Annotated in this window: 49 protein-coding genes, 1 tRNA gene and 1 riboswitch (1 of these 51 only partly in view); of the genes, 30 read left to right on the forward strand and 20 right to left on the reverse strand. The window is 58.7% G+C overall.

Annotation, left to right across the window (positions count from 1 at the left end; all coding sequences use genetic code 11):
• Positions 1-84 precede the first annotated feature (84 nt).
• Positions 85-160: transfer RNA gene (locus HFD92_RS12360), tRNA-Trp, on the forward strand.
• Between the two features lie 118 nt (positions 161-278).
• Here the strand turns inward: HFD92_RS12360 and hdfR are convergent.
• Complete coding sequence (gene hdfR, locus HFD92_RS12365; RefSeq protein WP_140925589.1) at positions 279-1,112, reverse strand: HTH-type transcriptional regulator HdfR; 834 nt, start codon at positions 1,110-1,112, stop codon at positions 279-281.
• A 120-nt stretch (positions 1,113-1,232) separates the two neighbouring features.
• On the opposite strand from hdfR, the gene HFD92_RS12370 reads away from it, so the two are divergent.
• The gene (locus tag HFD92_RS12370; protein WP_009087989.1) at positions 1,233-1,571 is read left to right on the forward strand and encodes a DUF413 domain-containing protein; all 339 of its coding nucleotides are present in this window, start codon (positions 1,233-1,235) and stop codon (positions 1,569-1,571) included.
• A 24-nt stretch (positions 1,572-1,595) separates the two neighbouring features.
• On the opposite strand, the gene HFD92_RS12375 is transcribed toward HFD92_RS12370, so the two are convergent.
• Positions 1,596-3,116 carry a YifB family Mg chelatase-like AAA ATPase gene (locus HFD92_RS12375; RefSeq protein WP_058956895.1) on the reverse strand — a complete coding sequence of 507 codons (1,521 nt, stop codon included), beginning with the start codon at positions 3,114-3,116 and terminating at the stop codon, positions 1,596-1,598.
• A gap of 330 nt (positions 3,117-3,446) precedes the next feature.
• Between HFD92_RS12375 and ilvL the strand changes: the two genes are divergently transcribed.
• The 6 genes from ilvL (at position 3,447) to ilvA (ending at position 10,007) form a co-directional block, all read left to right on the forward strand.
• Complete coding sequence (gene ilvL, locus HFD92_RS12380) at positions 3,447-3,545, forward strand: ilv operon leader peptide (protein WP_072101316.1); 99 nt, start codon at positions 3,447-3,449, stop codon at positions 3,543-3,545.
• 150 nt (positions 3,546-3,695) lie between these two features.
• Positions 3,696-5,342, forward strand: coding sequence for an acetolactate synthase 2 catalytic subunit (ilvG, locus tag HFD92_RS12385; protein WP_167429026.1), 1,647 nt, complete (start codon positions 3,696-3,698; stop codon positions 5,340-5,342).
• On the forward strand, positions 5,339-5,596 hold the full coding sequence (gene ilvM, locus HFD92_RS12390; protein ID WP_008926359.1) for an acetolactate synthase 2 small subunit: 258 nt from the start codon (positions 5,339-5,341) through the stop codon (positions 5,594-5,596). The genes ilvG and ilvM overlap by 4 nt, the downstream gene beginning before the upstream one ends.
• 18 nt (positions 5,597-5,614) lie before the next feature.
• The gene (locus HFD92_RS12395; protein WP_009087986.1) at positions 5,615-6,544 is read left to right on the forward strand and encodes a branched-chain amino acid transaminase; all 930 of its coding nucleotides are present in this window, start codon (positions 5,615-5,617) and stop codon (positions 6,542-6,544) included.
• A 62-nt stretch (positions 6,545-6,606) separates the two neighbouring features.
• The gene (gene ilvD / locus HFD92_RS12400; RefSeq protein ID WP_009087985.1) at positions 6,607-8,457 is read left to right on the forward strand and encodes a dihydroxy-acid dehydratase; all 1,851 of its coding nucleotides are present in this window, start codon (positions 6,607-6,609) and stop codon (positions 8,455-8,457) included.
• A 2-nt stretch (positions 8,458-8,459) separates the two neighbouring features.
• The gene (gene ilvA / locus HFD92_RS12405; protein WP_167429027.1) at positions 8,460-10,007 is read left to right on the forward strand and encodes a threonine ammonia-lyase, biosynthetic; all 1,548 of its coding nucleotides are present in this window, start codon (positions 8,460-8,462) and stop codon (positions 10,005-10,007) included.
• On the opposite strand, the gene ilvY is transcribed toward ilvA, so the two are convergent.
• Entirely contained in the window at positions 10,008-10,889 is an 882-nt protein-coding gene (ilvY, locus tag HFD92_RS12410) for an HTH-type transcriptional activator IlvY (protein ID WP_009087982.1), read from the reverse strand.
• Positions 10,890-11,050: 161 nt separating this feature from the next.
• Between ilvY and ilvC the strand changes: the two genes are divergently transcribed.
• Positions 11,051-12,526 carry a ketol-acid reductoisomerase gene (gene ilvC / locus HFD92_RS12415; RefSeq protein ID WP_046100812.1) on the forward strand — a complete coding sequence of 492 codons (1,476 nt, stop codon included), beginning with the start codon at positions 11,051-11,053 and terminating at the stop codon, positions 12,524-12,526.
• A 601-nt stretch (positions 12,527-13,127) separates the two neighbouring features.
• Here ilvC and HFD92_RS12420 read toward each other — a convergent pair.
• The 3 genes from HFD92_RS12420 to HFD92_RS12430 all read right to left on the reverse strand — a co-directional run bounded on the left by HFD92_RS12420 (position 13,128) and on the right by HFD92_RS12430 (position 16,696).
• Positions 13,128-14,459: an MFS transporter gene (locus tag HFD92_RS12420; RefSeq protein ID WP_009087978.1), complete on the reverse strand. Its 1,332-nt coding sequence runs from the start codon at positions 14,457-14,459 to the stop codon at positions 13,128-13,130.
• 272 nt (positions 14,460-14,731) lie between these two features.
• The gene (yhjD, locus tag HFD92_RS12425; protein ID WP_009087977.1) at positions 14,732-15,751 is read right to left on the reverse strand and encodes an inner membrane protein YhjD; all 1,020 of its coding nucleotides are present in this window, start codon (positions 15,749-15,751) and stop codon (positions 14,732-14,734) included.
• A 45-nt stretch (positions 15,752-15,796) separates the two neighbouring features.
• Positions 15,797-16,696 carry a LysR family transcriptional regulator gene (locus tag HFD92_RS12430; RefSeq protein ID WP_009087975.1) on the reverse strand — a complete coding sequence of 300 codons (900 nt, stop codon included), beginning with the start codon at positions 16,694-16,696 and terminating at the stop codon, positions 15,797-15,799.
• 115 nt (positions 16,697-16,811) lie between these two features.
• Here HFD92_RS12430 and HFD92_RS12435 point away from each other — a divergent pair, with 115 nt between their 5' ends.
• Positions 16,812-17,570, forward strand: coding sequence for an SDR family NAD(P)-dependent oxidoreductase (locus tag HFD92_RS12435; protein WP_111207823.1), 759 nt, complete (start codon positions 16,812-16,814; stop codon positions 17,568-17,570).
• Between the two features lie 37 nt (positions 17,571-17,607).
• On the opposite strand, the gene HFD92_RS12440 is transcribed toward HFD92_RS12435, so the two are convergent.
• Positions 17,608-18,456 carry a PhzF family phenazine biosynthesis protein gene (locus HFD92_RS12440; RefSeq protein ID WP_167429028.1) on the reverse strand — a complete coding sequence of 283 codons (849 nt, stop codon included), beginning with the start codon at positions 18,454-18,456 and terminating at the stop codon, positions 17,608-17,610.
• A 108-nt stretch (positions 18,457-18,564) separates the two neighbouring features.
• On the opposite strand from HFD92_RS12440, the gene HFD92_RS12445 reads away from it, so the two are divergent.
• A complete protein-coding gene (locus tag HFD92_RS12445; RefSeq protein WP_009087970.1) occupies positions 18,565-19,188 on the forward strand; it encodes a glutathione S-transferase family protein in 624 nt (207 codons plus the stop codon).
• On the opposite strand, the gene HFD92_RS12450 is transcribed toward HFD92_RS12445, so the two are convergent.
• A complete protein-coding gene (locus tag HFD92_RS12450) occupies positions 19,155-20,642 on the reverse strand; it encodes a PLP-dependent aminotransferase family protein (RefSeq protein WP_167429029.1) in 1,488 nt (495 codons plus the stop codon). The two genes, HFD92_RS12445 and HFD92_RS12450, sit on opposite strands and share 34 nt — an antisense overlap.
• A 134-nt stretch (positions 20,643-20,776) precedes the next feature.
• On the opposite strand from HFD92_RS12450, the gene HFD92_RS12455 reads away from it, so the two are divergent.
• Positions 20,777-21,364 (forward strand): LysE family translocator, encoded by a 588-nt coding sequence (locus HFD92_RS12455; protein WP_167429030.1) that lies wholly within the window; start codon positions 20,777-20,779, stop codon positions 21,362-21,364.
• Here the strand turns inward: HFD92_RS12455 and HFD92_RS12460 are convergent.
• The 3 genes from HFD92_RS12460 to HFD92_RS12470 form a co-directional block, all read right to left on the reverse strand.
• On the reverse strand, positions 21,361-23,745 hold the full coding sequence (locus HFD92_RS12460) for a phosphoketolase (RefSeq protein ID WP_167429031.1): 2,385 nt from the start codon (positions 23,743-23,745) through the stop codon (positions 21,361-21,363). The genes HFD92_RS12455 and HFD92_RS12460 overlap by 4 nt on opposite strands.
• 838 nt (positions 23,746-24,583) lie before the next feature.
• A complete protein-coding gene (gene mqo / locus HFD92_RS12465) occupies positions 24,584-26,197 on the reverse strand; it encodes a malate dehydrogenase (quinone) (protein ID WP_009087963.1) in 1,614 nt (537 codons plus the stop codon).
• Between the two features lie 510 nt (positions 26,198-26,707).
• The gene (locus tag HFD92_RS12470; RefSeq protein ID WP_167429032.1) at positions 26,708-27,163 is read right to left on the reverse strand and encodes a carboxymuconolactone decarboxylase family protein; all 456 of its coding nucleotides are present in this window, start codon (positions 27,161-27,163) and stop codon (positions 26,708-26,710) included.
• A 57-nt stretch (positions 27,164-27,220) separates the two neighbouring features.
• Here HFD92_RS12470 and HFD92_RS12475 point away from each other — a divergent pair, with 57 nt between their 5' ends.
• Positions 27,221-28,666 carry a PLP-dependent aminotransferase family protein gene (locus HFD92_RS12475; protein ID WP_167429033.1) on the forward strand — a complete coding sequence of 482 codons (1,446 nt, stop codon included), beginning with the start codon at positions 27,221-27,223 and terminating at the stop codon, positions 28,664-28,666.
• Here the strand turns inward: HFD92_RS12475 and HFD92_RS12480 are convergent.
• Positions 28,656-28,898, reverse strand: a complete 243-nt coding sequence (locus HFD92_RS12480) for a DUF1158 domain-containing protein (RefSeq protein WP_009087958.1) — start codon at positions 28,896-28,898, stop codon at positions 28,656-28,658. The two genes, HFD92_RS12475 and HFD92_RS12480, sit on opposite strands and share 11 nt — an antisense overlap.
• Before the next feature lie 317 nt (positions 28,899-29,215).
• Here HFD92_RS12480 and mntP point away from each other — a divergent pair, with 317 nt between their 5' ends.
• The 6 genes from mntP to HFD92_RS12510 all read left to right on the forward strand — a co-directional run bounded on the left by mntP (position 29,216) and on the right by HFD92_RS12510 (position 35,408).
• Positions 29,216-29,791 carry a manganese efflux pump MntP gene (mntP, locus tag HFD92_RS12485; RefSeq protein ID WP_167429034.1) on the forward strand — a complete coding sequence of 192 codons (576 nt, stop codon included), beginning with the start codon at positions 29,216-29,218 and terminating at the stop codon, positions 29,789-29,791.
• Between the two features lie 117 nt (positions 29,792-29,908).
• Positions 29,909-29,986, forward strand: coding sequence for a stress response protein AzuC (gene azuC, locus HFD92_RS21905; RefSeq protein WP_150030152.1), 78 nt, complete (start codon positions 29,909-29,911; stop codon positions 29,984-29,986).
• 613 nt (positions 29,987-30,599) lie between these two features.
• Positions 30,600-31,532 carry an SMP-30/gluconolactonase/LRE family protein gene (locus tag HFD92_RS12495; protein ID WP_167429035.1) on the forward strand — a complete coding sequence of 311 codons (933 nt, stop codon included), beginning with the start codon at positions 30,600-30,602 and terminating at the stop codon, positions 31,530-31,532.
• 38 nt (positions 31,533-31,570) lie between these two features.
• Positions 31,571-32,926, forward strand: coding sequence for an MFS transporter (locus HFD92_RS12500; protein ID WP_058956913.1), 1,356 nt, complete (start codon positions 31,571-31,573; stop codon positions 32,924-32,926).
• Between the two features lie 186 nt (positions 32,927-33,112).
• Complete coding sequence (locus tag HFD92_RS12505) at positions 33,113-34,024, forward strand: alpha/beta fold hydrolase (RefSeq protein ID WP_058956914.1); 912 nt, start codon at positions 33,113-33,115, stop codon at positions 34,022-34,024.
• Positions 34,017-35,408: a hypothetical protein gene (locus HFD92_RS12510; RefSeq protein ID WP_167429036.1), complete on the forward strand. Its 1,392-nt coding sequence runs from the start codon at positions 34,017-34,019 to the stop codon at positions 35,406-35,408. The genes HFD92_RS12505 and HFD92_RS12510 overlap by 8 nt, the downstream gene beginning before the upstream one ends.
• 21 nt (positions 35,409-35,429) lie before the next feature.
• Here HFD92_RS12510 and HFD92_RS12515 read toward each other — a convergent pair whose 3' ends face one another.
• Together HFD92_RS12515 and HFD92_RS12520 are read right to left on the reverse strand one after the other, a co-directional pair.
• The gene (locus tag HFD92_RS12515; RefSeq protein ID WP_167429037.1) at positions 35,430-36,782 is read right to left on the reverse strand and encodes an MFS transporter; all 1,353 of its coding nucleotides are present in this window, start codon (positions 36,780-36,782) and stop codon (positions 35,430-35,432) included.
• Between the two features lie 169 nt (positions 36,783-36,951).
• Positions 36,952-37,854, reverse strand: a complete 903-nt coding sequence (locus HFD92_RS12520) for a GntR family transcriptional regulator (RefSeq protein WP_009087945.1) — start codon at positions 37,852-37,854, stop codon at positions 36,952-36,954.
• Positions 37,855-37,991: 137 nt separating this feature from the next.
• Here HFD92_RS12520 and HFD92_RS12525 point away from each other — a divergent pair, with 137 nt between their 5' ends.
• Positions 37,992-39,020 carry a zinc-binding alcohol dehydrogenase family protein gene (locus tag HFD92_RS12525; protein WP_167429038.1) on the forward strand — a complete coding sequence of 343 codons (1,029 nt, stop codon included), beginning with the start codon at positions 37,992-37,994 and terminating at the stop codon, positions 39,018-39,020.
• Between the two features lie 17 nt (positions 39,021-39,037).
• Here HFD92_RS12525 and HFD92_RS12530 read toward each other — a convergent pair whose 3' ends face one another.
• Positions 39,038-39,958 carry a nucleoside hydrolase gene (locus HFD92_RS12530; protein WP_167429039.1) on the reverse strand — a complete coding sequence of 307 codons (921 nt, stop codon included), beginning with the start codon at positions 39,956-39,958 and terminating at the stop codon, positions 39,038-39,040.
• 128 nt (positions 39,959-40,086) lie between these two features.
• Positions 40,087-40,162: riboswitch (Fluoride riboswitch) on the forward strand.
• Between the two features lie 87 nt (positions 40,163-40,249).
• Between HFD92_RS12530 and crcB the strand changes: the two genes are divergently transcribed.
• Together crcB and HFD92_RS12540 are read left to right on the forward strand one after the other, a co-directional pair.
• Complete coding sequence (crcB, locus tag HFD92_RS12535) at positions 40,250-40,627, forward strand: fluoride efflux transporter CrcB (protein WP_009087940.1); 378 nt, start codon at positions 40,250-40,252, stop codon at positions 40,625-40,627.
• 116 nt (positions 40,628-40,743) lie between these two features.
• On the forward strand, positions 40,744-41,559 hold the full coding sequence (locus tag HFD92_RS12540; protein WP_167429040.1) for a sugar phosphate isomerase/epimerase: 816 nt from the start codon (positions 40,744-40,746) through the stop codon (positions 41,557-41,559).
• Here HFD92_RS12540 and HFD92_RS12545 read toward each other — a convergent pair.
• From HFD92_RS12545 to HFD92_RS12555, 3 genes are all read right to left on the reverse strand, one after another.
• Entirely contained in the window at positions 41,556-42,161 is a 606-nt protein-coding gene (locus HFD92_RS12545) for an alpha/beta hydrolase (RefSeq protein WP_009087936.1), read from the reverse strand. The genes HFD92_RS12540 and HFD92_RS12545 overlap by 4 nt on opposite strands.
• Before the next feature lie 10 nt (positions 42,162-42,171).
• Positions 42,172-43,113, reverse strand: coding sequence for a glutathione S-transferase family protein (locus tag HFD92_RS12550; RefSeq protein WP_167429041.1), 942 nt, complete (start codon positions 43,111-43,113; stop codon positions 42,172-42,174).
• Positions 43,114-43,212: 99 nt separating this feature from the next.
• The gene (locus HFD92_RS12555; RefSeq protein ID WP_009087932.1) at positions 43,213-44,112 is read right to left on the reverse strand and encodes a LysR family transcriptional regulator; all 900 of its coding nucleotides are present in this window, start codon (positions 44,110-44,112) and stop codon (positions 43,213-43,215) included.
• 140 nt (positions 44,113-44,252) lie between these two features.
• Here HFD92_RS12555 and HFD92_RS12560 point away from each other — a divergent pair, with 140 nt between their 5' ends.
• Positions 44,253-45,377: a GNAT family N-acetyltransferase gene (locus tag HFD92_RS12560; RefSeq protein WP_167429042.1), complete on the forward strand. Its 1,125-nt coding sequence runs from the start codon at positions 44,253-44,255 to the stop codon at positions 45,375-45,377.
• On the opposite strand, the gene HFD92_RS12565 is transcribed toward HFD92_RS12560, so the two are convergent.
• Positions 45,374-47,206, reverse strand: a complete 1,833-nt coding sequence (locus HFD92_RS12565) for an ABC transporter ATP-binding protein (protein ID WP_009087928.1) — start codon at positions 47,204-47,206, stop codon at positions 45,374-45,376. The genes HFD92_RS12560 and HFD92_RS12565 overlap by 4 nt on opposite strands.
• Positions 47,207-47,278: 72 nt before the next feature.
• On the opposite strand from HFD92_RS12565, the gene HFD92_RS12570 reads away from it, so the two are divergent.
• Positions 47,279-47,779, forward strand: coding sequence for a GNAT family N-acetyltransferase (locus HFD92_RS12570; protein WP_009087926.1), 501 nt, complete (start codon positions 47,279-47,281; stop codon positions 47,777-47,779).
• 35 nt (positions 47,780-47,814) lie between these two features.
• Here HFD92_RS12570 and HFD92_RS12575 read toward each other — a convergent pair whose 3' ends face one another.
• Positions 47,815-48,732, reverse strand: coding sequence for a sugar ABC transporter substrate-binding protein (locus HFD92_RS12575; RefSeq protein WP_058956922.1), 918 nt, complete (start codon positions 48,730-48,732; stop codon positions 47,815-47,817).
• A gap of 422 nt (positions 48,733-49,154) precedes the next feature.
• Between HFD92_RS12575 and HFD92_RS12580 the strand changes: the two genes are divergently transcribed.
• The 6 genes from HFD92_RS12580 to kdpD form a co-directional block, all read left to right on the forward strand.
• Positions 49,155-50,321: an HD-GYP domain-containing protein gene (locus HFD92_RS12580; protein ID WP_167429043.1), complete on the forward strand. Its 1,167-nt coding sequence runs from the start codon at positions 49,155-49,157 to the stop codon at positions 50,319-50,321.
• A gap of 108 nt (positions 50,322-50,429) precedes the next feature.
• Positions 50,430-50,519, forward strand: coding sequence for a K(+)-transporting ATPase subunit F (gene kdpF / locus HFD92_RS12585; RefSeq protein ID WP_009087918.1), 90 nt, complete (start codon positions 50,430-50,432; stop codon positions 50,517-50,519).
• A complete protein-coding gene (kdpA, locus tag HFD92_RS12590; RefSeq protein ID WP_046100787.1) occupies positions 50,519-52,207 on the forward strand; it encodes a potassium-transporting ATPase subunit KdpA in 1,689 nt (562 codons plus the stop codon). Before kdpF ends, kdpA begins: the two co-directional genes overlap by 1 nt.
• Complete coding sequence (gene kdpB, locus HFD92_RS12595; RefSeq protein ID WP_058956927.1) at positions 52,204-54,252, forward strand: potassium-transporting ATPase subunit KdpB; 2,049 nt, start codon at positions 52,204-52,206, stop codon at positions 54,250-54,252. The genes kdpA and kdpB overlap by 4 nt, the downstream gene beginning before the upstream one ends.
• A gap of 10 nt (positions 54,253-54,262) precedes the next feature.
• Positions 54,263-54,829, forward strand: a complete 567-nt coding sequence (kdpC, locus tag HFD92_RS12600) for a potassium-transporting ATPase subunit KdpC (protein ID WP_167429044.1) — start codon at positions 54,263-54,265, stop codon at positions 54,827-54,829.
• 30 nt (positions 54,830-54,859) lie between these two features.
• A protein-coding gene (gene kdpD, locus HFD92_RS12605; protein ID WP_111207838.1) for a two-component system sensor histidine kinase KdpD crosses the window boundary here: on the forward strand, positions 54,860-57,279 show its 5' portion. It continues 256 nt past the right edge of the window; the window shows 2,420 of its 2,676 coding nt (coding positions 1-2,420); its start codon is at positions 54,860-54,862; its stop codon lies beyond the right edge, outside the window.

Here is a 57,279-nt window from a genome sequence, read left to right on the forward strand (position 1 = left end):
GAGCGGTAGTTCAGTTGGTTAGAATACCTGCCTGTCACGCAGGGGGTCGCGGGTTCGAGCCCCGTCCGTTCCGCCACCCTATTTAGGGGCGTAGTTCAATTGGTAGAGCACCGGTCTCCAAAACCGGGTGTTGGGGGTTCGAGTCCCTCCGCCCCTGCCAGAAAACGATCCTTTGCTTCGGCAAAGGATTTTTTTTTGCTTATAAAAAAGCAAAAAAGAAAAACCAGCTAAATCTAACTGGTCTCTGATCTCTTCTTTCTGCACGCCTGCCTGCTAATTCAGCTGTTTTGCCTGACCAGAATCGGGAATTTAAGCAGCTGACGGATATGCGCCTGCTGATCGCTGTTCTGCAACCAGACCGCATAAAGCGGACGAACGGCGACCGGTGCGTCCGGCATTACCATCAGTTCACTGTATACGCTTTGCCAGAAGTCTGGCAGAAACGCGCATGCACCCGTCGTGTAGAGCAGTTCACGGGTGACATGTGCCGATGTCGTGGTCAGCACCGGCACATCATCAGCGCCAGAGAGGTAGCTCTGATGCTGATGGAAATCGGCTCCCCACTCCAGCTTGATGTAGTCATACTTTTCGCGCTTTTCGCTCTGGCGGGCACAGAACAGTGCCAGTGAAATATGGCCAATCTGCTGGCTGGTTAATTCATCCATCTTAGGCGCTTCAGTGGTAATCAACAGATCCAGCTGACGCTCATGAAGCTGCTTAACCAGCAGATGCCGCTGCGCCACGCGTGCTTCTAAATGCAGGCTCTCACGATTCTCATACAGCGTCTGAAGCCAGGGCGTCAGATAGGCCTCCCAGAGCGATGCGCTGGCACCTATTGAGAGCTCATGGTGCTGCTCAGTATGAGAAACCTCCTTCTTCGCCATTATCCAGGTGCTCATCAGGCTTTCCGCATAAGGAAGCAGTCGCTCCCCGGCGGCAGTCAGACGTATGTTGTTGCGATGCCGGGTAAAAAGGTTAACGCCGAGCTGATTCTCCAGCTGACGGATGCGAAAACTGACAGCAGATTGCGTAAGGTAAAGGGCTTCAGCAGCACGCCCGAAATGACGTGTTCTGCTCACTTCAAGGAAAGTTTTCAGTAATTCCGTATCCACAACGCGCTCCCAAAAATTGTTTGTCGTATAGATTTAAATGTTTTGTTTTACACTCTGTCAAGCCTATCTAATACTCCGCGCCATTAACAGCACGGCATTAGAGAATCAGGAGCGTGTAACATGGCGGAAAGCTTCTTAACAGAGAATCGTTTCTTTGATAACAAACATTACCCGCGTGGTTTCTCACGCCACGGTGACTTTACTATTAAAGAAGCCCAGCTTCTGGAACGCCACGGTTTCGCCTTTAATGAGCTGGATTTATCGAAGCGTGAGCCTGCAACAGAAGAAGAACGTTTGTTTATCGAAGTGTGTCGTGGCGTGCGTGAGCCGCAGACGGAAGCTGAGCGTGTATGGTCAAAGTATATGACCCGCATCAAGCGTCCTAAGCGTTTTCACACGCTGTCTGGCGGTAAGCCACAGATGGACACCGTTGAAGACTACAGCGACAGCGACGATTAGCAGAAAGGGGCGAGAGCCCCTTTTTTATTGCAGGCTGTTATGCAGATGGATCATTAATCGATCAATCGCGCGATAGCTGACCGCCTCCTGCAGATGGAGGCGGGTAATCTCTTTCTCTCCGGCCAGATCGGCCACGGTGCGGGCCACTTTTAAAATTCGCTGCCAGGCTCGCACAGATAACCCCAGTTTCTCCAGCACAGACTCCAGCCATTCGGCATCCTCTTTTTCAGGCTGGCACCAGCGCAGGATTTCCGCATTATTCAGATGCGCGTTAATTTTACCTGCGCGCGCGAGCTGGATCGCTCGCGCCGCAACGACCCGCTGACGAACCTGCTCAGAGCTTTCTGCGGCCGGTCGCTGGCCACTGAGCATGCCACCGGGCAACAGCGGCACCTCCAGTGAAAGATCAAAGCGATCCAGAAACGGCCCTGATAACTTACTGAGATAACGCAGGATCTGCTGAGGCGAGCAGCGATTATGCTGTCCCTGATAATGCCCGGTTGGCCCGGGATTCATGGCAGCAATCAGCTGAAACCGTGCCGGGAACGTGACCTTTGCCCGGGCTCGCGAAATGGCGATGACGCCTGACTCCAGTGGCTCACGCAGTGAATCCAGCACCCTGCGGTCAAATTCCGGTAATTCATCCAGAAACAGCACGCCATTATGCGCCAGGGAGATCTCTCCGGGCCGCGGCAATGACCCTCCGCCAACCAGAGCATAGAGAGACGCGCTGTGATGAGGCGACCTGAAAGGCCGGCTGCGCCACTGTCGGTGCAGGGCAGTGCTGTTTATCAGGCTGGCTATCGCCGCACACTCCAGCGCTTCCTGGTCGCTTAAGGCGGGCATGATGCCAGGCAGACGGGTTGCGAGCATCGTTTTGCCGGTGCCAGGCGGCCCAATCAGTAACAGGTTATGCCCGCCCGCCGCGGTGATCTCCAGTGCTCTGCGCCCCTGCTGCTGACCGATGATATCCGCGAGATCGTCACCAGGCGTGGCATGCTGATGCTCAGGGTAGGGAGCCGGTGATAATGTCAGCGCATCACGGAGAAAAGCGCAGACCTCACTGAGGTGAGCGGCGACCAGTGACGCTCCCTCACGAATCAGCCCGGCGTCACGCTGATTTTCCGCAGAGAGAACCAGCTGTCGTCCAGCCTGAAGGGCCATCATGGCCGCAGGAATTGCCCCCTGAACGGCACATAGCGCGCCATCCAGCGCCAGTTCACCCAGAAACTCAAAGTGCATCAGCTTATCCGCAGGAAGCTGCTCTGAGGCGACCAGAATGGCAATTGCCATGGGCAGGTCATAGCGCCCGCCCTCTTTGGGTAAATCCGCTGGTGCCAGATTGATGGTGACCCGTCTGGCCGGGAAGGTAAAACCGCTGTTGATAATGGCGCTGCGAACCCGCTCACGCGCCTCTTTGACCGTGGTTTCAGGCAGACCCACCAGCGTCAGTGCAGGCAGGCCATTACTGATGTGAGCCTCAATGGTCACCAGCGGCGCTTCCACGCCTAATGCTGCGCGGGTCAGAACTTTAGACAATGACATACTCACTCCTTGTTGCCATCAGTCTGATCAGCACCCAAAAGGAAAGCGAGTACGCCTTCTGACGATTCCGACGCACTGCACAAGAAATTGAGGTCACTTTCACTGGCTCTCATCGTGCTGCGAAACTGCACGTAAATTCAGCAGAACATCATTACGTCAGTAAAGTGATGAATATTTATCATCTTGTAATTATTACTTGTATTACAAATTGATAGGACGGGATTTAATCTCCCGCGCTAAAAAAAACCTGCAAAAAAAGTTGTGTTATGGCCCCTGACTATGATAACTCTGTAGGCATTACTTCGAACACGTAAAAGAATTGAACAACACATGAAAGCCCTTCTACAAGTGATTAGCCTGGTCGTGATTAGCGTGGTGGTGGTTATTAACCTACCGTGCGGGGCAACGCTTGGAGAAAGAAAGGCTTAAAAATCAAGCCTCGAATCCGAAAAAACCCCCGCACCGAAAGGTCCGGGGGTTTTTTTTCGACCCGGGGAAATATCAGTAAATCTGCAAGGAACAAACAATGAACAGTAGCATAAAATTCTGTTGTTCCCGTCAGGACACAGGAGAATAGCGATGACAGGTGCTCAGTGGGTAGTTCAGGCTTTACGCGCGCAGGGTGTTGATACCGTATTTGGTTACCCTGGCGGCGCCATCATGCCGGTATACGACGCGCTATACGATGGCGGCGTGGAACACCTACTGTGCCGTCATGAGCAGGGGGCAGTTATGGCCGCGATTGGCTATGCGCGCTCCACCGGCAAAACCGGTGTCTGTATTGCCACCTCCGGCCCTGGCGCTACCAACCTGATCACCGGTCTGGCTGATGCCATGATGGACTCCGTGCCGATCGTTGCGGTAACCGGTCAGGTCTCGTCTGCGTTTATCGGTACTGACGCTTTCCAGGAGATCGACGTGCTGGGACTGTCCCTGGCCTGCACCAAACATAGCTTCCTGGTTGAGTCGCTGGATGAGCTGCCCGCTATCATGGCTGAGGCTTTTGCCATGGCGCAGTCAGGGCGTCCGGGGCCGGTACTGGTTGATATTCCCAAAGATATTCAGATTGCGCAGGGGGAACCCGCGCCGCATCTGGTTTCGGTAGAGGAGGATGACTCACTGCCGCATCATGACATCCGCGAGGCGCGGGCAATAATGACCCAGGCCAGAAAACCGATGCTCTATGTTGGCGGAGGCGTGGGCATGGCGCAGGCGGTTCCGGCACTGCGTGCATTCGCAGCAGAAACCGGCATCCCTGCCGTTGCGACCCTGAAAGGTCTGGGCAGCGTCGATGCGCAGAGCGAGGTTTATCTGGGCATGCTGGGGATGCACGGCACCAAAGCCGCTAACTATGCTGTTCAGGCGTGTGACCTGCTGATTGCGGTCGGTGCCCGTTTTGACGATCGGGTGACCGGCAAGCTGGATACCTTTGCGCCGCACGCCAGCGTGATTCATCTCGACATCGACCCCGCAGAGTTAAATAAGTTACGTCGCGCGCACGTCTCACTGCAGGGCGATCTCAACGCGCTGCTGCCCGCGCTGAGTCAGCCTTTGCACATCGACGCCTGGCGCGACGAGGTGAAGGCACTCAAGGCCAGTCACGCCTGGCGCTACGATCATCCAGGCGAGGCAATCTATGCACCGCTGCTGCTGAAGCAGCTCTCCGAGCGCAAACCGGACAGCGCGGTGGTCACCACCGATGTCGGACAGCACCAGATGTGGACGGCCCAGCATATGGCCTTCAGCGCGCCGGAGAACTTCATCACCTCCAGCGGCTTAGGCACGATGGGCTTTGGTTTGCCTGCCGCCATCGGTGCACAGGTCGCCCGTCCGGAAGATACGGTGATCTGCGTCTCGGGCGACGGCTCAATCATGATGAATATTCAGGAGCTGGGCACCATTAAGCGCGGAAAGCTGCCGGTCAAAATCGTGCTGCTGGATAACCAGCGTCTGGGCATGGTGCGTCAGTGGCAGCAGCTCTTCTTCGACGGTCGCTACAGCGAAACCAATCTCTCTGACAATCCCGACTTCCTCACGCTGGCCAGCGCTTTCAATATTCCCGGCCAGCGCATTACCCGTAAAGATCAGGTCGACGTCGCACTTGATGCTCTGCTGAACAGCGAAGGTCCTTACTTCCTGCATGTTGCAATTGATGAGCATGAAAACGTCTGGCCACTGGTACCGCCGGGTGCCAGCAATGCAAACATGATGGAGAAAACTGTATGAACCAGCATCAATTGTCTATCGAAGCCCGCTTCCGCCCTGAAATATTGGAGCGCATTTTACGCGTCGTGCGCCACCGCGGTTTTCAGGTCTGTTCTATGAACATGGCCTCAGTCGCCAACGCGGAAAACATTAATATTGAAATGACCGTTGCCAGCCAGCGCTCCGTCGATTTACTGTCTTCGCAGTTAAGTAAATTGATTGACGTTGCATGCGTTCAGATTCAACAACAGACAACACAACAAATCCGCGCCTAGCCGCGAGAGGGAATAACAATGAGCACGAAGAAAGCAGACTTTATTTGGTTCAATGGCGAGATGGTTAAGTGGGAAGAGGCGAAGGTCAGCGTCATGTCCCACGCGTTGCACTATGGCACGTCGGTGTTTGAAGGCGTCCGCTGCTACGACTCTCACAAAGGACCGGTTGTGTTCCGCCACCGTGAACACATGCAACGTCTGCACGACTCCGCCAAAATCTACCGTTTCCCGATTAAAAGCAGCGTTGATGAGCTGATGGAAGCGTGCCGCGAAGTCATCCGCGTGAACAAACTGAAAAGTGCTTATATCCGTCCGCTGGCCTTCGTGGGCGATGTGGGCCTGGGCGTGAACCCGCCAGATGGCTTTACCACCGACGTGATCATTGCAGCCTTCCCGTGGGGCGCGTACCTGGGTGCGGAAGCTCTGGAAAACGGCATTGATGCGATGGTCTCCTCCTGGAGCCGTGTGGCGCCGAATACCCTGCCAACTGCCGCAAAAGCGGGCGGTAACTACCTCTCCTCACTGCTGGTGGGCAGCGAAGCCCGTCGTCACGGCTATCAGGAAGGTATCGCGCTGGATACCAATGGCCTGATCTCAGAAGGTGCGGGCGAAAACCTGTTTGAAGTGAAAGATGGCGTGCTCTTTACCCCGCCATTCACCTCTTCAGCTCTGCCGGGCATCACCCGCGATGCCATCATCACCCTGGCGCGTGATATGGGCATTGAAGTGCGCGAGCAGACCCTGTCGCGTGAATCCCTCTATCTGGCTGATGAAGTGTTTATGTCTGGTACCGCTGCAGAAATTACCCCGGTGCGCAGCGTTGACCGCATTCAGGTGGGCGAAGGCAAATGTGGTCCGGTGACCAAACGCATCCAGCAGGCCTTCTTTGGTCTGTTCACCGGCGAAACCGAAGACAAATGGGGCTGGTTAGATCCGGTTAATCCATAATCAGATACAGCGCGGACGTCATCTGACGTCCGCGAGCTTTTTCTTACTGGAGTAAATAGAGCATGCCTAAGTACCGTTCCGCCACCACCACCCACGGCCGTAATATGGCGGGTGCCCGTGCCTTATGGCGCGCGACAGGAATGACCGATGACGATTTCGGTAAGCCGATTATCGCTGTGGTTAACTCATTCACCCAATTTGTCCCGGGCCACGTTCACCTGCGTGACCTTGGTAAACTGGTCGCCGAGCAGATCGAAGCATCAGGCGGTGTGGCTAAAGAGTTCAACACGATCGCGGTGGATGACGGTATTGCCATGGGTCATGGCGGCATGCTGTATTCACTGCCTTCGCGTGAACTGATTGCTGACTCGGTCGAGTACATGGTGAACGCACACTGCGCCGACGCCATGGTCTGTATCTCCAACTGCGACAAAATCACGCCGGGGATGCTGATGGCGTCACTGCGCCTCAATATCCCGGTGATCTTCGTTTCAGGCGGACCGATGGAAGCTGGTAAAACCAAGCTTTCTGACCAGATCATCAAACTGGATCTGGTGGATGCGATGATTCAGGGCGCCAACCCGAACGTCAGCGACGCCGACAGTGAGCAGATCGAACGTTCTGCCTGTCCGACCTGCGGCTCCTGCTCCGGCATGTTTACCGCGAACTCAATGAACTGCCTGACCGAAGCACTCGGCCTGTCGCAGCCAGGCAACGGCTCCCTGCTGGCCACCCACGCCGATCGTAAAGAGCTGTTCATCAACGCCGGTAAGCGCATCGTCAGCCTGACCAAACGTTACTATGAACAGGATGACGTCAACGTGCTGCCGCGGAGCATCGCCAACAAGGCCGCTTTCGAAAACGCCATGACGCTGGATATCGCCATGGGCGGTTCCACTAACACCGTACTGCACCTGCTGGCAGCCGCGCAGGAAGGCGATATCGACTTCAATATCTCTGACATCGATCGCCTGTCACGCAAAGTGCCTCAGCTCTGTAAAGTCGCGCCAAGTACCCCGAAATACCACATGGAAGATGTGCATCGCGCGGGTGGTGTCTACGCGATTCTCGGCGAGCTGGATCGCGCAGGTCTGTTCGACAGCAGCGCCCGAAATATCCTGCAGCAGACGATGCGTGAAACGCTGGATCAGTACGACATCATGCTGACCAGCGATCAGGCGGTAAAAGAGATGTTCCGTGCCGGTCCGGCAGGCATCCGTACCACCCAGGCATTCTCGCAGAGCTGCCGCTGGGACACGCTGGATGATGACCGTGCTGAAGGCTGTATCCGTACCCGCGAAAACGCCTATTCGCAGGATGGTGGTCTGGCCGTACTTTACGGCAACATCGCAGAAGATGGCTGTATCGTTAAAACCGCAGGCGTAGACAAAGAGATCCTGACCTTCACCGGCCCGGCTAAAGTCTACGAAAGTCAGGATGATGCTGTTGAAGCGATCCTGGGCGGCAAAGTGGTGGCGGGCGACGTGGTCGTGATCCGCTACGAAGGGCCAAAAGGCGGGCCGGGCATGCAGGAGATGCTCTATCCGACCACCTATCTGAAATCGATGGGACTGGGCAAAAGCTGCGCCCTGATCACCGACGGTCGTTTCTCTGGCGGCACCTCTGGTCTCTCTATCGGTCATGCCTCACCTGAAGCGGCAAACGGCGGCACCATTGCGCTGGTGAAAGATGGCGACACCATTGAGATCGACATCCCGAACCGCGGCATCAGACTTGCCGTGCCGGATAACGAACTGCACGCCCGCCGTGAAGAGCAGCAGGCACGTGGCGATGCGGCCTATACGCCGATCAATCGTCAGCGTGAAGTCTCGTTCGCGCTGCGTGCTTACGCCTCACTTGCGACCAGTGCTGATAAAGGCGCTGTCCGCGATAAGAGCAAGCTGGGAGGCTGACCATGGCCGAGCCTCAACCGCTACCCGACGCACCCTGCGGCGCCGAGTATTTGCGCGCAGTGTTGCGTTCACCGGTGTACGAAGTCGCACAGGTAACGCCGCTGCAGAAGATGGAAAAAATCTCATCGCGTCTTGGCAACACCATTCTGGTGAAGCGGGAAGATCGCCAGCCGGTGCACAGCTTCAAGCTGCGCGGTGCTTACGCGATGATTGCCGGCCTGAACGAAGAGCAGAAAGCGCGCGGCGTGGTAACGGCCTCCGCCGGTAACCATGCACAGGGCGTGGCGCTCTCCGCCAGCAAGCTGGGCATTAAGTCACTGATCGTGATGCCGCTGGCGACAGCCGATATCAAGGTGGATGCGGTGCGCGCGTTTGGCGGTGAGGCTTACCTGTTTGGTGCCAACTTTGATGAGGCGAAAGCCAAAGCGATCGAACTGTCGGAACAGCGCGGCTACACCTTCGTGCCACCGTTTGACCATCCGGCAGTGATTGCCGGACAGGGCACGCTGGCGATGGAGCTGCTGCAACAGGATGCGCATCTGGATCGGGTCTTTGTCCCGGTTGGCGGGGGCGGTCTGGCAGCCGGTGTGGCGGTGCTGATTAAACAGCTGATGCCGCAAATCAAAGTGATTGCGGTGGAGTCAGAAGATTCAGCCTGTCTGAAGGCGGCGCTGGAGGCAGGTCATCCGGTCGATCTGCCCCGCGTCGGGCTGTTTGCCGAAGGCGTGGCGGTGAAGCGTATCGGCAGCGAGACCTTCCGCCTGTGCAAAGCGTATCTTGACGACATCATCACCGTCGACAGCGATGCCATCTGCGCAGCAATGAAGGATCTGTTCGAAGATGTCCGTGCCGTGGCGGAGCCTTCCGGGGCGCTGGCGCTGGCGGGCATGAAGAAGTATATCCAGCAGCATGAGATCAAAGGCGAACGGCTGGCGCATGTCTTATCCGGGGCCAACGTCAATTTTCACGGTCTGCGATATGTCTCTGAGCGCTGCGAGCTGGGCGAACAGCGAGAGGCGCTGCTGGCTGTGACCATTCCGGAACAGCAGGGGAGCTTTTTACGCTTCTGCCAGACGCTGGGTGGGCGTGCCATCACGGAGTTCAACTACCGCTACGCTGACGCAGATAAAGCCTGCATCTTTGTTGGTGTCAGGCTGACCCGTGGCGTCGAGGAGCGCAGCGAGATTATCAGCGAACTGACCCAGGGCGGCTATCAGGTGGTCGATCTCTCTGATGATGAGATGGCAAAGCTGCACGTGCGTTACATGGTGGGCGGACGACCTTCCAAACCGCTGCGTGAACGGCTTTTCAGCTTTGAATTTCCGGAGGCACCCGGCGCGTTGCTGAAGTTTCTGCAGACGCTTGGCACGCACTGGAATATCTCGCTGTTTCACTACCGCAGCCACGGCACTGATTATGGCCGCGTGCTGGCGGCCTTTGAACTGGGCAGCGATGAGCCGCGTTTCGAAGAGCATCTCACCGATCTGGGCTATGACTTTCATGATGAAAGCCAGAACCCGGCGTTCCGCTTCTTCCTGTCAGGCAGCTGATTACAGCTGGCTCCAGAAGGCACTGATCAGCGGCTCACCGAGCCGCTTTTTTTGTACGCAGATGCCGAGTTCAAACGGCGCGACCGATTCAACATTTTCCAGCATCATCACGCGGTTACGCACCGGTTCCGGGCTGTTTTCCAGCACCACATGCGGCAGCAACGCGATGCCGCATCCCAGCGCCACCATCGAGACAATCGCTTCATGCCCCGACACCGTGGCGTAAATCAGCGGGTTAGGAATGCGATGGCGGCGGAACCAGAGATCGATACGCCGCCGTGCCGGACCCTGGTCCGGCAGAATAAACGGAATCTGTGCCCAGTCTGGCTGTGGCTGTGTAGCCTGAGTGCGAACGGCACAGGGTAAGGCGGGCGCAATCAGGACCAGCGGGATCAGCCCCAGTGGCATAAAATCAATGCTGGCTGGCAGCGTTTCAGGGCGTCCGGCAATCGCCAGATCGGCATCACCGGAGTGAACTTTTTCCAGCGCATCCGCGGCATCGCCGGTATTCAGTTTAATTTCCACCTGCGGATGTTCGGCGCGAAAGCGGTCGAGGATAGGCGGCAGATGGCTGTAGGCCGCCGTTACCGAGCAGAACAGCCGCAGCTCGCCGCTGAGTGACGGACCATTGAGATCCATGACATGACGCAGTTGCTGATACTGCAGCAGCGTCTGCTGGGCAAACTGACGCAGGCGTTCGCCCGCCTCCGTCAGCGTGACGGTACGGTTATCACGCAGAAACAGCGCATGGCCGACATCCTCTTCAAGCCGCTGGATCTGGCGTGACAGCGTGGAAGGGCTGACGTGCATAGCACGCGCGCTGCGCCCGAAGTGGCAGCTTTCTGCCAGATGAAGAAACAGTTTCAGATCCCGTAAATCCATGTGCGCGTCGCCTCTGGGTGGTGTTGCATTTATTGCAATGTGACGTTGTTAATATATCAATTTAAGCAACAGAATTCCTGTCATATGATGGGGTCATTCGCGGCGCTGCATGACACGCCGTTCCTGAACAAAAAAAGCAAACACAACTTACCGGAGTACCCATGGCTAACTATTTCAACACACTGAATCTGCGCAATCAGCTGGCGCAATTAGGCAAATGTCGTTTCATGGCGCGCGATGAGTTCGCAGATGGTGCGAGTTTCCTGAAGGGCAAAAAAGTCGTTATCGTTGGCTGTGGCGCACAGGGCCTGAACCAGGGTCTGAACATGCGTGATTCCGGTCTGGATGTCGCCTATGCACTGCGTGCTGAAGCGATTGCTGAGAAACGCCCTTCATGGCGCAAAGCGACCGATAACGGTTTCAAAGTGGGAACCTACGAAGAGCTGATCCCGCAGGCGGACCTGGTGGTAAACCTGACGCCAGACAAACAGCACTCTGCGGTGGTTCAGGCTGTTCAGCCGCTGATGAAAGATGGCGCAGCACTGGGCTACTCACACGGCTTCAACATCGTTGAAGTGGGCGAGAGCATTCGTAAAGATATCACCGTCGTCATGGTGGCACCGAAGTGTCCGGGTACAGAAGTGCGTGAAGAGTATAAGCGTGGCTTCGGTGTTCCGACCCTGATCGCTGTTCACCCGGAAAATGATCCAAAAGGCGAAGGCATGGCGATTGCTAAAGCCTGGGCAGCCGCAACCGGTGGCGATCGTGCTGGCGTGCTGGAATCCTCTTTCGTGGCAGAAGTCAAATCTGACCTGATGGGTGAGCAGACCATTCTGTGTGGCATGCTGCAGGCTGGTTCACTGCTCTGCTTCGACAAGCTGGTGGCGGAAGGTCATGACGCGGCGTACACCGAAAAACTGATTCAGTTCGGCTGGGAAACCATCACCGAATCGCTGAAGTTCGGCGGCATCACCCTGATGATGGATCGCCTCTCAAATCCGGCAAAAATCCGTGCATACGCGCTGTCTGAGCAGCTGAAAACCATCATGGCTCCGCTGTTCCAGAAGCACATGGATGACATCATCTCGGGTGAATTCTCTTCCGGTATGATGGCCGACTGGGCGAACGACGACAAAAACCTGCTCACCTGGCGTGAAGAGACCGGTAAAACTGCGTTTGAAAATGCGCCGCAGTTTGAAGGTAAGATCGACGAGCAGGAGTACTATGACAAAGGCGTCGTTATGGTCGCCATGGTCAAAGCGGGCGTGGAGCTGGCGTTTGAAACCATGGTTGATGCGGGCATCATCGAAGAGTCTGCTTACTATGAATCCCTGCACGAGCTGCCGCTGATTGCTAACACCATTGCCCGTAAGCGTCTGTACGAAATGAACGTGGTTATCTCGGATACCGCCGAATATGGTAACTACCTGTTCTCCTTCGCGGCTGTACCGCTGCTGAAAGAGTTCATGACCACGCTGCAGCCAGGCGACCTGGGTAAAGCCATTGAGGGAACGCAGGTAGACAACGCGCAGCTGCGTGACGTCAACGAAGCGGTTCGCCAGCATCCGATTGAAATCGTGGGCCGCAAACTGCGTGGCTACATGACCGACATGAAGCGTATCGCTGTCGCAGGCTGATAAGCGGCACCCCCGTTTTCAGCAAAACAAACCCCGGCTTGCCGGGGTTTGTTGTTTGTGAACAATGCCTGAGAAGTTCGCTGGTGGAACGGTGCCTGCACTGCCTGCTTCGCTAGGCAATACGGTCAGATCGGAAAGATGCAAAACCCGCCATCCCTGGCCGCTCGGCCCGTAAACGGGCCAACGCTTTGCGTTGTTCAAAAACGCTCCCGGCGTTTTTATCCGGGCGGCGGGACGCTTTCCTCTTCTGACCGTGTTCCCTGTGCCCTTAAGCTTCTACATCGCTGCCAGAATAACCCTGCCCATTAGCACGATGCAGAATCTTCAAACAGACAGCCAATCCACTTAAAGCGATGGGAGCATACGCCTGTAGCAAAGCATAGCGGGCCAGGGATGGACCGCGCTGAGCCCGCCACGGATGGCGTCTTTTGCGTCTTTGCGGAGGGCGTATGCTCCCTGAGCCTGTAGCCTGACCATAAGGCGATGTTTTTAAACTCCTCAGGGTCAAAGTATGTTCCCTAAGCTGGCTTAGATTGACTAAACCCAACCCATAAAAAAAACCCGGCATCTGCCGGGTTTTACTGACTTTCATCCCACCGGACTACACGTCATACAGCGTCTGGTGACGAGTCTCTTTACAGGCCAGCAACGCAATCAGTGTCAGCACCGCCATCGACGCCAGATAGAACCCTACCGCCTGCAAGCCGTAACTGGCATTCAGCCAGGTCGCGATGTAAGGCGCAACCGAGGCACCCAGAATTGAGGAGAGATTGTAGGAGAACGAGGCACCGGTATAACGCACTTCGGTCGGAAACAGCTCCGGCAGCAGTGCGCCCATCGGGCCAAACGTCAGCCCCATAATGCTCAGACCCAGCAGCAGGAACGCCATCACCAGCGCCTGTGAACCCGAACCGAGCATCGCCGGGAACAGGAACGAAAACGCGATAATCATCAGCGTGATGGTAATCATAGTCTTGCGACGACCAAAGCGATCCGCCAGCACGCCCGCAATCGGCACCATCACGCCAAAGCCAATGACTGCCAGCATCAGCATCCACAGCATACTGTTACGCGGAATGCCCAGACCCGCTGGCGCTGGTGTGGTGCCGTAGCTCATTGAATAGACCGTCATGATATAGAACAGCGTATAGGTCGCCAGCATGATAAAGGTGCCGAGAATGGTGGCAGTCAGGTGCCTGCTCAGCAGCGCCGCAATCGGTACCCGAACCTGCTTCTGCTCTTTCTGCACTTTGGCAAACACCGGACTTTCATGCAGCGAAACGCGCACATAGAGGCCAATCAGCACCAGTACGGCAGAGAGAATGAAGGGAACGCGCCAGCCCCACTGCATAAACTGCTCGTCAGTCAGCAGCCACGAGAGCAGCAGAAAGGTGCCGTTAGCAAAGAAAAAGCCGATCGGCGCGCCCAGCTGCGGGAAGGAGCCATAGAGCGCACGCTTCTTCGCCGGAGCGTTTTCCGTTGCCAGCAGCGCTGCGCCACCCCATTCGCCGCCCAGGCCCAGCCCCTGACCAAAACGCGCCAGCGCCAGCAGCAGCGGCGCCATCACACCAATGGTTTCATAGCCCGGCAGCAGGCCAATCACCACGGTGGAGATCCCCATGGTCAGCAGCGAGGCAACCAGGGTGGCCTTACGTCCTACGCGGTCGCCAAAGTGACCAAACAGGGCAGAGCCAATCGGACGCGCAATAAAGGCGATAGCGAAAGTGGCGAGCGACTGTAGCGTGGCGACGGTGGCATCACCCTGCGGGAAGAAAATATGGGGAAAAACAATCACCGCAGCCGTGGCATAAATATAAAAGTCGAAGAATTCGATGGCCGTGCCGACCAGTGAGGCTATCACCACTTTACTGCGTGAGTTAACCGGTGCGGGGTCCTGCTGTTTGTCGAGTGTGTCTGAGAGGGAGGCTTGCATAACTGTTTCTTATTTGTAAATACAGACAAAGAATCTTACGCACCTGACTGACCGCATTCAATGGCGAAAACCCGCGCCGCGCCTGGCTTCAGCGGGCAAAAAGAGGATAATTTCTGTGGTGCGGCGAATGCCGGGTGATACCGGGGTAAACCGGACGATATCTGGCGGGATACTCTGTGAAAGGGCTAAATAAAAGTGACCCCTCAGCTATTCATCCTGTTATCTGAGTAAAAAATAGCCGAGGGGAGGTGTTTTCCGCTGTTGTTAACAGATCAGGACGTTTTGCGTCGTGCTGCGCTGCCCGCTTCAGGCATCTGCGGATCGTCTTTATATTTAGCTGTGGCGATCCATGCCGCACAGAACAGCGTCAGACGGGCGAAGAAGTAGAAGAACGCCATCAGGCCGAGCACGGAACCAAAGGCCGCGCCTGAAGGGGAGGTTGCCAGCTTTGGCAGGGTCAGCGTCATGACAAACTTGATCACCTCAAAACCGATGGCCGCCAGCAGCGTCCCGCGGAACAGCGCCTTCTTGCGTGGCTTATGTCGTGGCAGGATCCAGAAAATCCAGAGAAACAGCAGGTAGTTAGCCAGCACAGAAATCGAGGTGGCGATAATGGTCATCGCAGGCCGCAGCCAGTCGATGCCATCCAGCCCCAGGGCGCTCACGATGGTCGCCTGGGCAGACCCCGCCACTGAGGTCAGCGAAAGCGTAATGATCAGGGCCAGCATCAGGCCGGTCAGCGACAGGAAATCGCGGATGTAGCGTTTCCAGATCTTCTCCTGGTCATCAGGATTGCGTTCCCAGACGTCGCGCGACTGGGCACGAATGGCTTCCCGCAGATTCCCCATCCAGTTCAGACCGGAATAGAGCGCCAGCAGTAAACCGGAGATCCCCACCGTGGCGCGCTGCTGAATGGCGGTATTCACCGTATTCTTCAGCGTGGTCGCCAGCGTCGGGTCGCTGATGCTGCTGACGATTTTATTGATGATATCGGTCAGCAGATCCGGATTGGAGGCGAGTACAAAACCCACGGCGGCAAACGACACCATCAGAATCGGGATCAGCGATAAAAATGAGAAATAGGTAATGGCCGCACCAAACTGGCTGCCGAGCCGGTCGTTAAAGCGCTCAAGGGCACGGATAAAATGCGCCACCGCCGGAATGGCCTGAAACCAGGCGGCAAAACGCGACACGCGGACAATCGACTGGTCCACGGTCTGATTGCCGGTTTTAATGTCGATAAGCGGTTTCTCTGGCTGTGTATCCTGCGAATGTTCCTGCTTGTCTGTCATAGACCTTCACTGTCCTGTTTGTCATTAAAATCAGAGTATAGTCGCTCAGGTGACGTACTCCTGCAGCACCTGACTCAGCCACTCCATAAAAACCCGCACGCGACGCGCCACATTGCGCCGGTGCGGATAGAGCAGGTGGATCGGCATGGGCCTGGCGGGGAAGCGATGCAGCACCTCGACCAGCTCGCCGTTTTCCAGCAGGGGCTGAATGCCGGCCGCCGGCACCTGAATAATGCCTAATCCTGCCAGACAGGCCGCGCGGTAGGTTTCGGTGCTGTTCACGGTCACCGCGCCGCCGGTGTGAACATAGTGGCACTGCCTGCCATCAAAATATTCAAAACCCGGTGCGGCCTGGCCCAGCTGCTGGCTGTAGTGGACCATCGCATGCTGCGACAGCTCCTCCAGCCGGACCGGCATCCCGAAACGCGAAAGGTAGCCAGGGCTGGCGCAGTTGATCAAGGTGTGGGTGCCAATTTTTCGCGCGATCAGTCCCGAATCCTTCAGCTCGCCGACCCGGATAACACAGTCAAAGCCTTCCCGGATCACATCCACCTGACGGTCACTGCTGCTCAGTTCAATCTCTACGCCAGGGTAGTGCTGCAAAAATTCCGGCAGGCGGGGAAGGATAAAACCGGTCGCCATCGCGACGGACATATCGACCCGCAGCTTGCCGCTGAGCGTGGCGGGATCGTGCTGGAACAGACTGTCCATATCGTCAATCATCGACAGCAGGTCCAGACAGCGATCGTAATAGACCAGTCCATCCTGAGTCAGTTGCACCCGGCGCGTGGTGCGATGCAGCAAACGGGTTGCCATTTGATTCTCCAGCGCCTGTATCTGCCGCGATACGCTGCCTTTAGGCACGCCTAAACTCTCCGCCGCGCGGGTAAAACTGCCCATTTCGGCCACCCGCACAAAAACCTGCATTGCGTGAATTTTGTCCATGTTGTTCACCGATTGTTGTTTTTATTGAAACAGTGATGCGCTTTTTACACTGTTTATAGATCAATAATTCGCGAATATCCTTAACACGTGTTCAACTTTTCAACAGGGGTGAGAGATGAATCAGAAAGTTGCGTTAATTACCGGTGCAAATCGCGGTTTAGGCCGTAACGGCGCATTAAAACTGGCTGCCAGAGGCACCGATATCATCCTGACCTACCGCACTCATGCCGATGAGGCGCAGGCGGTTGTCAAAGAGATTGAGGCGATGGGACGGCGTGCAGTGGCGCTGGCGCTGGATGTCGGCGAAACCGGTCAGTTCGATCGCTTTGTCGGGCAGGTGAAAGAGGCCCTGCAGCAGCAGTGGCAGCGGGATCGCTTTGACTATTTAGTGAACAACGCCGGGCACGGTCACTATAAGCCGTTTACCGATACCACGGAGGCGGAATTTGACGCCCTGGTGAATGTCCATTTCAAAGGTCCCTACTTTCTGACCCAGAAGCTGCTGCCGCTGATCAACGACGGAGGCCGCATCCTGAATATCTCCAGCGGTCTGACCCGGCTGGTCTATCCGGGCTCTGCGACCTATGCATCGATGAAAGGGGCGATGGAGGTGCTGACCCGCTATCAGGCGAAGGAGCTGGGGGCGAGACGGATTCGGGTCAATATTCTGGCACCCGGGGCGATAGAAACGGACTTCGGCGGAGGCCGGGTGCGTGACACCCGGGAGATTAACGATCAGATTGCTGCACTGACGGCGCTGGGCCGGGTGGGATTGCCGGACGACATCGGCGATGCCATCAGCGCGATTCTCAGTGATGAAACCGGCTGGATCACCGCGCAGCGCATCGAAGCCTCAGGCGGGCAGGGCATTTAACCCCCGGCGGCATCGTGGCCCGCCGATGCCGCCAGCCTTACAGCGCGATTGTGCCGTCGATGACGGTGACGGTATGACCGCCAATCCAGATCGTGCTACTATCGAAGGTCACGTTTACCCGACCGGCACGCTGCAGCGCCGTGCCCTGACGCACGCGATAGCCCGTGGTCTGTCCCGCCATGGCAAAGTAACGCGCCAGACAGGCGTTGGCACTGCCCGTCACCGGATCTTCGGTCAGGCTGCCCTTTTCGACCAGCAGGGCGCGTACTTCATACTGCTCCTCTTCTCCCTGCGGCAGGCGACCAAACGCCATCATCCCCGATACGTCCGCCTGTTTAAGCAGACGATCGAGTTCGCTGACGCTGGGCTGCAGCGCCAGCACCGCGTCGGCGCTGGTCATCGGTACCAGCAGCCAGCGGATACCCATATCAACCACCGTCGGGCTTTGCGTCAGATCGAAAGCCTCGCTGTTTAACGCTTTCGCCATCAGTGCATCCTGCCAGGGTGTCAGCGTGGCAGCCGGGGCGGCAAACGCCAGTTCACCCATCTCATTAATCTTCACCGTGACGTTACCGACACCGCACTCCTGCACAATCTCGCCGGGTGTGCGGGTTGGCCAGCCGGCCTCCAGCAGGGCGTGCGCCGTACCCAGCGTGGGATGACCGGCAAACGGCAGCTCGCCTTCAACGGTAAAAATGCGCACCCGATAGTCGGCTTCCGCATGCTCAGGCGGCAGCACAAAGGTGGTCTCCGACAGGTTAGTCCAGCGGGCAATGGCGGCCAGCTGGCTGTCGCTTAACCCCTGCGCATCCATAATGACCGCCAGCGGATTGCCGTTAAAGGCTGATGAGGTAAACACATCGACTTGCTTAAACGCGACCTGCATGGTGACTCCTTACTGAGGGTGTTCAGGGTGGCCTTTTCTCTGCCAGATGATTGCTTATAACAGCTAACAGCGTTATCAATAAGTTAAAGATTCTACCGGAGACTCTGCATGCTAACGATCCTGGGACGCGCCTCCTCAATCAACGTGCGCAAAGTATTATGGCTGTGTGACGAGCTGGATCTGGATTACCAGCGCGAAGAGTGGGGCGACGGTTTTCGCTCCACGCATCTGCCGGAGTTCATGGCACTCAATCCGAATGCGATGGTGCCGGTGCTGAAAGATGATGACTTAGTCATCTGGGAATCTAACGCTATCCTGCGCTATCTGGCGAATGCCTATGGCGGCGAGTGGCTTTATCCGCCTAATCCGCAGGCGCGTGCACCGGTCGATCAGTGGATGGACTGGCAGGCCACAGAACTGAATACCTCCTGGCGCTACGCTTTCATGTCGCTGGTAAGAAACTCTCCGGCTCATCAGGATCCGCGCCTGCTGGCAGCGGCCTGCAAAGGCTGGGCGCACACCATGAGCATCCTTAATCAGCAACTGGAAAAAACCGGTCGCTACGTTGCCGGACGCAATTTCACCCTGGCCGACATTCCGATTGGTCTGGCGGTAAACCGCTGGTTTGAGACGCCGCTTGAGCATCCCGATTATCCGGCGGTTCGCACCTATTACGAGCGCCTGACCGAACGGCGTGGTTACACCGTCTGGGGCCGTAACGGGACGCCCTGAGCCTCACCAGCCGTTAGTCCTGACAGTTCACAGGCAATCTCCCCGGCGCGCTGAATCGCCCGGCTATAGCGCGCATCAAACGGATAACAGCAGGAGAGACGCAGCGCATGGTTGTAACGCTCGCTCAGAGAATAGAGCGCGCCAGGCGTGACGCAGATCTGCTCCTGCAGCAGCCGGTCAAACATCTCCGTGGTCTTCACGTTGCCGGGTAACTCGACCCAGAAGACGAATCCTCCGCGCGGCAGCGTGGCGCGGGTGCCCTGCGGGAAGTAGCGGGCGATCAGTCCCCGCGCCTCATCCAGATTGGCTGCATAGCGACGGCGCAGGGTGCGCAGGTGGTGATCGTAACCGCCGGACGCAAGAAACTCCGCCAGTGTTTCTGACAGCAGGGCCGATTCAGCCATCGACGAAACCGCTTTGAGCCGGGCAATCGCGTCGTGAAAACGGCCGGCAGCGGTCCAGCCAATCCGGAAGTCGGGTGCCACGGTTTTGGTGAAGCTGGTGCAGTAGATCACCCAGCCATCGCGATCAAACGCTTTCACAGCGGGCGAGAGGGGCCAGTCGAACTGCAACTCGTCATACAGTCCGTCTTCGATCAGCGGAACGTGGTAAGTGTTCACTAACTTTGCCAGCCGCTTCTTGTTTGCCAGTGACATGCCGCAGCCCAGCGGGTTCTGCACACCGGGCATGGCAATCAGTGCCTTGATGCGCTGCTCCTGCAGCAGCATCTCCAGCGCATCCAGCGACAGGCCATGCTGCGGATCGGTGGGGATTTCCAGCGCTTTAAGGCCCAGCGACGCCAGCAGTGGAAACAGGAAGAAGTAGGTCGGCGACTCCAGCCCGACACAGTCGCCGGGTTGCGTGACCGCACGTAATGCCAGCTGCAGGGCTTCCATGCAGCCGTGGGTCAGGGTGATCTCATCGGCAGTCAGCCGCTGTCCGGCGTGCAGCGCCCGGCGCGCAATCTCCTCCCGTAAGCGCTCACTACCGGGCGGAAGCGCATAGCGCCCGATCAGATTGGGATGACGGCGCAGCAGTGAAGCCGTGATCCGGGCGATGCGGGTCGCAGGGAAAAGTTCACTGTCCTGCGGGCAGGCCAGCGAGATATTGATGTAGTCGGGATGGTTCTGTGCGGCAAACACCTTATCAATCAGGTCGAGTTTACCGCTGCCGGGGTCGCGTACCCGGGTCTTATGCTCACCGTGACGGGTCACGGCGGGCAGCACGCCGCGCACGTAGTAGCCCGACTGCGGCCGAGCCTCAATCAGACCGCGATCTTCCAGCAGCTGCCAGGCATTCAGCACCGTATTCACACTGACCTGATGGGACTGAGCGACACGCCGGATCGCTGGCAGGCGTTTGCCAGGTTTCAGCGTGCCCTGGTGGATAGCCTCAGCGAAGCTGTCCGCCAGCTGCTGATAAAGACGCTGATCGGAAGAGGGAGCAAGGGACACAGTAGCCTCCGGATTGGATGGGTACAATTGCTGCAAACGTAAACTGTAACCATCACAATAGTGATTTTGTGTCACTGTTACCATCCTTTTTCGCGCCGTAGCATAGAGCTCTGTCCACTTTCAGGAGCGCCACTATGCTTGATCCCTCTTTCTTCAGTTACGTCACCGTCATGTCGATTACGCCAGGCCCAAACAATCTGTTGCTGGCGACCTCCGGGGTCAATTTTGGCATGCGTCGCACCCTGCCGATGATGTTCGGCATTTTACTGGGCTGTGCGGTGCAAACGGTGATTGCCGGAATGGCGCTGGAGGTGCTGCTGCACTGGATGTCGGCGATTCGCCTGCCGCTGACGCTGGCAGGCTGCACCTATCTGTTGTGGCTCTCCTGGAAGATCTTTCGTGCTGCCGCCCCCGAAGCGCGCACCCGGCCGCAGCCGATGACGCTGCTGGGTGGCGCCTGTTTCCAGGCGATTAACCCCAAAGCCTGGCTGATGGCCAGCAACGTGGCACTGCTCTACAGCGCCAGCAGCGGCGTCGTCACGGTGATGATCTGCTTCATGCTGCTCAATCTGCCCTGCATCCTGATCTGGGCTGCGCTGGGCGACCGCCTGCGCAGCCATCTGCAGATTGCCTGGAAGCGCCAGCTGTTTAACAGCCTGATGGCGCTGTCGCTGGTGGCGACCACCGTCTGGATGGTGACCGACGCGCTGCAGGCCGCTTAGTCAGGCGCGCCTGGTGCGGTGGCGGATGGCCATTTCCAGTTCTGCACCTCCGGCAGATCCTCGCCATGTTCGCGTACATACTGGTGATGCGCGGCCAGACGCTGCTGCAAATCCTCCAGCAGCCCGGGATGAGCATCCGCCAGCCCGGGCACGCGCAGAATCGCCTCCTGCGCCAGATGATAGCGGTCCAGCTCGTTGAGCACCGTCATATCAAATGGCGTGGTGGTGGTACCCTCTTCATTGAAGCCACGCACGTGGAAGTTGCGATGATTGGTGCGCTGATAGGTCAGGCGATGTACCAGCGTCGGATAGCCGTGGAAGGCAAAAATCACCGGTTTATCCTGCGTAAACAGCGCATCAAATTCCGCGTCGGATTTGCCATGCGGGTGCTGATCCTGCGTCTGCAGCGCCATTAAATCGACCACGTTTACCACCCGGATCCGCAGTTCAGGCAGCATCTCGCGCAGCAGATCGACGGCCGCCAGGGTTTCCATGGTGGGCACATCACCGGCACAGGCCATCACCACATCCGGCTGTGCATTATCGGGCGTGGTGCCCGCCCAGCGCCATTCGCCCATGCCCGCTTCGCAGTGGGTTATGGCACTGGCCATGTCGAGCCACTGCGGCGCAGGCTGTTTGCCCGCCACAATGACATTAATGCGGTCCCAGGTGCGCAGGCAGTGGTCGCCTACCCAGAGCAGCGTATTGGCATCGGGCGGCAGATAGATACGTACGATGTCCGCTTTCTTATTGGCAACGTGATCGATAAAGCCGGGGTCCTGATGGCTGTAGCCATTGTGGTCCTGGCGCCAGACGTGCGAAGAGAGCAGATAGTTGAGTGAGGAGATGGGCTTACGCCAGCCCAGCTTACGCGTGACTTTCAGCCACTTGGCATGCTGGTTAAACATGGAATCGATAATGTGGATAAAGGCTTCATAGCAGTTGAACAGCCCGTGACGGCCGGTCAGGAGATAGCCCTCCAGCCAGCCCTGACACTGATGCTCACTGAGAATTTCCATGACGCGGCCATCGCGCGCCAGCTGCTCGTCGTAGGGCTCTGTTCTTTCCAGCCAGGTGCGGCTGGTCACGTCGAAGACCGGCGTCAGGCGGTTTGAGGCGGTTTCATCCGGGCCAAACAGCCGGAAGTTGTCGCGGTTTCGCTGAAACAGCACGCTGAGGTAGCGTCCCAGATGCTCGGTGGCCTGCGCCATCTGTGAACCCGGTTCGCCGACCTCGCAGGCAAATGCGGCGAGCTGCGGCGTCTCCAGCTCACGGCGCAGCAGGCCGCCATTAGCGTAAGGCGAAGCCCCCATGCGCTTGTCGCCCTCCGGCGCCAGCGCCTGCAGCTCCGGCTTCAGACGACCCTGTTCATCGAACAGATCATCCGGCTGATAGCTCCGCATCCACGTTTCCAGAATCTGGCGATGACCTTTATCTTCACGACAGGCGGCGACCGGCACCTGATGCGCCCGCCAGAAATCCTCTACTTTTTTGCCGTCGACCGTTTTGGGGCCGGTCCAGCCTTTGGGGCTGCGCAGGATAATCATCGGCCAGCGCGGCACATCGGTCGTGGCGCTGCCCTGGCGCGCCTCACGCTGGAAGGCGGTGATTTTTGCCAGAGCATTGTCCAGCGCTTCCGCCATCAGCGGATGCATTTTCTCCGGCTCATGCCCGCTGACAAACAGCGGTTCATAGCCGTAACCGCTGAACAGCTGACGCAGATCTTCATCGCTGCTGCGACCCAGCAGCGTCGGGTTAGCAATCTTGTAGCCGTTGAGATGCAGAATAGGTAACACCGCGCCATCACGTTGCGGATTGAGGAATTTGATGCCGTGCCAGCTGGACGCCAGCGGTCCGGTTTCCGCTTCGCCGTCGCCGATGACGCAGGGCACCACCAGGTCGGGATTATCGAAAGCCGCGCCAAATGCATGAGAGAGCGAATAGCCCAGCTCCCCTCCTTCATGAATTGAGCCGGGCGTCTCCGGGGCCGCGTGGCTGGGAATGCCGCCCGGGAAGGAGAACTGTTTAAACAGGCGCTGCATGCCCGCCGCATCCTGGCTGATGTGCGGATAAATTTCGCTGTAGCTGCCCTCCAGCCAGGTGTTAGCCACCATGCCGGGGCCGCCGTGCCCGGGTCCGCAGATGTAGATCATGTTCAGATTTTGCTGCCGGATAATCCGGTTGAGGTGGGCATAGATAAAATTCAGCCCTGGCGTGGTGCCCCAGTGGCCCAGCAGGCGCGGTTTGATATGTTCCGGCCTGAGTGGCTCGCGCAACAGCGGGTTATCCATCAGGTAGATCTGCCCGACGGAGAGGTAGTTCGCCGCCCGCCAGTAGCGGTCAAGCAGCGTGAATTCCGGTGAAGCAGGGGAGTAAGACATGCCTTTTCCTCCTGAGTGTTCAGCTAAAAGATCTCTTAACCCTAATAGAGAAACCCCAGGACGACCAGGCAACCGGCCAATAAAAAAGGCCAGGGTCCCTATCGATAACGAACCCAGGCCGTGAAAATCGCCTGATATAAACTGTCCGACATGATGACGTCAGTTCATCGAATAAGCGTTTTAAAGATGATTTTTTGATTTAACGCCGGGCAGCTTTATTTGATATAAAGCTTATAATTTATCAGCCCTATCACTATTCCAGTGATCGCTATTTTAATTGCGTTTTTTATCGTCAGTGAATCATGGATAAAATAGTCAATTAAAAACAGGGCTAAAACGATTAGCAGCGTATTAAGGATGACTCTTTTTACCGCCTTCATCACCACCAACTGGTTAATCCATAAGTAAAGGCCGCACCTGCGGCGCCTGAAGCGGCTCCGGCGATCCATCCCGGTACCAATCCGATTCCAGGAATGATTACGCCTGCGCTTACTGAACCCAGTACTCCAGATGCTAATGCGGACTTGAACATACCTGAACTATTTATTTCTTACATGAGAAACTTTTAAATAGAGAGTTCGGGAATGTAACAAAGAGGGGTGTGGCGGGGTGTGACAAAGAACTCATATTTTTATCGTAACTTTACGATTTTAAAAATGAGGCGAGAGCGTGCGAGTAATATCGAATGGCGAGTCATCAGGCAAAGCTAATATCGCAGGAAGAGGTGCAAAGCATGTTTCGGAAACCAAAATGAAAGAGCCGGGTTCGGTTAAGTACCTAACCCAGCTCTCAAGGCCGCTCAGAGAGTCTGAGCGGCCTTTTTATCAGCGGTGCGGAATTACTTGCCGACAACGAACGCGGTTTCACGTCCTTCATCGTTTGCCGCCATCGGTGTCACCGGCGAGTAGTCGAGCTGCAGAATACGGCTGGTTTCGGCCAACACTTTCTCTGTCAGTGCCACGTCACCGTTCAGCTTACGACCCCAGGAAGGGATGACGGCGCGGATTTTATTCTGCCATTCCGGCGTGGCCATCTGCTCAGGACAGACCTTATGCAGCAGTTCCAGCATGATCGGTGCCGCTGTCGAGGCGCCTGGTGAGGCGCCCAGCAGTGCTGAAATCGTCCCATCCTGTGAGGCGACCACTTCGGTGCCGAGGCGCAATACAGCACCCTCTTTCTCATCCTTCTTGATGATCTGCACACGCTGACCGGCCGTCACTAACCGCCAGTCCTCCTGCTTCGCCTGCGGCACATAGGCGCGCAGGGCGTCCATACGGTCGCGATCGCTTTGCAGCACCTGATCCATAAGGTACTTCACCAGATCGAAACTTTTCAGCCCCACTTTCACCATCGGCAGCATGTTGCTGCTGTTCAGAGAGGTGAACATATCCATCAGCGAACCCTGCTTCAGGAACTTGGTGGAGAAGGTGGCGAACGGGCCAAACAGCAGCACCTGCTTGCCATCCAGTACGCGGGTGTCAACGTGCGGCACGGACATCGGCGGTGCGCCGACGCTGGCTTTGCCGTAAACCTTGGCCATATGCTGCGCCACCACCTGCGGATTTTCCGTCACCAGGAACGACCCCCCTACCGGGAATCCGGCGTAGCCGTTCGCTTCCGGGATACCGGCCTTCTGCAGCAGCGGCAATGCCGCGCCGCCAGCGCCGATAAAGATTTTGCCCGCTGTCAGCGTGCGGCGGTTGCCGCTGTTCAGACACTGCAGCGTCACCTGCCAGCGCCCGTCGGCGAGCTGCTTCAGGTCACGCACTTCCTGACGCAGACGCAGGCGGAAGTTCGCCTTCTTCTCTAAGGAGGCGATCAGCTGACGCGTTACTTCACCGAAGTTCACATCGGTGCCCATCTCCGTCCAGGTCGCGGCCACTTTCTGACGGCGATCGCGGCCATTCATGACCAGCGGGATCCAGCGTGCAATCTGCTGCGGATCTTCGGAGTAGGCCATGCCCCGGAACAGGGTGCTTTTCTGCAACGCCTGATAGCGTTTGCGCAGGAATTCGACGTTGTCGTCTCCCCAGACAAAACTCATGTGTGGCGTGCTGTGAATAAAGCTTTTGGGATTGCGCAGGTTGCCTTTCTGGACCTGATATGCCCAGAACTGGCGGGAAATCTGGAACGATTCGTTGATCGTCACCGCTTTAGAGATGTCGATGCTGCCATCCGCCTGCTGCGGCGTATAGTTCAGCTCGGCCAGGGCGGCATGACCGGTGCCGGCGTTATTCCAGCCGTTGGACGACTCCTCGGCCACGCTGTCCAGCCGCTCCACCATTTCGATGGACCAGTCCGGCGCTAAATCCTGCAGCCATGCACCGAGTGTAGCGCTCATCACACCTGCGCCAATCAGCAGCACGTCAACGTCTTTGCGCTCCTGCGCGGTAGTGGTGTCCTTTGCCATGGCACTCATCGCGAGCGCAAGGTTTACAGCTGAATTGCACATGAGGCGACATCTCCTCTTCTGTTGACCTGAAGCCCAACAGTTTTGCAGGCGAAATAGTCACGCTTCTTGCGAGCGCGTTGCGCTATTTCTCAAAGGTTAAGTCTCAGGTATAGGTTAAAGCGGTGATAACGGGTTAACTGCACGTTATGCTTTGTCATCCGAATATAACATTCTCACCCCTGAATTAAACATTTGTTTATTTTTTAAATGCAGAAATGATTCAGCATAAGAATTAATCATCAGCATGGCTGCGCGATTAGGGATTTTTTATTGTCAAGTCAGAGGGTTAACCCGGAAAGGATGTTGCGGAAAAGCGCCATGATGGTGCAACGGCAGAATCGATATGAACGGTGCGGAATTATTTAATTATCTGAATTTTAGCGATTTATTATGCAATGTGGAATAGTTTGAATTGTCGACAAAGCAGCCAGATAGCCTCTTGTGTAAAAATAATGTTACATTTTTGTGAGTCTGAAAATGCGCGCGCAGCGGCGCACGCATCGGTTTCACTTATGACGCATTCGCACTGGCAGGCAGCTTTTTCAGACTTATCGCCATGCGGTTGTAGGTGTTCATCAGGCCAATGGCGATATTCAGATCGACAATTGCTTTGTCACAGAAGTGCTCCCTCAGCGCGGTATAACTTGCTTCCGGCGCGCCATGCTGTGCAATCAGCGTCAGGCACTCCGCCCACTGCAGGGCCGCTTTCTCTTTTTCACTGAACAGAGTGCCGGATTCGTGCCAGACCGACGTCAGTACAATTTTATCCCAGCCGATCCCCGCCTTGTTCAGCGCTTTTGTATGCATATCAATGCAGTAAGCGCAGCCGTTAATCTGCGATATGCGCAGGAACAGCAGTTCCAGTAAAGTGAGCGGCAGATCGGTTTGTGACAGATAACCGTATATGCCGCTCAGTGCTTTCATGCCTGCCGGTGCTGCCTGGTGAAAATCTATACGTTCGCTCATCTTATTGCCTCCTGGGATTGATGAGGCGATTTTCGGCCTTTGAATGGAGCAGATAAAGTGCCAAAAAATGAGAGTCTGACTGGTCCATCGCCCCTTTTCTCGCTGACGCTGCAGCGCGGTACGTCGCGTGGGCTGAGCGAACAGCTGCGCCAGCTGATTGAGCAGGCGATTGGTGAAGGCCGTTTACAGCCGGGGGCGCGCCTGCCTTCCTGTCGCGATCTGGCCGCGCAGCTCGGTGTTGCCCGCGGCACCGTCCGTGCCGGTTATGACATGCTGGCCGATGGTCAGTTTCTGGAGACCCGGGGCGCGGCGGGCACCTTCGTCAGCACCCTGCCGCCATTAAAACCGGTCCACTCCGATGCCGGGTGCCTTCCGCCGCACTCTGAAGGGATCGAGGCGTTTGATGCCCCGCCGCTGACCTTCCAGATGGGGACGCCCGCCAGCGATACGTTCCCGGCCAAAGTCTGGCTGCGCATCCTGCAGCGGCAGGCGCGAATGCAGGTCAGCCGGCCAGCCAGCTATCCCGATCCGCGTGGCAGTCTGGCACTGCGTCAGGCGCTGGTGGCCTATCTGGCGGTGGCGCGCGGTCTGCGCTGTCAGGCGGAGCAGATCATCATTACCAGTGGCTATGCAGGCGCGATGGGTCTGATTGGCCTGGCGATGGATTTTCAGGGCAAAACCGCCTGGCTGGAAGATCCCGGATTCTGGCTGGCGCGCGGCGCGGTGGAAGCGTTGCGGGTCAGGCCGGTTGCGGTGCCGGTCGACGAGGAGGGGATGCAGGTCGCTGCCGGGGTGACGCGTGCGCCGGACGCCGCTTTCGCGCTGGTGACGCCGGGCCAGCAGGCACCGCTTGGCATGACGATGAGCCTGGCGCGCCGCCATGCCCTGCTTGAGTGGGCCAGCCGCGAACAGCGCTGGATTATTGAAGATGACTACCTGGGTGAGCTCCAGCCTGGTTATCGCGCCGCGCCAGCGCTGGCCGCCCTCGACAGCGAGGGACGGGTCCTGCATATCGGCACGTTCAGCAAGACGCTGACGCCACAGCTGCGGCTCGGTTTTATGGTGGTGCCGCCCGCACTGGCTGCCCGGTTCGGTGAGGTGTGCGCGTTACTGGCACCGGCATCGGCAGGATTGCTGCACAATGCAGTCGCGGAGTTTCTGCGGGAAGGTCACTTCATGCGGCATCTGCGGCGGATGAAGCGTGTGTATCACGAGCGGCTGGAGCAGATGGTTGCCGCGCTGCACCCCCATTTTCCGGACCTGCAACGCGCCGGGCTGGCGGTAATCGTTCGCCTGCCCGCCGGTTCCCCGGACCAGCTTATTGCTCAGCAGGCGGCAGAGTGGGGGATGGCACCCTCGCCGCTGTCACTCTGGTATCAGGATGCGGATCAGCGCTGCGCAGGCCTGTTGCTGGGCGCGGCACATCTGCCGCGCGAAGGCTATGCCCGCAGCGCCGGACAACTAAAAGCGCTGGTGGACGCCCATTGTGCTGTCAGGCCCTGAACCAGCGACGCCAGACAAAGCGGATAACGAAAAACTCCAGCGCGCCCAGCAGTAAAAACCAGATGCAGAACACGACCGTGTAAAGCTGATTAAGATCCTGCAGATGGAACAACTGCAGCAGATGCTGCGCCACGGTCAGGCTGAAGGCGGGGGCGGGCAGCAGCAGCGCCGAGAGAAAACCCAGCAGCAGAATGCCACCAGGCACGATCAACGTTTCAAAAGGGTTATTCATTACCGGTATCCCATCATTATCAGCCCGGCATTTTCCGGTAATTGGCCGCGCGGTTCAATGGCGGCATCAGGCGCAAAGGCGAATGGAGCGGGGATTCAGGCACTCAGAGTGGCCAGAAAACGCTTTGCCACCATCGACTTAGGTCCATTCATAGCGGAAGATAAGAGTTATAGCCTTTGCTATACTTAAATCCCTGATTTTGCTGTCTTTTTATCTGCGGGTTTGCATGGTAGACTGCGCGCACTTTTTCATAACTGAACACTTTGTGTGGTGAATTCAGCGTGATTAGCCGCTTTTTCGCCCCAGGTGAATAAATCATGACCTTTATTGCTACGTTAATTCTTGCGCTGGGTATGTCGATGGACGCATTTGCTGCTGCGCTGGGCAAAGGTGCGACGCTGCATCGTCCTGGTTTTAAAGAAGCGCTGCGCACCGGTCTGATTTTCGGCTCTATTGAAGCACTGACCCCGCTGATGGGCTGGGCACTCGGCCTGGCAGCCAGCCGTTACATCATGGCGTGGGACCACTGGGTCGCGTTTATACTGCTGGCGTTCCTGGGTGGCCGTATGATGATGGAAGGCTTCCGTCAGACCGCGGTCGCCGAACCCTGTGAAGCGCCAAAAAGCCACGGCTTTGTGGTACTGGCGACCACTGCGGTAGCCACCAGCCTTGATGCGCTGGCGGTCGGCGTTGGCCTGGCTTTTTTACAGGTGAACATCATCACCACCGCGCTGACGATTGGTGCCGCGACCACGGTAATGGCGACGACCGGTGTCCTGGTCGGGCGCTTTATTGGTCCGGTGCTGGGTAAATGGGCGGAAGTGCTCGGTGGCCTCGTCTTAATTGCCGTTGGTTCCACCATTCTGCTGCAGCATCTCGGCTACACCGCGTAGGTTTTATGGCGCCTGAAGCCGTAGTTTTGTGATCCGGTTCAAATTTATTTGCTGTTAAAACGCACAGAAGTTATACTTTTTCAGTATATCTTCAACTTAATTTGAATCAGGTGCTCCATGAAACGCATTTTCAAATACGTGTTCCGTGCTTACGTTGAGACGTTCAAACACGTACCGCCGGGTGCCATGTCCTGAGCACCCCGCAGGAAACCCTCGATAATCGCGGTCAGGGATCGACCGGTGATTATCACCTCTCTGTTTTGCTTCCGCTGATTTAATTCCCTTTTTCTGCGCCTGAGGTCTGTTCAGGTTGCCGCCCCCGTTTCTCCGTTCTCTTTCTTAAACCCTGAATCGGTTCCATTCCGAAGCATAATTTTCAATTTCGCGTATCTGACAGGGATCGATAACGTATTTGACGTGACAGGTGATCATTTTCCTCCGGGTATAAAAGATTGAAAATTTTATTTTTTATATACGACTTCAACCCTTTTTCATCATCATTTTAAAAAGCGGCTTCAGCCTTTCTCGCTTTTCGCCCGTCTGCAGTTCATGACCTGGCCGGTACATGTCGGCATAATTTGTGAGTGATATCTTGTTTACATAATAAACAAGCTCATAACACTGGCATCAGCGCCAGTGTCGTCGATATAGTTATTTCATCATGTACACCTGAGTTTTACTTAGTAAAACAGAATGTGAGGCAGGCTATGTTCGCTGATGAGACACCGCTGATTCACCGCAGAGACGCACACGTGCGCACGGATTATGTCAGCCGGGTTAAGGGATTCACTGAAAAGGACACCATTCTATGACTTATCTGACGCAGGCGGATGTCAGGGAGACATCAATTTTTACCCGGCTGCCCGACCACTTTCGTTCCCCTGATCGCAACAATGTCTGGGCTGCCGCCAATCGCGGAGGACAGCTTACCGACTCATTCCTGGAAGGGCCGATCTGGCACCCTTCCGGTTGTCTGTACCTGACCGATATCCCGTATGGCCGGATATTCCGGGTCGATATGGCAGGCAACTGGGATCTCATCGTGCAATATGATGGCGAACCGAACGGCATGAAACTCGTCGATCCGGATACCCTTCTGATTACAGATTATCATCACGGGTTAATGAAGCTCTCGCTTAAAACGCAGGACGTGACGCCGTGGCTGCCTCGCCGCCACAGTGAGAGCTTTCGCGGTGTGAACGATTTAACGCCCGACAGCCGGGGAAACCTCTATTTCACCGATCAGGGTCAGACGGGACTTCACGATCCGACTGGCCGTGTTTATCGTCTCAGCCAGGACGGACGACTGGATATCCTGCTGGATAACTGTCCAAGCCCAAACGGGCTGGTTCTGTCGCCAGATGAAAAAGTGCTTTATGTCGCGATGACGCGCGGCAATGCCATCTGGCGCGTGCCGCTTCAGCGTGATGGGTCGGTCAGCAAAGTGAGTCAATATTTTACCTCGCACGGGCCCAGCGGTCCCGATGGACTGGCCATTAACGCGCAGGGTGAGCTACTGATTGCCAATCCGGGGCTGGGTCGCGTCTGGCTGCTCAACGATCTGGCTGAGCCTGCCGAAATCCTCACCAGTCCCGCCGGACGCTCCACCACCAACCTCTGCTTTGGTGGCGAAAATTTACAGCAGCTGTTTATTACCGAATCGGTCAGCGGCAGCATTCTTACCTGTTCAATGAAGACGCCCGGCCATCCACTGTCCTTTATGTCCACTGCATTTCTCTAAGAACAACTCTGCGTTCTCTGAACGCAGCGGAGGCACTCATGAATCTGCATACTGTAAGCACCGGCTCACCTGCGGAGCCGGAAACCGTGTCCGGCGATCGTGAAGAGATGAATCAAAAGGATTTTGAACAAAGTGAACAGGCAGCCGGTAAAGCGTTTCGCCGCATCCTGCCTTTTATTTTCATCTGTTATGTCGTCAGTTATCTGGATCGCACCAACGTCAGCTTCGCGGCGCTGGGCATGAATGCCGATCTGGGCATCACGGCTGAGCAGTTCGGATTCGGCGCCGGGATGTTTTTTATCGGCTATTTTCTGTTTGAAGTGCCCAGCAACCTGATCATGCAAAAAGTGGGTGCCCGTATCTGGATTGCCCGCATCATGATCTCATGGGGACTCATCTCCATGGCGACCGCCTTCGTATCCGGCCCCCTGAGCTTTGCCTTTGCCCGTTTTTGTCTGGGGGTGGCCGAAGCCGGATTCACGCCCGGTATTTACCTGTTCTTCACATACTGGTTCCCCGGAAGCTGGCGCGCAAAAATTACGGCCGCCTTTTTAGTCGGGATCCCCGTGGCCAATATCATCGGCGCTCCCCTGTCGGGGATGCTGATGCAAATCACCGGGCATGAACATATCCGTAACTGGCAGTGGCTGCTGCTGCTGGAAGGGTTCCCGGCGGTGATCCTCGGCGTGCTGTGCCTCTTCTTCCTTAACGACCGCCCGGAGAAGGCAAACTGGCTGAGCGACACGGAAAAGTCCCTGCTGAGCAGACGACTGAAGAACGAGCAGCAGCAGATTGAAAAAGCACACGGCTCCAGCCTGCGCGATGCGCTGCGGAATCCGCTGCTTTATCTGCTGGCGTTTATTAACTTCTGCGGGATTGTCGGTTCGATCGGGGTGGGCCTGTGGATGCCGCAGATCATCCGCCAGCTTGGCGTCAGCCACACCACCACCGGTTTCCTGACCGCATTACCCTACATTTGTGCCGCGTTCAGCATGCTGTTCTGGGCACGGCGGGCCAATGCCTCCGGACATCGCATTCGCTGGATCAGTGGTGCACTCGTTATCGCCGCCTTTGCGCTGGCCTGCAGCGCCGTCGTGAATGAGCCCGTTCTGAAGATGCTGGCACTCTGCTTTACCGTCAGCGGCATTCTCGCTTTTCAGGCCTCATTCTGGGCTCTCCCTTCGGGCTTTCTTACCGGCAGCGCAGCCGCAGGCGGATTAGCCATGATCGTCTCTGTCGGGAATCTGGGCGGCTTTGTCGGCCCCTCCCTGATTGGCTATATCCGCCAGAGCAGCGGGGGATTTACCTGGGCACTGCTGGCGGTCTCTGCCGTGCTGCTGATTGGGGCGTTCTCCGTGGCATTAATCAAAGATCCCTATCGCAAAGCACAGTAAAAAGAGGGAAAAGGCGCGCTGGCGCCTTTTCCCTCTCCGCGAATCCCGGGGCTGAAGACACGCTTTCCGGCGTCCCGCCTCCCCGCAAGAGACACGATGAACTTTTCCTCGCCATGACACCGATAAACCGCCTCCCATCCGATCCCGGCCTACACTGAATTATTCTCCCCGAAACAGGAGCAGTGGATGATCCAGAAGCAGCGACGAAAACAGGCAGCGATGGTGGCAGGCGTGGGATTAGGTGTGGCGGCCACCCTGTGGGGCATGAAACGCTGGCAGCAGCTGAAACAGACACCGCCGGTGTCACCGCGCAGCCACCATGCCGGCATGGCCGGTTACTTTCAGCAGGTGGGCGACTGGCGGATGTTCACCCGGGTCACGCCCAATGAGGATAAGGGACTGCCGGTGGTGCTGATCCACGGACTGGTGATGTCAGGCCGGGCGATGGAGCCGCTGGCGCTGGCGCTGAGCCGCGACTATCACGTGCTGGTGCCGGACCTGCCTGGTTTCGGAGCCAGTACGCTGCCCGCTTCTGCGCCGGTGATGTCAGTCGACCAGCAGGCGGAGGCGCTCTGGTTATGGCTGCAGCACAACGGTTTTCAGCGCGCAATCTGGGTCGGTAACTCGTTTGGCTGTCAGATTCTGGCCGCGCTGGCGGTGAAGCATCCGCAGGCGGTGGCGGGGCTGGTGCTGCAGGGGCCGACGGTGGACCGCCATGCCCGCAGCCTGCCGCGTCAGCTATGGCGCGACTGGCGCAATGGCCGGCTGGAAACCCGGCGACCGCCGGGGCCGCTGGCCCGCATCGATTACGCTAAAGCGGGTCTGCGCCGCGCCTTTGGCACGATGCGTGAGATGATGCGCGACCACATCGAGCATCGCCTTACCTACATCAATGCGCCCACGCTGCTGCTGCGCGGCTCGCGTGATCCGGTCTGTCCGGCGCGCTGGCTGGATGAGCTTGCCGCGCTGATGCCGCACAGTGAATTGATCACACTGCGCGACGGCACGCACACCCTGCATTACGTCTATCCGTGGAGTTTCTGTCACGCCATTCGCCCGTTCCTGGCGCGCATTCAGCAGGAGAATCAGCATGAGTAAACCCCCGAAAGGTATTGCCCGTTTTGACTCCGCCGCAGCGATGCTGCTGGCGCTGGCGAATGCGCTGCACGATCGCCCCTTTGCCAGTCCCAGCCAGTCTCCGACGCTGGATCGGCTGCTGCCGTCGCTGAACCGGCTGCCGACCGGACTGCGGGAGTGGGGCTACGCGCTGGGCGGGATGGCGGAGGGCATCAGCCTGCGCCAGGCGGGGGAGCTGGATGTGGAGGGCATCGCCGAATGGATGGTCAGTGAGTATCCCCAGCAGGATTATCCCGCCGCCTTTATCGGCTCGTCGAACGGTGCGCTGATGCATCTGGCGGCGGCGATGGGCGTGCCCTGGCTGCCACAAACCTTTCTCTGCCCGGTGCGGGCAACCAGCAGCGATCCCGATGATGCGCAGGCAGGTTTTGAGGAGGGTAAAGAGATTGCCGCTGCGCTGCTCTCCGCCTGGCCGCGGCTGGCGGTTCACCATATGCAGGACCCCAATCAGGATCGGCTGATGCTGGACCAGATGCGCTATTTCCGGCTGAAACTGCGCGACCTGCCGCTGGCCTTTAACGAGTTCCTGATGGGCAGCCTGCCTGCCGGATCCACCCTGTTCATTAATCACTGTACCCGCCAGTGGCCGGTCACGCGCACCAGCGATCGCTCCTTCTTTCAGTTTGGCGCGCTCGGCGGGGCAACCGAGCAGGAGTATTTACAGGGTGGTCCGCGGGTTGCGGAGTATCTGGCACGTTATGGCGTTGACCGCGAGCGCTGGACGCCGCCCGCCATCACCGATCGGGTGCCGGAAGCGGAGTGGGGGCTGGATGGCTATCTGATCTCGCCGCTGAAAAAGCTGGCGGAAGCCCAGAACTGGAAGCTGATGGAGATTCGCTATGAAGATCCGGAAGCGATGAGTTATGTGGTGGCAGAGATCTATCGTGACTGGTATCTGGCTGCCGGTATTTTACCGACCCGTCTGACGGTGGACAGTTTCCTGCTGATGGACCCGTGGAGCAGCATCCGGCAGCAGGCTATCCCGTTCTGGCTGGTGTTCTGCACCGAGCCGTCAGCGGCGGCCCTGCAACGCTTCCTGGAAAAACAGCCGCCGTTCCGCAATATCGACATGATGCTCTTTTCTCACGGCACCGACAGCATCGGACTGGCGGAGATTGATCGCTGGCGGGCGCTGCTGGCCCATGCCCGTGATGAGGGGGTCTTCATCGGCGTGGATGAAGAGCGGTTCCCGCGCGATTTTGCTACCTTTGCCCGCTTCGACTCGGCGCTGCGTGAAAGAGCACCGCTGCTGCCACCGCCACCGCCGCTCAGCACGGAGAAGGTGATCGCCGGTATTCAGCGTTACGGGGCGAAACATGGGGTTACGCTGACGACGCTGAGCTGACCGCCGCGCCGTCAGCGGGGGTTATTCACCGTCGGTGATCGGCTTACGCACCAGCAGCAGATAGGCGAGGGCGCCGATGAGCGTGACACAGGCGCAAATCATCAGTGCCAGGCTGAACGATTGGGTGGTGTCGAGCACCCAGCCGGTAATGACCGGCGCAAACGAGGCAAAGATAAAGCTGGCGAAGTTCTGAATGCTGCCGACCGAGGCGGTCATGCGCGCGGTAACGTTGGCGTGGATCAGCCCCCAGCACGACGTACCGGCAAAGTGGATACAGAACAGCGCCATGCCGATCAGCGTCACGGCGCTGGTGGTGTCGGTCGCACGGGTGACGATGGCGGTAAATCCGGCTGACAGCAGCATGCCGCTGACGATGCAGACTTTACGGGTTTTCACCGCGTTAAACCCGCGGCGTACCAGCGTATCGACCACATAGCCATTCAGCAGCATACCCGCCGCGCCGAACAGGAACGGAATCGCCGCCAGCAGGCCCGTGCTTTTGAGATCGAGGTGATAAGTCGACTGCAGATAGCCCGGCAGCCAGGCGATATAGAGCCAGGCGGTGTAGTTGATGCCGCTGAAGCCAATCATCATGCCCCACATGGTGCGCTGCTTAAACAGGCCGCGCCACTCCCTGAAGCTGATCGGCTCTTTGCGTGACGCCACGCTGCCCGCCTGCAGATAGTGGATCTCTTCGGCGCTCAGGGTGCGGTTATCGCGGTCGCGATAGACCATGTACCAGCCAATGGCGAGGAAGATGCCGAGGATGCCGATGGTGACGAACATCCCCCGCCAGCCCATCACCAGCATCATCGCCGCCAGAATCGGCGGTGCAACCGACAGCCCAATCATCGAGGCGGCGTTAAACATCCCCATCGGCATGCCGCGATCTTTGATATTGAACCAGTCGTTGATCACTTTGACGCCGCACGGGTTCATCGGCGCTTCGCCAATGCCGAGTCCGATGCGCACCAGCACAAACTGGGTGAAGTTGTGCACCAGGCCGGAGGCCGCCTGAAACAGTGACCAGATGAACATGCCGATGCCGAGCATGATGCGCGGCCCTTTGCGATCCAGCAGCGCACCACACGGCAGCTGCGCCAGACCATAAGCCAGCGAAAAAGCGGAGAGCAGAACGCCGATTTCGGTGGCGCTCAGTCCCATCTCCTCACGGATAGTCATATTGGCCACCGACAGCGAGCTGCGATCCAGATAGTTGATGACGGCCGCAAACAGCAACAGCAGCATCGCGGTGACCTGAATCTTACGGATGCGCGGTGAGCGCACCACGTCGCTGCGCATGGGCACGAAATCCTGGTCTGGTGTCATCTCACCGGACGCGCGATCACGGCCGGATACTGAGCTCTTTTCCATTGCACTCTCCCGAAACTGGCTGGTTATCGTTATGGTGAGAAGGGTCTGCGCGCAGCGGCAAAAGGCCGCCGTGACGTTACCGTCGAGACTAAGAGCAAAGGGAAAAGGATGTTGCAAAGATGTTTCTGAAGCGTGCGGGAGCTAATGCTTTGTGGTTTTTAATCGGTTTTTAATTGTACTGGCTGATTGATCGCACCATGGAGGTTTTTGCGGTGGCCAGATGGTTGTGCAGGGCGCAGAGCGCGTCGACATCCTGACGGCCAATCAGCGCGGTCAGAATCGCCATATGCTCCTCCAGCGCCACGATATTGCGCTGCTTAAGATCGCTCTCATCCCACTGATAGTGCGAATGAAAGATCACCGAGATGATCTCCAGCGACTGATTAAAAAATGGATTGCTGGCGGCGGATAAGATCAGGGAATGCATCTGCCGATCCAGCGCGGCAAAGTGGCGATAGTTGCTGGCGATGGTGTCGCGCATCGATCGATGGCGATCCAGCAGATCCCGCGCCTGAACCCAGCGCTCATCACTGGCGGGCAGATTCAGGAAGCGGCTCAGGGCGTGGGTTTCCAGCATCTCGCGCAGTTCAAACAGCTTCTCCGCGTAGTCCTGAGTGAATTTCTTCATCCGCCACTGGCCGCGTTTAACCGGCTCCAGCAGGTCATAGCGCATAAAACGCAGCAGAAATTCACGCACCACGACCGGACTGACCTTCACCTGCTGCGCCAGCTGCAGTTCGCTGAACGTGTCACCCGGCACCAGCTGCCGCTGGTTAATCAGATTAAAAAACATCTGCTCTACGTGGCTGGCCTGCTGCTCAATCGGCGGCGTGACGGCGCTGAAACTGTCCTCTTCGCGCGGCTCGCGCACGATAACCCAGGTCTGTTCAACCTTATCCAGTACGCCGCACTGATGCAGGTAGTGCAGGGTATGGCGCACCGTGGTCCGGCTGATATTGAACATCTCCGCCAGCGCCGCCTGTGGCGGCAGCGGGGAGCGAATATGGCGCTGAGCAATACTTTCCAGCATCTGGTTAACCACGTTCTGACGCAAATTCTGGCTGCGGCTCATCGCACTCTCCGGTTTTTTATGCATTAAAAACCATTCAGAGCCCAAAAAAACCGTGGTGCTTCACACTTCCGGCAAGCGAGACCCGCGTCCGCTGCCGGATTCGGCATAACTGCCTGCAGGACAACCGGAGACTCACCATGACAACAATGAAAGCACTGGTCATCGCTGAACCACGCAGAATGGTCTGGGCCACCCGCGACAGGCCAGCGCCCGCCGCGGGCGAGGCGCTGATCAAAATTCTCACCGCCGGGATCTGCGGAACAGATATTCACGCCTGGTCCGGCAATCAGCCCTTTTTCAGCTATCCCCGGGTGCTGGGCCATGAAATCTGTGCGGAGGTGGTCGCGCTGGGCCGTGGCGCTGAGGGTGTTCGGCCGGGCCAGCGGGTGGCGCTTATGCCCTACATCGCCTGCCTGCACTGCGACGCCTGCCAGAGCGGTAAAACCAACTGCTGTGAGCAGATCTCCGTGATTGGCGTCCATCAGGATGGGGGATTCAGCGACTACTTAAGCGTGCCGGTCAGCACGCTGCTGGCAGTGGATGAAGTGACACCGGAGGCGGCTGCGCTGATTGAGCCGTTTGCCATCAGCGCGCATGCGGTGCGTCGGGCTGGCGTGACCGCTGATGAGCAGGTGCTGGTGGTGGGGGCGGGGCCGATTGGCCTGGGCGTGGCCGCGATTGCCGCTGCCAGCGGTGCGCAGGTGATCGTGGCGGACACCAGCGCATTTCGTCGTCAGCATGTCGCTGACCAGCTCGGCCTGGTGGCGCTGAACCCGGCAGACGCAACGTTCGATGCGGCGCTGCGCGAGCAAGCGGGCGGGCGGCTGCCGCTGAAAGTGATCGACGCCACCGGCAACCCGGCGGCCATGAACAACGCGGTCAGCCTGATACGGCACGGCGGCACGGTCGTCTATGTCGGCCTGCACAAAGGCGATCTGGTGATCCCGGACAGTGAGTTTCACAAAAAAGAGGCCACCCTGCTCGGGAGCCGCAACGCCACCCGCGAAGATTTTGATCGGGTCTGCTCCCTGATGGCCAGCGGTCAGCTGCGCGCCAGTATGATGCTGAATCACTCTCTGGCGTTCTCCACGCTGGATGAAACCTTTGAACCGCAGGTCATCAACAATCGCGAACTGATCAAAGGCGTGATTCATTTCGATCGCTAACGCGGCCAGCCAGCGTGTCAGGGCGCGGTGAGGGTGTTAAAGAAGTGCGCCCGCACCGCGTCAGCATCCACGCCGAGCGCGATGCGCTGGGCGGGCAGACCGGCAAACGGGTCCTGCCGGGAGGCCAGTGCGCTCAGCCTGCGCACCGTCTGACCGCAGGCGATCCCTTCGGTGATCACCCGCAGCGGGCTTTCGGCCAGGGTAAACGCCTCTGGCAGACTGAGCCATGCCACCGCCAGGGTGTCGTGCAGCGCCATGCCGTTAAATCCCTCTTTCGCCAGACTGTAAGCCAGGTAAGGGCGACAGATGGCGCTCAGCACCGGCTGATTCAGCCACTGAACCTCTTCGCCGGTGATCAGGACCTTGTGGGTAACATCCAGCGGGATCACCACCACGTTCAGCGCCGAGGTGAGCACCTGATCGGCAGCATGCGGATCTTTCCAGATATTAAATTCGCTGAAGGGCGTCACGTTGCCACTGTGTCCCCCGCTGCCGAACGCACCGCCCATGATCACCAGCTCTTTCACCAGCGGAATGATGTCGGGTGCCTGATTAATGGCCGAGGCGATGTTGGTCAGCGGACCGATCGCCACCAGGGTGATCTGATGCGGCTGTGCCCGCACGCTGTCGATAATAAACTGCACTGCGCCGGGGGCCTGATCGCTACAGCTGTTTTCAAACGCATCACCCAGCCCGTCCTGACCGTGCAGGGTGGCGGGGGCTGACGGGGCCTGGGCCAGCGGCCGCGCGCAGCCGCGATAAACCTCTGCGTCGATCGCCATCTTCTGGCAGAACAGCCGGGCATTTTTCACCGCCTGACCCACCGCTACGTTGCCGAAAACGGTGGTAATGCCCAGCAGATGCTGGGTGCGCGCCGCATAAGCCAGCGCAAAAGCATCATCCACGCCGATATCAGTATCAAAAATCAGGGTTCGCATCGCCTCTCCATCACCGACTCTCATCCCTCAGCATTACCCCGCCCGCAGCGTGGGCGTCAAGCATTTACGCCAGCCGGGCCGGTTTCCCGGCGCAAGGTTGCCAGCCTGAAACGGGCGTCGTATTATCACCGGCTCAAGGTGATGGCGTGCCACCTTTCCCAACCGCCGGTGGGCTTAACACCGGCTGATGACGCCTGACACTCAATCCTTTCGCGGGAGCTGAGGCGTCAGGCGCAGTTTATCTCTGCCTCTCCTCTCAGCCCGGCGTTAATCTGCAATCAGGAGCAAGTTATGTTGAAACCGTTACTGGCGGTGATGATCGGCGGCTCGGCCGGCTGTGTGCTGCGCTGGCTGTTCGCGATGCGCTTTAATGCGCTCTTTCCCAATCTGCCACCCGGCACGCTGCTGGTGAATCTGATCGGCGGGCTGGTAATTGGCGGTGCGATGGCCTGGTTTGTTCGCCACCCCGACATCGACCCGATCTGGAAACTGCTGATCGTCACCGGCCTGTGCGGCGGGCTGACCACCTTCTCCTCCTTCACGGCAGAATTAATGGTGTTGCTACAATCAGGTAAGTATCTCTGGGCGATGGCCAGCGCGCTGGTACATGTGATCGGTTCACTGCTGATGGCGTTTGCCGGTTTTGCGCTGGTGACGCTGCTGGGCTGAGCCGGTTAACCGGCCCCTGTGCGCCAGAGAAACAGAGGGGTTCAGGTCACGCCCGTCTCTCACCGGGGCATGACCTGAACATCACCGATTATTCCGGACGATTAAGGAGCTGAGCAATGCGAACCAACCCCACCTTCCTTAACCTGGTGTTGTTAAACGGTGAACCCGGCCAGAAACTCCAGGCGGCGCGTGACGCCGGTTTCGATCAGGTGGAGATCTGGCGCGAGGATGTTGAGGCGTGCGAGGGCGGTGCGGCGGCGCTGGCTGAGATCGCGGCCCGGCAGGGACCCGGCTTTACCAACCTCCAGGTGCTGCGCGATTTCACCGGCGCACCCATGGCACTGCGCGCACAGAAGCGCGAAGAGCTGCGTCAGTTTATTCAGATCGCCCAGGCGCTGGGCTGCGATACCCTTCAGGCTCCGGCCAGCACCCGGGAAGATTGCTGTGCCGAACTGATCGATGATGACCTGCGCTGGATGGCCTCGGAAGCCGCGCGCTACAACATGCGCATTATGTATGAGCCGATGGCCTGGTGCAGTGTGGATAACACGCTGCCGCTGGCGTGGCAGCGGTTGCAGCGGCTCGACCAGCCGAATATTGGTCTGGTGGTCGACCTGTTCCATATCTGCGCGCGCGGGGGCGACGCCGCCCATCTGGATGGCATTCCGGCCGACCGCATTTATGAGGTGCAGCTGTGTGATATGGCCGCCGTTCCGGCTCAGGACAAACAGAGCCTGATGGCGATGGCGAAGCATCAGCGTCTGCTGCCTGGCGACGGCATTATCGACGTGGATCGCTTTGTCGATAAGCTCAAAAGCGCAGGCTATCAGGGGCCGCTGGGTATTGAAGTCTTCAACGACAGACTGAAATGCCTGCCGCCTGAGGTGGCGGCGGCGCAGGCCTGGCAGGCGTTAGACCGCTACCGGCGTTAATCCTGCAGGCACTGTCCGATAAAGGCGGCGGCGTGCATCGCGCCCGGACCTGAAATGGTGTGGCCGGTGGCCGGTTCAAAGCGCGCGTCAACCGGCACCCCGGCGGCTCTGAGTCGTGTCGCGGCCGATTCGCTCTCCTGCCACGGGATCACCTCATCGGCCTGGCCGTGGATCAGCAGCGCGGGCACATGAGCCTGCGGGGTTAATTGCCCCTCAACGGCCAGACGACCGGAAAAGGCGACCACGCCTGCCAGCGGATAACGGCCCGAGGCGAGCGCATCCAGCGCCATAATCGACCCCTGTGAAAAGCCGACCAGCACCACATCCTGCCAGCGGTCGGCGAAGCCATGCTGCTCAACGATAGCGTTCAGGGTTGCGTCAAACGCGGCGCGCGCTGCCCGCACCCGGCCTGGCCGATTTTCTGGCGTCACGTCGGTCAGGCTGAACCACTGCCAGCCAAACCCTGCGGCAAAACGTTCAGGCGCATTGGGCGCGGCAAAAATCACATCCGGCAACAATGTCGCCCAGTGGTGGCCCAGCGGGGCCAGGTCATCGCCGTTACTCCCCACGCCATGCAGAAAAATCACCAGTGCCTTTGCCATCATTGCTCCTTTAAAAACCGTATTCGCTCATATCCGGGCCCGCCGGCACGATGCCGTTCGGGTTGAGCGCCTTGATCGAGTAGTAACCCTGTTTGATGTGATCGATGTTGACCGTCTCACGCACGCCGGAGACCGACAGCATGCTCTTAAGATAGCGGTTGAGCAGCGTATAGTCGCGTATGCGGCGCAGGTTGCATTTGAACAGGCCGTGATAGGCCACGTCAAAGCGGATCAGGGTCACAAACAGGCGAATGTCGGTTTCGGTCAGCCGTTCCCCCAGCAGAAACGTGCGGCCATCGCTCAGCAGCGCCTCCAGCTCATCCAGCTGGCTGAAGATGTCGTTAAACGCCTGCTGATAGCTGATGGCGGTAGTGGCAAATCCGGCGCGGTAAACCCCGTTATTCAGGCGCGGATAGAGGCTCTCATTGAGCGCATCAATCTCAGCGCGCAGTGCGGCGGGATAGAGGTCGATGCGGTTATCGGCCAGATCGCCAAAGCCGCTGTTGAACATGCGCACGATGTCTGCCGACTCGTTGCTGACAATGTTGCCGGTTTTCTTGTCCCACAGCACCGGCACGGTGGCCCGGCCCGTGTAATCGGGTGCCACGCGGGTATAGATCTCATGCAGGTACTGCGCGTTATTCAGCGGGTCCTGCTGCGCGCCAGGAAAATCACCGAAACGCCAGCCCTGAGCACCGAGCTGCGGCTCCACCACCGTGACGCCGACGAGCGACTCCAGCCCTTTGAGCCTGCGGGCGATCAGCGCACGTGATGCCCACGGGCAGATCAGCGCCACATAGAGATGGTAGCGGTCGGGCTCTGCCGGGAATGGCGTTGAGCCATCGCTGCTGATGAAGTCCCGGAAACCGGATGTCTGGCGGACGAAACCGCCCTGTTTATCGGTAGCCTGCACCGGATGCCAGTCACTACTCCACTTACCTTCTACTAACATTGTGCGACTCCTCTGTTGAGATGAGAAGCAGCATAACTGATGACTAAAAGGCTGATAATCCGGCCCTGAAGACAATCATTTCTTCCATATTGGAAGAAATCAGACGGGTGGAAAATGAATGAAATGGGTGACCAGGAAGTCGATAAGCAGGCGCGCCCGGTGGGGCAGATGGCGGGCGGGCGGATAAACCGCAAACAGACCCAGTGGCGGCGTCTCGAAGTTCTCCAGCAGCCGGACGATATCACCGCGTTGCAGCGCAGGGGCCGCGATAAATCCGGGCAGGCGCGCGATGCCCAGGCCCGCGATAGCCGCCTGCAGACAGGCTTCGGTGTTGGCGAAGCGCAGACGGCCCTGCACAGGCACGGTCACGACCTCACCGTCGGAACCGGCAAACGGCCAGTGCCGGGGATCGCGAAAATTGGTGTCGATAATGCACTGATGCTGAGCGATCTCCTGCCAGTGCTGCGGGGTGCCGAACTGTTCAAGATAGGCCGGTGAGGCGGCGAAGCGCACATGAACCTCGCCCAGCCTGCGCGCCACCAGGCTGCTGTCGCTCAGGTTGCCGATGCGGATCGCCATATCAAATCCTTCATCGACGATGTTCACGGCCCGATCTGAAAAGCTGACGTCCAGCTCAATCAGCGGATAGCGGCGGGCAAAGGCGACCAGCACCTGAGAGAGCACCGCCGTGCCAAAGGAGCCGGGCGCGCTGATTTTCAGCCGGCCGGTCGGCGTCATGGCGCTTTCGCGCACGCTGGCATCCAGCGTCTCAAACGCGTCAAGCAGGTGTTTGACCCGTTCGTAATAGGCGCGCCCGACATCGGTCGGCGACAGGGCGCGGGTGCTGCGCTTAAACAGCTGCACACCGAGCTGCTGCTCCAGCTTCGATACCAGCTTTGACGCCTGACTGCTGCTGGTGCCGAGACGTAACGCCGCCGCAGAAAAGCTGCCGGTTTCCAGCACCGTGACAAACATCCGGTCACAATCGAGTCGATCCATGGCGATGTCCTGTGGGATAAAGTCGCAGTATAGGGGCTGTGCTCAGCGGATGCAGCCTTCACTTTGCGTGCCTTAGCCCTTTCGCTGACGCGCAAAACCTGCTTGACTGCATCTCTGCCCGCCGTTGTCTGGAGTTATTCATGTCGCTGATTCAACTGAACTCGCTGACGGCGATTCCCGCCGCTGAGTGGGATGCCCTGTTGCCGGATGACCAGCCGTTTCTGCGCCACGCCTTTCTGCTCACGTTAGAAGAGAGCGGCAGCGTGCGGCCTGCATCGGGCTGGCAGCCTGATCATCTGCTGTGGCAGGAAAATGGCGTGACCCGCGCCGCGCTGCCGGGCTACCGCAAACGCCATTCCCAGGGCGAGTATGTCTTTGATCACGCCTGGGCGGATGCCAGCCAGCGCGCCGGGATTCGCTACTACCCGAAATGGCTGGGGGCGATTCCCTTCAGCCCCGTCAGCGGTGCCCGTCTGCTGGGTGATTCCTCTGCCGCCGCAAACCTGCTGGCGGCCCTGCCTGAGCACCTGTTGCAGCAGGGCTTAAGCGGCGCGCACATCAACTTTACCGACGCGCAGGCCAATACCCTGCTGGCTGAGCAGCCCGACTGGCTGTCGCGGCTCGGCTGTCAGTATCACTGGCACAACCGGGGCTACCGCGATTTTCAGGATTTCCTTGATACGCTGATGTCGCGCAAGCGCAAACAGCTGCGCAAAGAACGTGAACAGGTGGCGCAGAGCGGCTTCGAATTTGACCGCTATCCGGGCCATCAGCTGCGGGAAGATCAGTGGGATTTTGTCTATACCTGTTACGCCAACACCTATGCGGTGCGCGGCCAGCGCCCCTACCTGACGCGGGATTTCTTCAGCCTGCTGGCGGAGCGGATGCCGCAGAATATTGTGGTGGTGATCGCCCGCTTACAGCAGCAACCGGCGGCGATGGCCTTTTATCTGCGCGACAGCAACACGCTCTATGGCCGCTACTGGGGCTGTCTGGCGGAGTTTGACCGGCTGCACTTCGAAACCTGTTTCTATCAGGGAATGGATCTGGCTCTGGATGAAGGGCTGGCGCGGTTTGATGCGGGTGCGCAGGGTGAGCATAAGCTGGTGCGCGGCTTTGAGCCGCAGATCACCCACTCCTGGCACTATCTGCTGCATCCCGGTCTGCGCGATGCGGTCGCCGATTTTCTGCAGCAGGAGCGGGAAGGCGTGCGCGGCTGGGCGGAAGAAGCGCGCGACGCCTTACCCTATCGGCGCGGCGATTAATCGACGCCGACAAACCCCCCGGTCTGATGCTGCCACAGCCGGGCATAGAGGCCGTTTTGCGCCAGCAGTTCCTGATGGCTGCCCATCTCGGCGATGCCGCCCTTATCCAGCACCACCAGCCGGTCCATCTTCGCGATGGTCGACAGGCGGTGCGCGATGGCGATGACGGTTTTACCCTGCATCAGCGACTCCAGACTCTCCTGAATCGCGGCTTCCACTTCTGAGTCGAGCGCCGAGGTAGCCTCATCCATGATCAGAATCGGTGCATCTTTCAGCAGCACGCGGGCGATCGCCACACGCTGACGCTGACCGCCCGACAGCTTCACCCCGCGTTCGCCCACGTGGGCGTCCAGTCCGGTGCGGCCCTGCGGGTCGGAGAGCAGGGGAATAAACTCGTCGGCGCGGGCGCGGCGGATCGCAAGCTGGAGCGCCTCTTCACTGGCGTCGGGACGGCCATAAAGCAGGTTTTCGCGGATTGAGCGGTGCAGCAGCGAGGTGTCCTGGGTGATCATGCCAATCTGGCTGCGCAGGCTCTCCTGCGTCACGCTGGCGATATCCTGATCGTCGATCACAATCCGGCCACCGTTCAGGTCATAGAGCCGCAGCAGCAGGTTAACCAGCGTCGACTTTCCGGCACCCGAGGGGCCAATCAGACCAATCTTCTCGCCGGGCTGAATGGTGAGGTTAAGGTGGTTGATGACCTGACGACCGCCACCATAATCGAAGCGCACATCTTCATAGCGAATCTGGCCGCGCGTCACCTTCAGCTGCTTCGCCTGCGGCGCATCCTGCACGCTCAGCGGCTGGGCGATGGTGTTCAGGCCATCCTGCACCATGCCGATATTTTCAAAGATGCCGTTGACGACCCACATGATCCAGCCGGACATGTTCACCAGGCGGATCACCAGACCGGTCGCCAGGGCAATCGCCCCGACGCTAATCAGCGACTGGCTCCATAGCCAGAGCGCCAGCCCGGAGGTGGAGACAATCAGCAGGCCGTTCAGCGCTGACAGCGTCAGATCCATGCTGGTGACCATGCGGCTGGCGTGCTGGGTTTTATCGGTCTGCTCCTGAATGGCCTCGCGCGCATACTGACGTTCCAGATCGCTGTGGGCGAACAGCTTGATGGTGGCGATATTGGTATAGCCGTCAACGATGGTGCCCATCAGCTTAGAACGTGCTTCTGAGGAGACCACCGAACGCGCCTTGACGCGCGGCACAAAGAAACGCAGTGAGGCGCTGTAGGCCACCATCCAGAGGATCAGCGGGATCATCAGCCGCCAGTCGGCATCGGCAAACAGGATCAGCGAGGTCACGGCGTAGATCAGGACATGCCAGATGGCATCCACCAGCTGCACCGCCGAGTCGCGCAGTGAATTGCCGGTCTGCATGATGCGCTGGGCGATACGACCGGCGAAATCATTCTGAAAGAAATTGAGACTCTGACGCAGCACGTAGTTGTGATGCTGCCAGCGGATCATACTAGTCATGCTCGGGCTGATACTCTGGTGCACCAGCATGTCGTGCAGGCCGATAAAGATCGGCCGCAGAATCAGCGCCACCGCCCCCATCCAGAGCAGCAGCGGCCAGTTATCCCGGAACAGCGTGGCGGGCGTGGCGTGATTGACCATATCAATGAGGCGGCTCAGATAGCCAAACAGCGACACCTCGATCAGCGCGGAGACCAGGCCTACCAGCAGCAGTGCCGCAAAACTGGGCCAGACCTGGCGCAGATAGTAGAGGTAAAAGGGCCAGACCGTGGAGGGCGGTGAATCGGTCGGCGCGTCATGAAAAATATTGATAAAACGCTCAAAACGGCGATACAACATAGCGAGGCTCTTTTCATCCGGTAAAGAGCTACAGCTTAGTGCATGAACCCCATCCGGCTAACAGGAGAAAATATGGAAATTGTCATACGGGCACGGGAACCGCAGGATGCTGCCGCCTATCAGCGGCTTTACAGTCACCCCGATGTTTACCCCTGGACACTGCAACTGCCGTTTCCCAGCGTCGCCCTCTGGGAGAAAAAATTCGCCAGGATGGATGCAGAGGGTTTTGTTGCGTTTGTCGCCGAAATCGACGGCGTGCTGGCCGGTGAGCTGACGCTGTTCGTCGACAGTAAGCCGCGTACCCGCCACTGCATCAGCTTTGGGCTGGGTGTACATCCTGACTTTGCCGGACGCGGCGTTGGTGAGCGTCTGATCCGCACCGCGATGAACTATGCCCGTAACTGGCTGGGGATCACCCGGATGGAGCTGGAGGTGTTTCACGACAACGAAAGGGCGCTGCGGCTCTACCAGCGGCTGGGCTTTGAACGGGAAGGGATGAAGCGCCAGGCCGCCCTGCGTGACGGGCAGCTGCGCGATGTCGTGATGATGGCGAAGCTGCTGAACGACGCGTAATAAACGGCGCGGTCACGCGGCCGCGCCAGTCTGCGTCACGGGTTCTTCGTGCTGTATTGCTGCATATTCTGCTGCGTGACCAGCTCAAACGGGATCCACTGATGGGACGCTACCTTCTGGCCTTTAATCATCTGCTGCGCCACCTCAACCGATTTTCTGCCCTGACCCACGGCATCCTGGAAAACCGTGACCGCCAGTTTGCCGCTCGCCAGCGCTTTCAGGCCATCCGGCGTGGCATCAATACCGCCCACCAGAATGGTTTTCTTCGGCTTCGCCTGCGCGATCGCCATAGTGGCACCAATCGCCATTTCATCGTTGTTGGCGGCGACAATATCGATATCTTCGCCGTTCGACAGCCAGCTGAGCATTAAATCCATTCCCTCGTTGCGCGCATAGTTGGCGGTCTGTTTCAGCACCACTTTCATCCCGGGATACTTTGCGACCACCTGCTCCACATCCCGGGTGCGCTGCAACGCACCCGCATCGCTAAGATTACCGATCATAATGGCGACCCGGCCACGATAGCCGGCCTGTTTTGCCAGCGCCTCCATCTGCAGCGTGCCCGATTCGCGCTCATCTGAGCCGACAAACACCACGCCCGGAGGCAGGGTTTTATCGCCCGGCGTGCGGTTAACGTAAACCAGCGGAATGTGAGCCTGCTGCGCCAGGCGGGTCAGGGCAGGGGTGCTGGCGGAGTCGACCGGATCGACGATAATCGCATCCACTCCGGCGCTGATAAAGCTCTGCACCTGATCGGTCTGACGACCCACATCGCCGCGCGCATCTTCAAACTGCGCATCCAGCTTTTGCGCTTTTGCCTCTTTATCGATCGCCTGGCGGATAAGGGTGAGAAAGTTCTGGTCGAAATAGGCCATCGACACGCCAATTTTCTCTGCCAGCGCCGACGTGGAAAGAGCGAGCAGACAGAGAATTGCCCATGCACATTTTTTCATTGCGGACTCCCGAGGTTAACCGGATGGAATGGATTTTTCATTTATTCTGAGAATGGACAAATAAGATCATTTGCAGCTTATGAAGGAGAGCCAGGTTTGACAACCGCCTCTTTTCACTCTTGCTGGCGCCGCCACACTTTGCCGGAAAAGCGTGGCGTTATTGCTGTCAGCGCCGGTGAAATACTCAGCCAGCCCACACTCTGTGCGATGGCAATCCTGCTGTTTTTGCTGGCTACAGCACTGATTGAGCGCGTCGGTAAACAGGGTGAATGTCCTGCGTCCTGTAAATAACAAAAAGAAAGAAACGGGTATGACAGACATATCGTGTGCTGAACGCCGCCGCCGCACAAAACGGCCTGAAGAAAATTTGTCCAGCTGCCGATATCACCTTATCTCCCTCGCTGAGCTTAAGGAGTGATAGCGTGATAAAGCTGATTAACATTGATGAACTGCGCCCGGGGATGTTTATCCACAAGCTGGAAGTCTGGTGGATCAAAGACCAGCGCATTCGTAATGAGATGCTGATCGCCGATCCACGACAAATCGCCCTGTTACGCAGTGAAGGGATCCGCCAGCTCTGGATCGATCTCGATCGTTCAGTGCAGGCCCCGATCGCCACCGTGGTCGCGAAAAAAACCATTGGTCGCACCCCCTTTTTTCAGGAGCTCGATCAGGCCCAGCAGATCTTCCAGCAGGGCAAACCGAAAGTCCTGGCGATGTTCAACGAAGCGCGGCTGGGTAACGGCCTGAAGCTCGACTATATGATGAATCTGGTGGATGAAATCGCCGGATCGATCACGCGTGAACCTTCCGCCATGCTGAGCGTGGCGCGGCTGAAGAATCATGATGACTATACCTACCTGCACTCCATGGCGGTCTGCGGGCTGATGATTGCGCTGGGTAAAACACTCGGGCTGAACGACCAGCAGCTGCGGCGGGTGGGCATGGGCGGTTTACTGCATGATGTCGGTAAAGCGGCCGTGCCGCTGGCGATCCTCAACAAAGCCGGCAAGCTGACTGACGAAGAGTTCAGGGTGATGCGCGAGCATCCGGTGGTTGGCACGCAGATGCTGATAGAAGCTGACGCCGATGACGATCTGCTGGATATCGCCCTGCATCATCATGAGAAATATGATGGCAGCGGCTACCCGCACGGCCTGAAAGGGGAGGCGATTTCGCTCTATGCCCGCATGGCGGCGGTGTGTGACGTCTATGATGCTGTGACCTCAACCCGTGCCTATCGCAACGGCTGGACGCCTGCTGAAGCGATGCATCAGATGCTGAGCTGGCGCGGCCATTTTGACCCCGGCCTGCTGCACACCTTTGTGCGTACCATCGGCATCTATCCGGTGGGATCGCTGGTGCGTCTCGCCTCCGGCCGGGTGGCGCTGGTGGTCAGAGCGGGTGAAAAGTCGCTGATGCGTCCCTGTGTGCATGTGTTCTGGTCGCTGCACGCCCAGCGCGAAGTCAAACCGGAGGAGCTCGACCTTGGCGACAGTTTCTGCACTGACAGCATTGTCGGCGCAGAGGACAGCACGCTGTGGGGTAATGTCGATCTTAATCGTATCTGGGCGCTGGAAGTCGCCTGATATTTCGCCATTTTTACACTATTTTTACGCCCGCCCGCTGCATTTTAACCCCTTCTTTATACGCCTCCGCGCAAGCTATGCCCTAAATCCAAACCTCTGGAGGTTCCTGTGAGCGTGGGCGTAATAACCGGCATTCTGCTGGTGGTGTTGTTACTGGGCTATCTGATCTATGCCCTGTTAAATGCGGAGGCCTTCTGATGGCGGCCAATGCTTTCTTACTTATCGCCGTTTATCTGCTGCTGCTGATGGTGCTGGCGCAGCCGCTCGGCCGGGGTCTGGCGTCGTTAGTGGCGGATAAGCCGGTGTTTGCCCGCCTTGAAGCGCCGCTGTGGCGACTGCTGGGGGCGCAGCAATCTGACATGCGCTGGCCGCACTATCTGCTGGCGATTCTGCTGTTTAATGCGCTGGGTTTTGTCGTGCTGCTGGCGATTCTGCTGATGCAGGGGGCGCTGCCGCTCAATCCACAGCAGCTGCCTGGCCTGAGCTGGCATCTGGCGCTCAACACCGCCATCAGCTTTGTTACCAACACTAACTGGCAGTCCTACAGCGGTGAGAGCACCCTGAGCTATTTCAGTCAGATGGTGGGCCTGACGGTGCAGAACTTCCTCTCTGCCGCGACCGGCATTGCGGTGGCATTTGCCCTGATCCGTGGCTTCGCGAATCGCAGCATCGCCACGCTGGGCAACGCCTGGCGCGACCTGACGCGCATCACGCTCTACGTCTTACTGCCCATCAGCCTGCTGATGGCGCTGTTCTTTGTCAGTCAGGGCAGCATTCAGAACGTCCTGCCTTATCACAGCCTCTCCACGCTGGAAGGCGCGCAGCAGACGCTGTCGATGGGGCCGGTGGCGTCGCAGGAGGCGATCAAAATGCTGGGCACCAACGGTGGCGGCTTCTTTAACGCCAACTCCGCCCATCCGTTTGAAAACCCGAATGTGCTCACCAACTTCGTGCAGATGCTGAGCATCTTCCTGATCCCGGCGGCGCTCTGCTTCGCGTTTGGCGAAAGCGTGCGTGACCGTCGTCAGGGCCACATGCTGCTGTGGGCGATGACGCTGATGTTTGTGGCGGCGGTGGCGGTGGTGATGTGGGCCGAACTGCAGGGCAACCCGCATTTCCTCCAGCTGGGGGCTGACAGCGCCGTCAATATGGAAGGCAAAGAGACGCGCTTTGGCATTCTTAACAGCAGTCTGTTCGCCGTGATCACGACGGCAGCCTCGTGCGGTGCGGTCAATGCCATGCACGACTCCTTTACCGCGCTGGGCGGGATGGTGCCGATGTGGCTGATGCAGCTGGGCGAAGTGGTGTTCGGCGGTGTCGGAGCCGGCCTCTATGGCATGCTGCTGTTCGTGCTGCTGGCGGTGTTTATCGCCGGGCTGATGATTGGCCGCACGCCGGAGTTTCTGGGTAAAAAAGTCGATGTCTGGGAGATGAAAATGACCGCCCTGGCGATTCTGGTCACCCCGGCGCTGGTGCTGATCGGCACCGCTCTGGCGATGATGACCGATGCCGGACGCAGCGCTATGGCAAACCCGGGCATTCACGGCTTCAGCGAAGTGCTTTACGCCGTCTCATCCGCGGCCAACAACAACGGCAGTGCCTTTGCCGGACTCAGCGCCAACACACCGTTCTGGAACCTGTTACTGGCCGTCTGCATGCTGCTGGGCCGCTTCGGCATCATCATTCCGGTGATGGCGATTGCCGGGGCGATGGCGGCGAAAAAAGTGCAGCCGGTGGGCAATGGCACGCTGCCTACCCACGGCCCGCTGTTTATCGCACTGCTGATCGGTACGGTGCTGCTGGTCGGCGCACTGACCTTTATTCCTGCTCTGGCGCTGGGCCCGGTGGCTGAGCATCTGCAACTTGTTCAGGGACAATCCTCATGAGTCGTCAACAACAGGCGTTATTTGACGCAGCGCTGCTGCGCACCTCAGCCTGGGATGCGGTGAAAAAGCTCGATCCCCGGGTGCAGTTCCGTAACCCGGTGATGTTTGTGGTCTACCTCGGCAGCATCCTGACCTCGCTGCTGGCGCTGGCGATGCTGGCGGGCCGGATCGACGGCAGCGCCAGTTTTACCGGAGCGATTGCGCTCTGGCTCTGGTTTACCGTGCTGTTCGCCAATCTGGCGGAGGCGCTGGCAGAGGGGCGCAGTAAGGCCCAGGCGAGCAGCCTGAAAGGGGTGAAAAAGACCAGCTTTGCCAAAAAACTGTCAGCGGCGCGCTATGGCGCAGAGTGGCAGCAGGTGGCCGCCGATCAGCTGCGCAAAGGCGACGCGGTGCTGGTGGAAGCGGGCGACATTATCCCCTGCGACGGTGAAGTGCTGGAGGGTGGGGCCTCAGTGGATGAGAGCGCCATTACCGGCGAGTCCGCCCCGGTGATCCGCGAGTCGGGCGGGGACTTTGCCTCCGTGACCGGCGGGACCCGCATTCTCTCTGACTGGCTGGTGATCACCTGCAGCGCCAATCCGGGTGAAACCTTCCTCGACCGGATGATCGCCATGGTAGAAGGCGCGAAGCGTCGCAAAACGCCAAACGAGATTGCCCTGACCATCCTGCTGGTTTCGCTGACTATCGTCTTCCTGCTGGCGACCGTGACGCTCTGGCCTTTCTCGGCCTGGGGCGGAACGCCGGTCAGCGTTACGGTGCTGGTGGCGCTGCTGGTCTGTCTGATCCCGACCACGATTGGTGGCCTGCTGTCAGCAATTGGGGTGGCGGGGATGAGCCGGATGCTGGGCGCTAACGTCATCGCCACCAGCGGCCGTGCCGTCGAGGCCGCAGGCGATGTGGATGTGCTGATGCTGGATAAAACCGGCACCATCACCCTGGGTAACCGTCAGGCGACGCAGTTCCTGCCCGCGCCGGGCGTCAGCGAAGAGCAGCTGGCCGACGCGGCGCAGCTGGCGTCGCTGGCCGATGAGACGCCGGAGGGCCGCAGCATCGTGGTGCTGGCCAAGCAGCAGTTTAACCTGCGTGAACGCGATCTCAGCAGCATGGGAGCCACCTTTATTCCCTTCTCGGCGCAGACCCGCATGAGCGGCGTCAACGTGCAGGACCGGCTGATCCGTAAAGGGGCGGTGGATGCGGTGCGTCGCCACATCGAAGCCAGTCATGGCCGTTTCCCGGCCGAGGTGAATGCCCAGGTCGAAGAGGTGGCGCGCACCGGGGGCACCCCGCTGGTCGTCGCCGAGGGCGCAAACGTGCTGGGCGTGGTGGCGCTGAAGGATATCGTAAAAGGCGGCATCAAAGAGCGCTTTGCCGAGCTGCGCAAGATGGGTATCAAAACCGTGATGATCACCGGCGATAACCCGCTGACGGCGGCAGCGATTGCGGCGGAAGCGGGCGTGGATGATTTTCTCTCTGAGGCGACGCCGGAAGCGAAGCTGGCGCTGATCCGCCAGTATCAGGCGGAAGGGCGTCTGGTCGCGATGACCGGCGACGGCACCAACGATGCGCCTGCGCTGGCACAGGCCGATGTGGCGGTGGCGATGAACTCCGGTACGCAGGCGGCGAAAGAGGCGGGCAACATGGTCGACCTCGACTCGAACCCGACCAAGCTGCTGGAAGTGGTGCACATCGGTAAACAGATGCTGATGACGCGCGGTTCGCTGACCACCTTCAGTATCGCCAACGACGTGGCGAAATATTTTGCGATCATCCCGGCGGCGTTTGCGGCGACCTATCCGCAGCTCAACATGCTCAACGTCATGCAGCTGCACTCGCCCGCCAGCGCAATCCTCTCAGCGGTGATCTTCAACGCTCTGGTGATTGTCTTTCTGATCCCGCTGGCCCTGAAAGGCGTCAGCTACCGGCCACTGAGTGCCGCTGCGCTGCTGCGCCGCAACCTGCTGATTTATGGGCTGGGCGGCCTGCTGGTGCCGTTTGTCGGCATCAAAGCTATCGATCTGCTGTTAGTGTTATCAGGCATGGCCTGAGGAGCAAAAAATGAGTCAGTTACGTCCGGCAATTTTACTGTTGTTACTGCTTACCCTGGTCACCGGCGTGGTTTATCCTTTCCTCACGACCAGCCTGGCGCAGTGGCTGTTTCCGGCGCAGGCGAATGGATCGCTGCTGGAGGAGGATGGCGTGGTGCGCGGATCCGCGCTGATTGGTCAGAACTTCACGCAGCCCGGTTATTTCTGGGGCCGCCCTTCAGCCACCAGCGACAAACCCGATAATCCGCTGGCCTCAGGGGGCAGCAATCTGGCAGCCAGTAACCCGGCGCTGGACAAAGCCGTCGCGGAGCGCGTTGCGGCGCTGCGGGCCGCCAATCCGCAGGCGCCCGCCGCGGTGCCGGTTGAGCTGGTCACCACCTCAGCCAGCGGGCTGGACCCGGATATCTCAACTGACGCCGCGTTATGGCAGGCGCCGCGCATCGCCGCCAGCCGTAAGCTGCCGTTGGCGCAGGTCGAGGCGCTGATCGACCAGCAGACGCACCGTCCGCTGGTGCCATTCCTCGGCTCGCCGACGGTCAATGTGCTGCAGCTCAATATGGCGCTCAACGATCTGTAAGGCTGTTTCTGTTATGCCATTAAGGAAGCTATGAATCACGAACCCCAGCGTCCCGATCCCGACGCGCTGCTGCAGGCTAACCGCGAAACCCATCGCGGGCAGCTGAAAATCTACTTTGGTGCCTGTGCCGGTGTGGGCAAAACCTACGCCATGCTGCAGGAGGCGCAGCGGCTGCGCGCGCAGGGTCTGGATGTGCTGATCGGCGTGGTGGAGACCCATGAACGGCCGGAAACCGCGCAGCTGCTGACGGGATTGCCCCTGTTGCCGCGTCGTGCGACCGGTCGCTCGCGTCATGCGGAGTTCGATCTCGATGCGGCACTGGCTCGCCATCCGGCCGTGATCCTGATGGATGAGCTGGCGCACACCAACGTGCAGGGCTCGCGCCATCCCAAGCGCTGGCAGGATATCGAAGAGCTGCTTGAAGCGGGCATCGACGTGCTGACCACCGTCAACGTGCAGCATCTTGAGAGCCTCAACGATGTGGTCGGGGGTGTCACCGGCATTCAGGTGCGCGAAACCGTGCCCGATCCCTTTTTCGACAGCGCCGATGAGGTGGTGCTGGTCGATCTGCCGCCCGACGATCTGCGTCAGCGGCTGAAAGAGGGCAAGGTCTACATCGGTGACCGGGCAGAGCGCGCCATCGAAAACTTTTTTCGCAAAGGTAACCTGTTCGCGCTGCGTGAGCTGGCCCTGCGCCGCACCGCCGATCGGGTGGATGACCAGATGCGCGCCTGGCGCGATCAGCAGGGGCGGGATCGCGTCTGGCACACCCGCGACGCCATTCTGCTCTGCATCGGCGACGACAGCGGCAGTGAGAAGCTGGTGCGCACGGCCGCCCGGCTGGCGGCGCGGCTCGGCAGTGAATGGCATGCGGTCTATGTTGAAACGCCCCGTCTTCACCGGCTGCCGGAAGGACGGCGGCGGGCGATTCTGCGCACGCTGCAGCTGGCGCAGGAGCTGGGGGCGGAAACCGCCACCCTCTCCGAGCCGGATGAAGCCGAAGCGGTGCTGGGCTACGCGCGTGAACATAATCTGGGCAAAATCGTCACCGGCCGCCGTCCGCTGCGGCGCTGGCGGCGTGACAGTTTTGCCGAGCGGCTCGGCCAGCTGGGGCCGGATCTCGACCTGCTGGTGGTGGCGCTGGATGAACCGCTGAAGGATGCGCCGCATCCGCTGCCGGATGGCCGCCCGACCAGCGATAAATGGCGGATTCAGCTGCGTGGCGTGATGATGGCGCTGGTGCTCTGCATCGCCGTCACCGCCGCCGGGCAGTCGGTGCTGATCAACTTCGATCCCGCCAACTGCGTGATGATCTACCTGCTGGCGGTGGTGATCGTGGCGCTGCGCTACGGGCGCTGGCCGTCGGTGATCGCCACGGTGATGAATATCGTCGCCTTCGACCTCTTCTTTGTGGCCCCCACCGGCACGGTGGCGGTCTCCGACCTGCAATATCTGGTCACCTTTGGTGTGATGCTGGCGGTCGGGGTCATCGTCGGCAATCTCACGGCGGGCGTCCGCTATCAGGCGCGGGTGGCACGCTACCGCGAACAGCGTGCGCGACAGCTCTATGAGATGGCGAAATCGCTGGGCAGCGCCTTAACGCCGCAGGATATCGCGGCGACCAGCCAGCGGGTGCTGGATGCCACCCTGCAGGCGCGCTGCCTGCTGCTGCTGCCGGATGAGCAGGGCGAACTGCAGCCGGTCGGTGAGGCGTTACCGGCCAGCGAACCGGACCGCGCTATCGCGAAGTGGAGCTACAGCAAAGGCCAGCCGGCGGGGGCGGGCACCGATACGTTACCGGCGGTGCCTTATCAGATCCTGCCGCTGAAAAGCGGCGGGCACTGCCGGGGCCTGCTGGTGGTGGAGCCGCAGAATCTGCGTCAGCTGATGATCCCTGAACAGCAGCGGCTGGTGGAAACCTTCACGGTGCTGATTGCTAACGCGCTGGAGCGGATGGCGCTGTCGCACAGCGAGGCGGCATCGCGGCTCTCGGCGGAGCGGGAACAGCTGCGCAATGCGCTGCTGTCCGCCCTGTCACACGATCTGCGCACCCCGTTGACCGTGCTGTTTGGTCAGGCGGAAATGCTGATGCTCGACCTGGCCAGCGATAACTCAAAATATGTGCCGCAGGCCAGCCAGATCCGCGAGCAGACGCTGAGTACCATCCGGCTGGTCAGCAATATGCTGGATATGGCGCGCATTCAGTCAGGCGGCCTCAATCTGCGTGAAGAGTGGCTGGCGCTGGAGGAGGTGATTGGCGGGGCGCTGAGCAGCATGGCACCGTCGCTGAAAGGGCATGAGGTGCAGCTCGACCTGCCGGATGATATCGTGCTGATCAAAGGCGACAGCACTCTGCTGGAGCGGGTCTTCACTAACCTGATTGAAAACAGCCTGAAGTATGCCGGTAACTGTGCGCCGCGCGGCATCCGGGCGTGGCGTGCCGCAAACCG

Origin of the sequence: Pantoea sp. EKM101V, assembly GCF_011800325.1 — a bacterium.
In the GTDB taxonomy this organism is placed as follows: Bacteria; Pseudomonadota; Gammaproteobacteria; order Enterobacterales; family Enterobacteriaceae; genus Pantoea; species Pantoea anthophila.

Excerpts from the sequence above, each read along its gene's own strand:
- HFD92_RS12370 (WP_009087989.1), top strand. The coding sequence starts at position 1,233 with ATGGCGGAAAGCTTCTTAACAGAGAATCGTTTCTTTGATAACAAACAT.
- HFD92_RS12375 (WP_058956895.1), bottom strand. The coding sequence starts at position 3,116 with ATGTCATTGTCTAAAGTTCTGACCCGCGCAGCATTAGGCGTGGAAGCG.
- ilvL (WP_072101316.1), top strand. The coding sequence starts at position 3,447 with ATGAAAGCCCTTCTACAAGTGATTAGCCTGGTCGTGATTAGCGTGGTG.
- ilvG (WP_167429026.1), top strand. The coding sequence starts at position 3,696 with ATGACAGGTGCTCAGTGGGTAGTTCAGGCTTTACGCGCGCAGGGTGTT.
- ilvM (WP_008926359.1), top strand. The coding sequence starts at position 5,339 with ATGAACCAGCATCAATTGTCTATCGAAGCCCGCTTCCGCCCTGAAATA.
- HFD92_RS12395 (WP_009087986.1), top strand. The coding sequence starts at position 5,615 with ATGAGCACGAAGAAAGCAGACTTTATTTGGTTCAATGGCGAGATGGTT.
- ilvD (WP_009087985.1), top strand. The coding sequence starts at position 6,607 with ATGCCTAAGTACCGTTCCGCCACCACCACCCACGGCCGTAATATGGCG.
- ilvA (WP_167429027.1), top strand. The coding sequence starts at position 8,460 with ATGGCCGAGCCTCAACCGCTACCCGACGCACCCTGCGGCGCCGAGTAT.
- ilvY (WP_009087982.1), bottom strand. The coding sequence starts at position 10,889 with ATGGATTTACGGGATCTGAAACTGTTTCTTCATCTGGCAGAAAGCTGC.
- ilvC (WP_046100812.1), top strand. The coding sequence starts at position 11,051 with ATGGCTAACTATTTCAACACACTGAATCTGCGCAATCAGCTGGCGCAA.
- HFD92_RS12420 (WP_009087978.1), bottom strand. The coding sequence starts at position 14,459 with ATGCAAGCCTCCCTCTCAGACACACTCGACAAACAGCAGGACCCCGCA.
- yhjD (WP_009087977.1), bottom strand. The coding sequence starts at position 15,751 with ATGACAGACAAGCAGGAACATTCGCAGGATACACAGCCAGAGAAACCG.
- HFD92_RS12430 (WP_009087975.1), bottom strand. The coding sequence starts at position 16,696 with ATGGACAAAATTCACGCAATGCAGGTTTTTGTGCGGGTGGCCGAAATG.
- HFD92_RS12435 (WP_111207823.1), top strand. The coding sequence starts at position 16,812 with ATGAATCAGAAAGTTGCGTTAATTACCGGTGCAAATCGCGGTTTAGGC.
- HFD92_RS12440 (WP_167429028.1), bottom strand. The coding sequence starts at position 18,456 with ATGCAGGTCGCGTTTAAGCAAGTCGATGTGTTTACCTCATCAGCCTTT.
- HFD92_RS12445 (WP_009087970.1), top strand. The coding sequence starts at position 18,565 with ATGCTAACGATCCTGGGACGCGCCTCCTCAATCAACGTGCGCAAAGTA.
- HFD92_RS12455 (WP_167429030.1), top strand. The coding sequence starts at position 20,777 with ATGCTTGATCCCTCTTTCTTCAGTTACGTCACCGTCATGTCGATTACG.
- HFD92_RS12460 (WP_167429031.1), bottom strand. The coding sequence starts at position 23,745 with ATGTCTTACTCCCCTGCTTCACCGGAATTCACGCTGCTTGACCGCTAC.
- mqo (WP_009087963.1), bottom strand. The coding sequence starts at position 26,197 with ATGTGCAATTCAGCTGTAAACCTTGCGCTCGCGATGAGTGCCATGGCA.
- HFD92_RS12470 (WP_167429032.1), bottom strand. The coding sequence starts at position 27,163 with ATGAGCGAACGTATAGATTTTCACCAGGCAGCACCGGCAGGCATGAAA.
- HFD92_RS12480 (WP_009087958.1), bottom strand. The coding sequence starts at position 28,898 with ATGAATAACCCTTTTGAAACGTTGATCGTGCCTGGTGGCATTCTGCTG.
- mntP (WP_167429034.1), top strand. The coding sequence starts at position 29,216 with ATGACCTTTATTGCTACGTTAATTCTTGCGCTGGGTATGTCGATGGAC.
- azuC (WP_150030152.1), top strand. The coding sequence starts at position 29,909 with ATGAAACGCATTTTCAAATACGTGTTCCGTGCTTACGTTGAGACGTTC.
- HFD92_RS12495 (WP_167429035.1), top strand. The coding sequence starts at position 30,600 with ATGACTTATCTGACGCAGGCGGATGTCAGGGAGACATCAATTTTTACC.
- HFD92_RS12500 (WP_058956913.1), top strand. The coding sequence starts at position 31,571 with ATGAATCTGCATACTGTAAGCACCGGCTCACCTGCGGAGCCGGAAACC.
- HFD92_RS12505 (WP_058956914.1), top strand. The coding sequence starts at position 33,113 with ATGATCCAGAAGCAGCGACGAAAACAGGCAGCGATGGTGGCAGGCGTG.
- HFD92_RS12510 (WP_167429036.1), top strand. The coding sequence starts at position 34,017 with ATGAGTAAACCCCCGAAAGGTATTGCCCGTTTTGACTCCGCCGCAGCG.
- HFD92_RS12515 (WP_167429037.1), bottom strand. The coding sequence starts at position 36,782 with ATGGAAAAGAGCTCAGTATCCGGCCGTGATCGCGCGTCCGGTGAGATG.
- HFD92_RS12520 (WP_009087945.1), bottom strand. The coding sequence starts at position 37,854 with ATGAGCCGCAGCCAGAATTTGCGTCAGAACGTGGTTAACCAGATGCTG.
- HFD92_RS12525 (WP_167429038.1), top strand. The coding sequence starts at position 37,992 with ATGACAACAATGAAAGCACTGGTCATCGCTGAACCACGCAGAATGGTC.
- HFD92_RS12530 (WP_167429039.1), bottom strand. The coding sequence starts at position 39,958 with ATGCGAACCCTGATTTTTGATACTGATATCGGCGTGGATGATGCTTTT.
- crcB (WP_009087940.1), top strand. The coding sequence starts at position 40,250 with ATGTTGAAACCGTTACTGGCGGTGATGATCGGCGGCTCGGCCGGCTGT.
- HFD92_RS12540 (WP_167429040.1), top strand. The coding sequence starts at position 40,744 with ATGCGAACCAACCCCACCTTCCTTAACCTGGTGTTGTTAAACGGTGAA.
- HFD92_RS12545 (WP_009087936.1), bottom strand. The coding sequence starts at position 42,161 with ATGGCAAAGGCACTGGTGATTTTTCTGCATGGCGTGGGGAGTAACGGC.
- HFD92_RS12550 (WP_167429041.1), bottom strand. The coding sequence starts at position 43,113 with ATGTTAGTAGAAGGTAAGTGGAGTAGTGACTGGCATCCGGTGCAGGCT.
- HFD92_RS12555 (WP_009087932.1), bottom strand. The coding sequence starts at position 44,112 with ATGGATCGACTCGATTGTGACCGGATGTTTGTCACGGTGCTGGAAACC.
- HFD92_RS12560 (WP_167429042.1), top strand. The coding sequence starts at position 44,253 with ATGTCGCTGATTCAACTGAACTCGCTGACGGCGATTCCCGCCGCTGAG.
- HFD92_RS12565 (WP_009087928.1), bottom strand. The coding sequence starts at position 47,206 with ATGTTGTATCGCCGTTTTGAGCGTTTTATCAATATTTTTCATGACGCG.
- HFD92_RS12570 (WP_009087926.1), top strand. The coding sequence starts at position 47,279 with ATGGAAATTGTCATACGGGCACGGGAACCGCAGGATGCTGCCGCCTAT.
- HFD92_RS12575 (WP_058956922.1), bottom strand. The coding sequence starts at position 48,732 with ATGAAAAAATGTGCATGGGCAATTCTCTGTCTGCTCGCTCTTTCCACG.
- kdpA (WP_046100787.1), top strand. The coding sequence starts at position 50,519 with ATGGCGGCCAATGCTTTCTTACTTATCGCCGTTTATCTGCTGCTGCTG.
- kdpB (WP_058956927.1), top strand. The coding sequence starts at position 52,204 with ATGAGTCGTCAACAACAGGCGTTATTTGACGCAGCGCTGCTGCGCACC.
- kdpC (WP_167429044.1), top strand. The coding sequence starts at position 54,263 with ATGAGTCAGTTACGTCCGGCAATTTTACTGTTGTTACTGCTTACCCTG.